Annotated in this window: 52 protein-coding genes, 2 riboswitches and 1 other annotated feature (1 of these 55 running past the window's edge); of the genes, 7 read left to right on the top strand and 45 right to left on the bottom strand. The window is 36.4% G+C overall.

Going from position 1 to position 57,671, the window contains the following annotated elements; translation table 11 throughout:
• The 32 genes from EZV73_RS22020 to EZV73_RS21865 all read right to left on the bottom strand — a co-directional run.
• On the bottom strand, positions 1–956 hold the 5' portion of the coding sequence (locus tag EZV73_RS22020) for a glucose-1-phosphate adenylyltransferase (RefSeq protein ID WP_330637186.1). Its footprint begins 175 nt before the window's first position; only the first 956 of its 1,131 coding nucleotides appear in the window; its start codon is at positions 954–956; its stop codon lies beyond the left edge, outside the window.
• Positions 943–2,832: a 1,4-alpha-glucan branching protein GlgB gene (gene glgB, locus EZV73_RS22015; protein WP_240842601.1), complete on the bottom strand. Its 1,890-nt coding sequence runs from the start codon at positions 2,830–2,832 to the stop codon at positions 943–945. The genes EZV73_RS22020 and glgB overlap by 14 nt, the downstream gene beginning before the upstream one ends.
• A gap of 239 nt (positions 2,833–3,071) precedes the next feature.
• Positions 3,072–3,614, bottom strand: coding sequence for a bifunctional pyr operon transcriptional regulator/uracil phosphoribosyltransferase PyrR (pyrR, locus tag EZV73_RS22010; protein ID WP_240842600.1), 543 nt, complete (start codon positions 3,612–3,614; stop codon positions 3,072–3,074).
• The gene (locus EZV73_RS22005; RefSeq protein ID WP_240842599.1) at positions 3,604–4,533 is read right to left on the bottom strand and encodes an RluA family pseudouridine synthase; all 930 of its coding nucleotides are present in this window, start codon (positions 4,531–4,533) and stop codon (positions 3,604–3,606) included. The genes pyrR and EZV73_RS22005 overlap by 11 nt, the downstream gene beginning before the upstream one ends.
• A 97-nt stretch (positions 4,534–4,630) precedes the next feature.
• Complete coding sequence (ileS, locus tag EZV73_RS22000) at positions 4,631–7,726, bottom strand: isoleucine--tRNA ligase (protein ID WP_240842598.1); 3,096 nt, start codon at positions 7,724–7,726, stop codon at positions 4,631–4,633.
• Between the two features lie 72 nt (positions 7,727–7,798).
• Positions 7,799–7,999, bottom strand: a binding site (T-box leader).
• Positions 8,000–8,066: 67 nt separating this feature from the next.
• Entirely contained in the window at positions 8,067–8,588 is a 522-nt protein-coding gene (locus EZV73_RS21995) for a DivIVA domain-containing protein (protein ID WP_240842597.1), read from the bottom strand.
• A 10-nt stretch (positions 8,589–8,598) separates the two neighbouring features.
• Entirely contained in the window at positions 8,599–9,384 is a 786-nt protein-coding gene (locus tag EZV73_RS21990; protein WP_240842596.1) for an RNA-binding protein, read from the bottom strand.
• Positions 9,384–9,647, bottom strand: coding sequence for a YggT family protein (locus tag EZV73_RS21985; protein WP_240842595.1), 264 nt, complete (start codon positions 9,645–9,647; stop codon positions 9,384–9,386). The genes EZV73_RS21990 and EZV73_RS21985 overlap by 1 nt, the downstream gene beginning before the upstream one ends.
• A gap of 1 nt (position 9,648) precedes the next feature.
• Positions 9,649–10,134 carry a cell division protein SepF gene (locus EZV73_RS21980; protein WP_240842594.1) on the bottom strand — a complete coding sequence of 162 codons (486 nt, stop codon included), beginning with the start codon at positions 10,132–10,134 and terminating at the stop codon, positions 9,649–9,651.
• A 9-nt stretch (positions 10,135–10,143) separates the two neighbouring features.
• The gene (locus EZV73_RS21975) at positions 10,144–10,836 is read right to left on the bottom strand and encodes a YggS family pyridoxal phosphate-dependent enzyme (protein WP_240842593.1); all 693 of its coding nucleotides are present in this window, start codon (positions 10,834–10,836) and stop codon (positions 10,144–10,146) included.
• Positions 10,837–10,844: 8 nt separating this feature from the next.
• A complete protein-coding gene (locus EZV73_RS21970) occupies positions 10,845–12,071 on the bottom strand; it encodes an HlyD family efflux transporter periplasmic adaptor subunit (RefSeq protein WP_240842592.1) in 1,227 nt (408 codons plus the stop codon).
• 3 nt (positions 12,072–12,074) lie between these two features.
• Positions 12,075–13,094: an NAD(P)H-dependent glycerol-3-phosphate dehydrogenase gene (locus EZV73_RS21965; RefSeq protein WP_240842591.1), complete on the bottom strand. Its 1,020-nt coding sequence runs from the start codon at positions 13,092–13,094 to the stop codon at positions 12,075–12,077.
• 161 nt (positions 13,095–13,255) lie between these two features.
• Positions 13,256–14,581 carry a ribosome biogenesis GTPase Der gene (gene der, locus EZV73_RS21960; protein WP_240842590.1) on the bottom strand — a complete coding sequence of 442 codons (1,326 nt, stop codon included), beginning with the start codon at positions 14,579–14,581 and terminating at the stop codon, positions 13,256–13,258.
• A gap of 2 nt (positions 14,582–14,583) precedes the next feature.
• Complete coding sequence (locus EZV73_RS21955; RefSeq protein ID WP_240842589.1) at positions 14,584–15,903, bottom strand: DUF512 domain-containing protein; 1,320 nt, start codon at positions 15,901–15,903, stop codon at positions 14,584–14,586.
• Positions 15,904–16,006: 103 nt separating this feature from the next.
• Positions 16,007–16,471 (bottom strand): transcriptional regulator NrdR, encoded by a 465-nt coding sequence (gene nrdR / locus EZV73_RS21950; RefSeq protein ID WP_240842588.1) that lies wholly within the window; start codon positions 16,469–16,471, stop codon positions 16,007–16,009.
• Between the two features lie 12 nt (positions 16,472–16,483).
• Complete coding sequence (gene ftsZ / locus EZV73_RS21945; protein ID WP_240842587.1) at positions 16,484–17,599, bottom strand: cell division protein FtsZ; 1,116 nt, start codon at positions 17,597–17,599, stop codon at positions 16,484–16,486.
• A gap of 176 nt (positions 17,600–17,775) precedes the next feature.
• Positions 17,776–18,129, bottom strand: coding sequence for a small basic family protein (locus tag EZV73_RS21940; RefSeq protein ID WP_240842586.1), 354 nt, complete (start codon positions 18,127–18,129; stop codon positions 17,776–17,778).
• On the bottom strand, positions 18,129–18,848 hold the full coding sequence (locus EZV73_RS21935) for a DUF881 domain-containing protein (protein WP_240842585.1): 720 nt from the start codon (positions 18,846–18,848) through the stop codon (positions 18,129–18,131). Before EZV73_RS21935 ends, EZV73_RS21940 begins: the two co-directional genes overlap by 1 nt.
• Before the next feature lies 1 nt (position 18,849).
• Positions 18,850–19,566 carry a DUF881 domain-containing protein gene (locus EZV73_RS21930; RefSeq protein ID WP_240842584.1) on the bottom strand — a complete coding sequence of 239 codons (717 nt, stop codon included), beginning with the start codon at positions 19,564–19,566 and terminating at the stop codon, positions 18,850–18,852.
• A 2-nt stretch (positions 19,567–19,568) separates the two neighbouring features.
• On the bottom strand, positions 19,569–20,297 hold the full coding sequence (locus EZV73_RS21925) for a cell division protein FtsQ/DivIB (protein ID WP_240842583.1): 729 nt from the start codon (positions 20,295–20,297) through the stop codon (positions 19,569–19,571).
• The gene (gene murG / locus EZV73_RS21920; protein WP_240842582.1) at positions 20,297–21,394 is read right to left on the bottom strand and encodes an undecaprenyldiphospho-muramoylpentapeptide beta-N-acetylglucosaminyltransferase; all 1,098 of its coding nucleotides are present in this window, start codon (positions 21,392–21,394) and stop codon (positions 20,297–20,299) included. Before murG ends, EZV73_RS21925 begins: the two co-directional genes overlap by 1 nt.
• Before the next feature lie 10 nt (positions 21,395–21,404).
• Positions 21,405–22,517: an FtsW/RodA/SpoVE family cell cycle protein gene (locus tag EZV73_RS21915; RefSeq protein ID WP_240842581.1), complete on the bottom strand. Its 1,113-nt coding sequence runs from the start codon at positions 22,515–22,517 to the stop codon at positions 21,405–21,407.
• Positions 22,499–23,809 carry a UDP-N-acetylmuramoyl-L-alanine--D-glutamate ligase gene (gene murD / locus EZV73_RS21910; protein WP_240842580.1) on the bottom strand — a complete coding sequence of 437 codons (1,311 nt, stop codon included), beginning with the start codon at positions 23,807–23,809 and terminating at the stop codon, positions 22,499–22,501. The genes EZV73_RS21915 and murD overlap by 19 nt, the downstream gene beginning before the upstream one ends.
• Positions 23,809–24,786 (bottom strand): phospho-N-acetylmuramoyl-pentapeptide-transferase, encoded by a 978-nt coding sequence (mraY, locus tag EZV73_RS21905; RefSeq protein ID WP_240842579.1) that lies wholly within the window; start codon positions 24,784–24,786, stop codon positions 23,809–23,811. Before mraY ends, murD begins: the two co-directional genes overlap by 1 nt.
• Complete coding sequence (gene murF, locus EZV73_RS21900; protein WP_240842578.1) at positions 24,767–26,146, bottom strand: UDP-N-acetylmuramoyl-tripeptide--D-alanyl-D-alanine ligase; 1,380 nt, start codon at positions 26,144–26,146, stop codon at positions 24,767–24,769. Before murF ends, mraY begins: the two co-directional genes overlap by 20 nt.
• 57 nt (positions 26,147–26,203) lie before the next feature.
• Positions 26,204–28,168 (bottom strand): penicillin-binding transpeptidase domain-containing protein, encoded by a 1,965-nt coding sequence (locus tag EZV73_RS21895; RefSeq protein ID WP_240842577.1) that lies wholly within the window; start codon positions 28,166–28,168, stop codon positions 26,204–26,206.
• 35 nt (positions 28,169–28,203) lie between these two features.
• Entirely contained in the window at positions 28,204–28,698 is a 495-nt protein-coding gene (locus EZV73_RS21890; protein ID WP_240842576.1) for a hypothetical protein, read from the bottom strand.
• A gap of 8 nt (positions 28,699–28,706) precedes the next feature.
• Positions 28,707–29,639 carry a 16S rRNA (cytosine(1402)-N(4))-methyltransferase RsmH gene (gene rsmH / locus EZV73_RS21885; protein WP_240842575.1) on the bottom strand — a complete coding sequence of 311 codons (933 nt, stop codon included), beginning with the start codon at positions 29,637–29,639 and terminating at the stop codon, positions 28,707–28,709.
• A gap of 8 nt (positions 29,640–29,647) precedes the next feature.
• The gene (gene mraZ, locus EZV73_RS21880) at positions 29,648–30,079 is read right to left on the bottom strand and encodes a division/cell wall cluster transcriptional repressor MraZ (RefSeq protein ID WP_240842574.1); all 432 of its coding nucleotides are present in this window, start codon (positions 30,077–30,079) and stop codon (positions 29,648–29,650) included.
• 240 nt (positions 30,080–30,319) lie between these two features.
• Positions 30,320–31,054, bottom strand: coding sequence for a prolipoprotein diacylglyceryl transferase (lgt, locus tag EZV73_RS21875; protein WP_240842573.1), 735 nt, complete (start codon positions 31,052–31,054; stop codon positions 30,320–30,322).
• A gap of 27 nt (positions 31,055–31,081) precedes the next feature.
• A complete protein-coding gene (locus EZV73_RS21870) occupies positions 31,082–32,350 on the bottom strand; it encodes a pitrilysin family protein (RefSeq protein WP_240842572.1) in 1,269 nt (422 codons plus the stop codon).
• Positions 32,347–33,609, bottom strand: a complete 1,263-nt coding sequence (locus EZV73_RS21865; RefSeq protein WP_240842571.1) for a pitrilysin family protein — start codon at positions 33,607–33,609, stop codon at positions 32,347–32,349. Before EZV73_RS21865 ends, EZV73_RS21870 begins: the two co-directional genes overlap by 4 nt.
• A 135-nt stretch (positions 33,610–33,744) precedes the next feature.
• Here EZV73_RS21865 and ychF point away from each other — a divergent pair, with 135 nt between their 5' ends.
• The gene (gene ychF / locus EZV73_RS21860; protein ID WP_240842570.1) at positions 33,745–34,839 is read left to right on the top strand and encodes a redox-regulated ATPase YchF; all 1,095 of its coding nucleotides are present in this window, start codon (positions 33,745–33,747) and stop codon (positions 34,837–34,839) included.
• Between the two features lie 232 nt (positions 34,840–35,071).
• Here ychF and EZV73_RS21855 read toward each other — a convergent pair whose 3' ends face one another.
• Entirely contained in the window at positions 35,072–36,055 is a 984-nt protein-coding gene (locus EZV73_RS21855; protein ID WP_240842569.1) for an SDR family NAD(P)-dependent oxidoreductase, read from the bottom strand.
• A gap of 10 nt (positions 36,056–36,065) precedes the next feature.
• Positions 36,066–36,965: an alpha/beta hydrolase gene (locus EZV73_RS21850; protein WP_240842568.1), complete on the bottom strand. Its 900-nt coding sequence runs from the start codon at positions 36,963–36,965 to the stop codon at positions 36,066–36,068.
• Positions 36,966–37,178: 213 nt separating this feature from the next.
• Between EZV73_RS21850 and EZV73_RS21845 the strand changes: the two genes are divergently transcribed.
• Positions 37,179–38,087: an AraC family transcriptional regulator gene (locus EZV73_RS21845; RefSeq protein ID WP_240842567.1), complete on the top strand. Its 909-nt coding sequence runs from the start codon at positions 37,179–37,181 to the stop codon at positions 38,085–38,087.
• A 333-nt stretch (positions 38,088–38,420) separates the two neighbouring features.
• Here the strand turns inward: EZV73_RS21845 and EZV73_RS21840 are convergent, their stop codons facing one another.
• The 4 genes from EZV73_RS21840 to EZV73_RS21825 all read right to left on the bottom strand — a co-directional run bounded on the left by EZV73_RS21840 (position 38,421) and on the right by EZV73_RS21825 (position 43,384).
• Positions 38,421–39,818 carry an ATP-binding protein gene (locus tag EZV73_RS21840; protein WP_240842566.1) on the bottom strand — a complete coding sequence of 466 codons (1,398 nt, stop codon included), beginning with the start codon at positions 39,816–39,818 and terminating at the stop codon, positions 38,421–38,423.
• A gap of 135 nt (positions 39,819–39,953) precedes the next feature.
• Positions 39,954–40,787, bottom strand: coding sequence for a nuclear transport factor 2 family protein (locus EZV73_RS21835; protein WP_240842565.1), 834 nt, complete (start codon positions 40,785–40,787; stop codon positions 39,954–39,956).
• 15 nt (positions 40,788–40,802) lie between these two features.
• Positions 40,803–41,492 carry an SDR family NAD(P)-dependent oxidoreductase gene (locus EZV73_RS21830; protein ID WP_240842564.1) on the bottom strand — a complete coding sequence of 230 codons (690 nt, stop codon included), beginning with the start codon at positions 41,490–41,492 and terminating at the stop codon, positions 40,803–40,805.
• Positions 41,493–41,764: 272 nt separating this feature from the next.
• Positions 41,765–43,384, bottom strand: coding sequence for a putative manganese-dependent inorganic diphosphatase (locus EZV73_RS21825; protein ID WP_240842563.1), 1,620 nt, complete (start codon positions 43,382–43,384; stop codon positions 41,765–41,767).
• 356 nt (positions 43,385–43,740) lie between these two features.
• Here EZV73_RS21825 and EZV73_RS21820 point away from each other — a divergent pair, with 356 nt between their 5' ends.
• Complete coding sequence (locus EZV73_RS21820) at positions 43,741–43,953, top strand: DUF6485 family protein (RefSeq protein ID WP_240842562.1); 213 nt, start codon at positions 43,741–43,743, stop codon at positions 43,951–43,953.
• 35 nt (positions 43,954–43,988) lie between these two features.
• Here the strand turns inward: EZV73_RS21820 and EZV73_RS21815 are convergent, their stop codons facing one another.
• From EZV73_RS21815 to EZV73_RS21795, 5 genes are all read right to left on the bottom strand, one after another.
• Positions 43,989–44,648, bottom strand: coding sequence for a radical SAM protein (locus tag EZV73_RS21815; RefSeq protein ID WP_240842561.1), 660 nt, complete (start codon positions 44,646–44,648; stop codon positions 43,989–43,991).
• Complete coding sequence (gene pflB, locus EZV73_RS21810; RefSeq protein ID WP_240842560.1) at positions 44,635–46,863, bottom strand: formate C-acetyltransferase; 2,229 nt, start codon at positions 46,861–46,863, stop codon at positions 44,635–44,637. The genes EZV73_RS21815 and pflB overlap by 14 nt, the downstream gene beginning before the upstream one ends.
• 49 nt (positions 46,864–46,912) lie before the next feature.
• Positions 46,913–46,998: riboswitch (ZMP/ZTP riboswitch) on the bottom strand.
• A gap of 93 nt (positions 46,999–47,091) precedes the next feature.
• Positions 47,092–48,225: a hypothetical protein gene (locus EZV73_RS21805; protein ID WP_240842559.1), complete on the bottom strand. Its 1,134-nt coding sequence runs from the start codon at positions 48,223–48,225 to the stop codon at positions 47,092–47,094.
• 166 nt (positions 48,226–48,391) lie between these two features.
• Positions 48,392–48,477: riboswitch (cyclic di-GMP riboswitch) on the bottom strand.
• Positions 48,478–48,635: 158 nt separating this feature from the next.
• Positions 48,636–49,742 carry a M20/M25/M40 family metallo-hydrolase gene (locus EZV73_RS21800; protein WP_240842558.1) on the bottom strand — a complete coding sequence of 369 codons (1,107 nt, stop codon included), beginning with the start codon at positions 49,740–49,742 and terminating at the stop codon, positions 48,636–48,638.
• Between the two features lie 41 nt (positions 49,743–49,783).
• The gene (locus EZV73_RS21795) at positions 49,784–51,346 is read right to left on the bottom strand and encodes an AbgT family transporter (RefSeq protein ID WP_240842557.1); all 1,563 of its coding nucleotides are present in this window, start codon (positions 51,344–51,346) and stop codon (positions 49,784–49,786) included.
• Positions 51,347–51,503: 157 nt separating this feature from the next.
• Here EZV73_RS21795 and EZV73_RS21790 point away from each other — a divergent pair, with 157 nt between their 5' ends.
• Genes EZV73_RS21790 through EZV73_RS21775 form a run of 4 tightly spaced genes read left to right on the top strand, consistent with a single transcriptional unit; the run spans position 51,504 to position 55,711 of the window.
• Positions 51,504–53,129 (top strand): ABC transporter substrate-binding protein, encoded by a 1,626-nt coding sequence (locus tag EZV73_RS21790; RefSeq protein WP_240842556.1) that lies wholly within the window; start codon positions 51,504–51,506, stop codon positions 53,127–53,129.
• On the top strand, positions 53,122–53,700 hold the full coding sequence (locus tag EZV73_RS21785) for a DUF6305 family protein (RefSeq protein WP_240842555.1): 579 nt from the start codon (positions 53,122–53,124) through the stop codon (positions 53,698–53,700). The genes EZV73_RS21790 and EZV73_RS21785 overlap by 8 nt, the downstream gene beginning before the upstream one ends.
• Positions 53,701–53,708: 8 nt before the next feature.
• Positions 53,709–55,079 (top strand): sensor histidine kinase KdpD, encoded by a 1,371-nt coding sequence (locus tag EZV73_RS21780; RefSeq protein WP_240842554.1) that lies wholly within the window; start codon positions 53,709–53,711, stop codon positions 55,077–55,079.
• A 2-nt stretch (positions 55,080–55,081) separates the two neighbouring features.
• On the top strand, positions 55,082–55,711 hold the full coding sequence (locus EZV73_RS21775) for a response regulator (protein WP_240842553.1): 630 nt from the start codon (positions 55,082–55,084) through the stop codon (positions 55,709–55,711).
• Positions 55,712–55,828: 117 nt separating this feature from the next.
• Here EZV73_RS21775 and EZV73_RS21770 read toward each other — a convergent pair whose 3' ends face one another.
• Both EZV73_RS21770 and EZV73_RS21765 read right to left on the bottom strand, forming a co-directional pair.
• Positions 55,829–56,779: a D-glycerate dehydrogenase gene (locus tag EZV73_RS21770; RefSeq protein ID WP_240842552.1), complete on the bottom strand. Its 951-nt coding sequence runs from the start codon at positions 56,777–56,779 to the stop codon at positions 55,829–55,831.
• Positions 56,780–56,924: 145 nt separating this feature from the next.
• Complete coding sequence (locus EZV73_RS21765) at positions 56,925–57,521, bottom strand: NAD(P)H-dependent oxidoreductase (protein WP_240842551.1); 597 nt, start codon at positions 57,519–57,521, stop codon at positions 56,925–56,927.
• Positions 57,522–57,671 lie beyond the last annotated feature (150 nt).

Genomic DNA, 57,671 nt, shown 5'->3' with positions numbered 1-57,671 from the left:
ACTTTGGTTGAAATAATCGACTTCTTGACATTGCCTTCAATGATACAACCATCATTAATAAGTGAATTTTCAACATTTGCAGTCGGCGCTATAAACTGAGGCGGACTGATGGTATTGGCTGAATAAACGCGCCACGCCTTGTTAAATAAGTCCAAATCAGAGTTTCTATTTAAAAGATCCATATTGGCTTCCCATAAAGATTCTACAGTACCTACATCTCTCCAGTAACCTTCAAACTCATAAGCAAATATATCTGCATTATCTGAAAGAAGCTTCGGAATGATGTTTTTACCAAAGTCATTTTTCGATTCCAAGTTGGCTTCATCGTCTGTTAAAGCTTCTTTTAACAAAGACCAATTGAATATGTAAATCCCCATAGAAGCATTTGTTGATTTAGGATGTGCAGGTTTTTCTTCAAAATCATAGATTCTTCCACTTTCATCCGCACTTAAGATACCAAATCTTGTGGCTTCTTCCATAGTCACACCCTTAACAGCTATGGTTACTTCTGCCTTCTTCTTCTTATGATATTGAAGCATCTTTGAGTAATCCATATTGTAGATATGGTCACCTGACAAGATCAAAACATACTCAGGGTCATATCTTTCAATAAAGGATAAGTTTTCATATATAGCATTGGCAGTGCCCTTATACCATCTACCACCCAATTGATTGTAATAAGGCGGTAAAACTCTTACACCACCGTGTCTTCTATCTAAATCCCAAGGTGAACCAATACCGATATGTGTTGATAAAACATAAGGTTCATACTGGGTCAATACTCCTACTGTATCAATTTCCGAATTGGCACAATTGCTCAATGCAAAATCAATGATTCTATACTTGCCGCCAAATGGTACGGCAGGCTTTGCTATCTTATGTGTCAGGTCTTTTAATCTAGATCCCTGTCCACCAGCTAGGATCATTGCAATCATTTCTTTTTTATACATTCTCATCTCGTATCTCCTCTGTCTTTTCTATCTTGAAGTACATGGTCGCAAGTGGTGCAATATCAATTTGAATACTTTGCGGTCGACCGTGGGCTTGTTTCTTAACAGCTTTCACTCTTTGTTTAGAGCAAAATCCTGAGCCCCCGTACTTGACATCGTCTGTATTCAGCACCTCTATATAGTTACCCATATATGGCGCACCTAACTCAAAAGACTTATAAACTTCTGGTGTGAAATTACATACCACCAATATATTTTCTTTTTCTCCATTTCTGACAAATGAGATGATGCTTTGCTCATTGTTTGAATAGTCAATCCACTCAAATCCCTTGTATTGATCATCGTTGAAATAAAAGGCTTCTTCTTTTGTGTAGAAGTGGTTTAAGTCTTTAACACACAGTTCCATTTCTCTATGCTTATCGTAATCTCTTAAGAACCAATCGATGGGTCTTTCATAATCCCATTCAATAAACTGGCCAAGCTCACCACCCATAAATAAGAGCTTTTTACCTGGATAAGCATACATATAGCCATAGAACATTCTTAAGTTGGCAAACTTTTGCCAATAATCGCCCGGCATTTTATTAAGTAGTGACTTCTTGCCATGAACCACTTCATCATGAGAAAGTGGCAATATAAAGTTTTCTGTAAATGCATACATAACTGAAAATGTAATGGCCTTATGATTATTGTGACGGTCATGATAATCCATTTCCATGTATTCCAGCATATCGTTCATCCAACCCATGTTCCACTTAAAGTTAAAGCCCAAACCACCATCGTGGATAGGTGCTGTTACAAGAGGCCAAGCACTGGATTCTTCAGCCATCATCAAAACATCCGGATATCTAGCAAAGACCTCTTTGTTGAGTCTTTGAAGAAAATTAACGGCATCCTCGTTTACATGACTCTGATGTGTTGTATAGCCTTGATACAACATAAAGGCAACTGCATCAACCCTTAAGCCGTCTATATGAAACTTCTCCAAGAAAAACAAGGCATTTGAGATGAGAAATGACTGTACCTGTGTTTTTGCATAATCGAAGTTGGTTGTACCCCATAGTTCATTGTCAGCAAATGTTTTGTCAGAATGTTCGAACGTTTCAGTGCCATCAAATCGTCTAAGACCATGTTCATCATTACAGAAGTGACATGGTACCCAGTCCAAAAGCACACCTATACCAGCCTTATGACAGGCATCAACAAAACTCATAAAGTCTTTTGGCGTACCATACCTAGAAGTAATTGAAAAATAACCTGTTGCCTGATAACCCCACGAACCATCAAATGGATGTTCTGTTAAAGGCATGACCTCAATGTGGGTGTAACCCATTGACTTGATGTAAGGAATCAGTTTTTCCTCCATTTGACCATAGGTCATATAGCCTTCTTCATGATGGTCCCAAGAACCAAGATGTAGTTCATATATATTAAGCGGAGATTTGTAAGGACTTTTCTTCTTACGATTTCTCATCCAATTAGCGTCATTCCATTTATAACCCTTTAAATCATAGACTCGTGATGCTGTGTTTGGCTTTACTTCTGAAAAGAAGGCAAATGGATCAGCCTTTAATGTTACCTTATCCTGATAATCCATGACAGCATATTTGTATAAAGAAAACTCTTCTACTTCAGGCACAAAAGCATGCCACATGCCTGTATCTTCTACTGGCATCATGGGACACTCATGTATGTTCCAACCATTAAAGTCGCCAACCAAACTTACTTGTTTTGCTTTTGGTGCCCATACTGTAAACTCAACGCCTGATATGCCATCTCTTTTCCTAATATGTGCACCCAATACCTTGTAAGATTTAAAATTCTCACCCTTGTTGAATAAGTAAATATCCAACGCATTTCTTTTTAATAATCTTTTTACCATTTCCGCTCCTCTTTTTTTACTTATTATAACGCTTTTTCTTAATAAAAAAATGATGATTTTGTAAATATTTTGTGAAAATTCTGGGAAAACGTTCCCTATTTTTCCAGGCTTTTTTCCTTGTAAAAATGAAAAGGTTTGCCTAATAAAAAACTCCTCAAAGCGTGAATTTATGTCGCTTTTGATAAAAAACGCTCCAAATTAAAAATACCCAGTTTTCACTGGGTATAAGCATAAATTTTCTATTTACTGTAAATAACAACTTCATCAGTACCATCTACATCTTTTAGGTGAACCTTGACACTTTCCTTACTTGAAGTCGGTACGTTTTTACCAACATAATCAGGGCGTATAGGCAGCTCTCTATGGCCTCTGTCAACTAAAACAGCCAACTGAATGGTCAAGGGTCTTCCAATATCCATAACCGCATCTAAAGCAGCTCTAACAGTTCTACCTGTATAGAGTACATCATCTACTAAAACGATGTGTTTGTTCTTCACATCGAAACCTTTTAATGTTGATTCAAAAGTCTTCTTAAGGTCCTTTTCTTCCTGACTGATATCATCTCTGTATTTGGTGATATCCAAGGTAGCAACTGATACAGATTTACCTTCTATAACATTGATGCGTTCAGCAATTTTTTCTGCTAAAGGTACACCTCTAGAATGAATACCAACGATAATAACATCGTCTATACCTTTATTATGCTCTATGATTTCATGAGATATTCTCGTCATAGATCTTACCATTGCTTTGCCATCCATAATAAGGGCTTTAAATTGCATGAGGACCTCCTTCTACACCTTTGATTTTCTTAAACATTGTTTCAAATATTTCCGGCACTTCAGAATCAAACAAGACCTCTTCACCTGTGGAAGGATGAACAAATCCAAGCGTCTTTGCATGTAGCAGTTGACCTTCATGTTTGATTTTAGGCTTTTTCACACCATAAACAGGATCACCTAAAAGAGGATGACCGATATAAGCCATATGAACCCTAATCTGATGGGTTCTGCCTGTTTCTAACTGACACTCGATGTATGTGTAATTCTTAAACCTTTTGATCACCCTAAAATGCGTGGTCGCTTCCTTACCGTTTCTTTCATTAACAGCCATTTTCAAACGGTCTTTAGGACTCCTGCCGATAGGCGCCTTAACGGTCCCTGTTTCAGAAGAGATACAACCATGAACAATGGCAACGTACTTTCTAGTAATGCTGTGTTCTTTCAATTGGTCTGCAAGAGACTGATGTGCTTGATCTGTCTTTGCGATCATCAAAAGACCCGATGTGTCCTTGTCAATTCTATGAACAATACCAGGTCTTATCACCCCGTTGATTGACGACAGCTTCTCACTGTGAAACATGAGGGCATTAACCAAGGTACCTGTATAGTTGCCAGGTGCCGGATGAACAACCATGCCGACAGGCTTGTTGATAATCATCAAATCATCGTCTTCATAAACAATATCTATAGGGATGTCTTCTGCTAAGACTTCTAATTTCTCCGGTTCTGGCATGTTGATAACAATCACATCATCCACCTTAAGCTTTAACTTCTTTGAAGTCACTTCTTTATCGTTAACATAGACGCAGCCGTCTTCAATGATCTTTTGTACATAAGATCTTGATACATCAGCAAGTTCTGAAGCAATAATCGCGTCGATACGTTTGTTTTCTTTTACTATAAGTTCAATTCTTTCCATGATTCCTCCATTTTTTTCATTATACTCAAAAACCTTATACAATGGAAGAGCCCCCTTTAAACAAGTTAAGAGTCAGAGGTAACCTCTGACTCTAATTTTATAACTTCGTTACTTGTAGAGCTGTTTCGTGGCCATTTAACTTGTATGTTTCAAAGTCATTTGATTCTACAAGCGTAAGCTCTTTTGCAAGTGTTTCTTCCATGATGTATGCTTTGTGTACTTCTACAGCTTTTACGAAATCATCTGAAGAATTGTACTCAATTTTGATGTTGTCCATCATTTCAAAGTCATGAGACTTTCTTAACTGCTGAACTCTAGAAATCATTTCTCTTGCATAACCTTCCTGAATAAGTTCTTCACTTAAGTTAGTATCTAAGATGATGAATAAGTTGTTTTCCATTCTTACAGTGAAACCTTCTTTAGCAGAGATCGAAACCATAACAAGTTCATTGTTGATTTCAAAATTCTCGCCACCAAGATCAACTATTAATGTCTCACCAGCTTCTAGCTTCATAGCAGTTTCAAATGCATCCATTTGACCCAGTGCCTTACCTAACATGCCAACCTTCTTACCTAAGATAGGACCAGCCATTTTGAAGTTAGGCTTTAAAGTAAAGTTCATGTACTCACCTAAGTTTTCAACAAACTTAACTTCTTTTACGTTTAACTCTTCCATGATTAAATCTGAAAGGTCTTCAATGATAGCAGAATACTTACCATCTAACATAACATTAGCAATAGGTTGACGTACCTTAATCTTAACAGATTCTCTTGCCGCTCTACCTAATGTTACTAAAGACTTGATTAAGTCCATTCTCTCTTCAGTTCTTTCATCAATTAATGACTCATTCACTTCAGGATACATAGCTAAGTGAACAGATCTTTCACCTGTTAAGTTTCTATAGATCTCTTCAGTTAAGTATGGTGCAAATGGTGCTGCTAATTCACATACAGTCTTTAATACTTCATAAGTTGTATTGTATACTGCTTTTTTATCTTCAGATAACTCAGCATCCCAGAATCTTCTTCTAGATCTTCTGATGTACCAGTTTGATAAGTCTTCATTTACAAACTCTTGGATCGCTCTAACTACCTTAGTTGTATCAAATACATCCATAGCAGCACGCGCTTCCTTGATAACATTGTTAAGCTTTGATAATACCCATCTGTCAAGCTCAGGTCTGTCCTTAGGCTCAACGTAGAAATCTTTTACATCAATGCCATCTGTATTTGCATAAAGTGCAAAGAAATTATATACATTCTTAAGTGTACCAAAGAACTTAGATTTAACTTCCTGTACACCCTCTTCGTCAAACTTAGTTGGTGTCCAAGCTGGTGATACATAGTATAGGTACCATCTGATAACATCAGCACCGTACTTGTCAAATAACTCAAACGGATCAACACCGTTACCTCTAGACTTAGACATCTTCTTACCGAACTTATCTAAGATCAAATCGTTAACCAGTACATTCTTATAAGGTGACTGACCTTTTACAAATGTTGCGATAGCAAGTAGTGAATAGTACCAGCCTCTTGTTTGGTCAATACCTTCACAGATAAAGTCTGCAGGGAATAATGTATCAAACTTGTCTGCATTCTCAAATGGGTAGTGATGTTGCGCAAATGGCATAGCACCCGAGTCAAACCAGCAGTCAATTACTTCTGTTACTCTTGTCATAGTGCCGCCACACTTGTCACATTCAAAGTGTACACCATCTACATGTGGTCTATGAAGATCAATCGTTTCATCGATATCTTCAATAGCCTTTTCAACCAGCTCAGCTCTAGAACCTACTGAAACCTTATGGCCACAATCACATTTCCAAATTGGAAGTGGCGTACCCCAGTATCTCGATCTTGAGATAGCCCAGTCATTTAAGTTGTCTAACCAGTTACCGAAACGCTTAACACCTACATAGTCTGGGAACCAGTTAACACCATTGTTATTTTCAATTAATTGCTCTTTAAGACGTGTCATTTCAATGTACCAGCTAGGCTTAGCATAGTAAAGAAGTGGTGTCTTACATCTCCAACAGTGTGGATAGTTATGAAGCATTTTTTCTTTTTTATAAACTTGATTTCTTTCACCAAGATAGATAACGATATCTAAATCAGCATCCATAACAAACTTACCTGCCCAAGGTGTTTCGAAGAATTTACCATCTTCACCAACTGGTTGTAATACTGGTAAGTCATACTTTCTACCAACATTGTAGTCATCCTCACCAAATGCTGGTGCGATATGGACAATACCTGTACCATCTTCAGTAGTAACAAAGTCTGCAAGTGTTACATAGAAACCTTTTCTATCAGCCTTTACAAATGGTAACAACTGCTCGTACTCCATATGCTCAAGCTCAGTACCCTTCATTTCAGCAAGTACTTCATAATCATCACCTAAAACAGCATTCGCTAAAGTCTTTTCTACATAGTAAACTTCATCATTTTGCTTAACTCTTAAGTAATCATGTGTAGGATGTACAGCTAAGGCAACGTTTGATGGTAGTGTCCATGGTGTAGTTGTCCACACTAGGAAGTACTCATCTGCATCTACTCTTTTAAACTTTGCAACAACAGTTTGAGACTTGATTTCCTCATAACCTTGAGCAACCTCATGAGATGCAAGGCCCGTACCACAACGCGTACAGTAAGGTAGGATCTTATGTCCTTCATAAATATAATCTTGCTTGTTAAATTGGTCTAAAATCCACCAAACAGATTCAATGTAGTTGTTGTCTAATGTGATGTAAGGATTATCTAAATCAATTAAATAAGCCATACGCTCAGTCATATCTCTCCAAGAAGATTCATATTCAAATACTGATTCACGACACTTGTCATTGAAGTTGGCTAAACCATAATCTTCAATTTCAGTCTTGTTGTTAAGATTTAAACGCTTTTCTACTTCAATCTCAACTGGTAGACCATGTGTATCCCAACCTGCTTTTCTCTTAACTCTGTATCCATTCATTGTCTTGTATCTACAAACCGAGTCTTTTAAAGCTCTTGAGATAACATGATGAATGCCTGGCTTACCATTTGCTGTTGGCGGGCCATCATAAAAAACAAAATTCTTTTCTTCTGGTCTTTCCTCTACACTTAGATGTAGAAGATCGATATCATTCCAATATTTCGAGATCTCTTTTTCCGTTTCAAAGATCTTCTTATCAGAAAGTTCATTATACTTCATACTTTCACTCCTTTATATCTTTCGCTTTATTATTTTATCAAGAAATGCATATAAAAAATCCCCTGACAAAAGTCAAGGGACGAATCATTCCGCGGTACCACCCAAGTTGCATAAAGCCTCTTCATTAAATGATAACGGTATTAAACCGGAAAGAACTACTGACTTCATCCTTTCTGCTCTGAAGTGATCAGATAGTAAATACACCCCCGGTTCACACCAACCACCGGTTCTCTTTAGGCAATCTTTAATACCACTCTTCATCAACGCATATAATACTAGCATTATAACTGAAATTTCTTTTAGCGTCAATACCGTGTTTTAAATCTTCTGAAAGTCAAAATTACTCATGTTCTTCTACATTCAAACGGTCTAAAACATCAATTTGCTCTCTAAGAATATACTGGTACTTTTCTTTAAAGTCCATGTAACCCTTTTTAAGGTCTTCAGTAGCATCTAGTATGTCTTTGTATTGCTGCTTGGCTTGTTCAATGTTCTTGTCAGCATCCTCTTTGGCACGTCTTCTGGTCTCAGAAGCTTCATCTTCAGCAATCTTCATCACCTTAGTCGCTTCAGCTTCAGCCGCAGAGACAATCTTTTTAGCCTCTGCGTCTGCTTTTTTCTTAACATCAGACGCTGCAATTTGAGCAACTAATAAAGCATCTTTAAGAGATTCCTCTTGTAACTGATAATCTGTTAACTTTTTTTCCGTATCTACAATCTGTGTTTTTAAATAGTCAAACTCCCTAATCACAGATTCTAAATGATCAGAAACCTTTTCCAAATAATCATCTACTTCAGCCTTGTTGTAGCCATTTAGAGCTTTGGTAAATGTTTTGCCTGCTATGTCATTTGGTGTTAACATGATTGCCCCCTTAAATATACTTTTTTATTTGAATCTTATAGCGTTCTTTTTTGCTTAGACCATTAACCTTTTCTAGTTTAATTCTACCCTTACCCTTAAGAGATATCAAGTCACCTTCTGAAAGCTCTTTAGAAGTTTGCTGGATATAGTTGTGGTTTAACTTAACACGGTCTGCCTTGATATAGTCTACAGCCTTAGACCGAGATATATTATAACCACTGGCAATAACAGCATCGAGTCTTAAGCTCTTTACAGTAGAAAAAATCATCTGAAAGTCTTGAGCTTTTTCTATCATCTGGTCTTTTTCTACAATAGACGTTTTAACATTAACACGGCCTACTTTTGATAGATGACTGGTTAAAAAAGAGGCTATGTTTTCAGAAGTCATGATCTGAACCCTGCCCTCTGTCAACAAGATATCGCCTATCACTTCCCTTTTTAAGCCAAGTCCTAAAACAGCACCCAAAACGTCTCTGTGGCCTACGGTCCCGTATTTAGGGTCATATACCAAGTCTACAATCCATATCATTTTAGGTATCTCTGTCATATAATCAGGATAAAGGGCCAGTCTTTTATATTCAGCCTCGTCATAACCACCATCTAGACTGTAAGCCACATCCATAAAATGATGGACAATATATTCTACATAGTGATGTAAATCAGGTGATAAGAAATCACTTATCACCTCTTCATAATACTTATCCACTTGACTGGCCATATCTATGATCCTTTTAAGTTTTGGAACCTGTTCAGGATCATAAATCTTCAGTTTAGATAAAATCTCTTCTTTATTCATTAGAAAATTGCACGAACCAATTCTTGTAACACAATTAGAATCAAGTAAGTTACGATGAATGAGAAATCAATCATACCACCACCAAGTCCCATCTTGTGTAGGAAATTTCTAATCGGTGAAATCATAGGTTCTGTTACTTCAAATAAAAATCTTACAATCGGGTTTGATAGATCTCGTACAAACCACGACAGTATCGCTCTTGCAAACATCAAGAACATCATTACACTTAAAAACGTGTACAACACGCTACCAATAATAGCCATATTATTTTCTCCAATCAAATGTCTTATCTGCTTCTATGCTCTCTGTTTTTTCTGCATCTAAAGTTACATTGTTAGGTGCTAAGATAAAGATTTCTTTAGAGATTTTTCTCATTTCACCATCTAATGCACAGATTGCACCAGAGCAGAAGTTAAATATTTTTCTAGCTAGTTCTACTTCTACTTCTTCTAAATTCACCACTACCGGCTTTTTAGACTTTAAATTCTTTACAATTTGCTCAGCATCTGAATACTGAGTTGGCTTATAAACGATTACTTTTAATTGATTTTGATTATTTTTAATATCCACTAGATTTGTCCTCGGCTTCACATAAGAGTCCGTAATGATGTTACGATCCTCATTCCTTACAATCGGTGTTACAGTATCATCTTTTTCTTCTACTACTTCTTCTACTTCTTGATCCTCTTCATACTCGTCTTCATCACCCATAACGAAGTATTTCATCTTTTTCCAAATGTTATCAGACATAGCCTCTCCTTATTTATATGTTCTCTTTCCATAAACACCTGTGCCTACTCTAAGGAGAGTCGCACCTTCTTCAATAGCCACTTCAAAATCATTTGTCATGCCCATTGATAAGTGTTTCAATTCTAATCTCTCATGTCTATTTGCCTTCAGTTCATCGAACAAATTCTTCATAGACTTAAAATAGTCTCGAACCTCTTCTGGATCTGAAACAAAAGGTGCTATAAACATAAGACCTTCAACTTTCACATGTTCAAGCTTTAAAATCTCATCTAAGAGTGACTTGACTTCATCCGAGTCTACACCAAACTTCTGAGCTTCATTAGCCATATCTACTTGTAAAAGTATCGACATGATTTTATCATGCTTTTCAGCACGTTTGCTGATTTCCTCAGCCAATCTATAAGAATCGACAGAATGAATCAAATCAACTTTATCGATGATGTATTTAACCTTGTTGGTCTGTAAATGACCAATCAAATGCCATTTGGCAGCTTTAACATCATCGTATTTTCTCCTGATCTCTTGGACCCTGTTTTCACCTAAATCTGTTACACCAAAATCAATCGATGCGTTCATCACATCTGCTTCCACCGTTTTAGAGACAGCAATCAATTGTACTTCCGACCTGTCCCTGCCTGCACGCTTACAAGCCGCCTGAATTCTCTCTTCAACTTCATCTAAGTTATTTTTAATGTACTCCATCTTAACCTCTAATCTATTACATCACCCGGTTGATAGTTGGCTCCGTTAACAAGAACCTTGTCAGACAAGCCCACCGTATCTATCCTGGTGTTTTTCCCATCAACAAACTCGTAAAAAGCATCTTCTTTTACAACAACCGTATCGCCTTGTCGAACGATAATCTTAACTGGTTTAAAGGAGATATTCTTATATCTATCCACTACCAAAACACCTGCCTGACCGTCAATGGTCACAATGGATGACGATTTAACAATCAAACCATTATGTGTATCTTGTGTAATTGAGACATCAAGAAATCTTTCCTTGTAAAAATCTTCTATATAAGATTCCACTTTAATAGCAATGGCTACCTTTGAAGTGGTAGGAATCATCTCTGCTATATAACCAGAGACCTTTTGATTGCCTACTTCAAGAATCAGATCTTCACTGATGTCATATAAGTTTTGCTCGCCTCTTTCTACTAAGATGATCAGATAATAATAAGAATCATCGATGATCTTACAAAGAACATCACCAGACTGGACTGCACTTTGTACAGAAGTTCTTGCTTCTATGTCCAGGTTGAGAATTTCTTCTAAATCAATCTGCATCACTTCTGCATAAGTCAGTTCCTGCTCGTAACCATCTACGTAGTATGTTAAAATACCTGCAAGTGGCGTTTCAATGGGTTGAGACTCGCCAACAGCCAGTTCACCACCGCCAACTTCGGTTTCGTTGTATGTTTCTTCTAATGCCCCATCTTCCATCATACGACGCCTCTCTATCTTGGCTTCAAGTTCCAAGGATAAAGAACCAACAGCATCATAATCTTTTTTATGGATTAAATCAGCAATCTCTTTTTTCAGTTCAGTAATTTCACCATCTATCTGTTCTAAATTGTACCTGGTAATTTCAGTTTCATTCACGACAGAAGCAACCAAACCCTCAACTTCTTCTTCTGCGCTTTTGGTTATGTCCATGATCCTCTGACCACGTTTAACTTTTTCACCATCATCTGCAATTTGAACCAATGTACCTGAACTAGAAGATTTCAAGACATGTTCTTTTCTAACAACTATTGCTTTAAAAGACTGTCTAATATCAATTTCATCATATTCCAGCACATAGGTAGGATCCTCTTTAGAAAAGTTTCCATCAATGATCAAATAAATACCAAATCCTATAGCGATCACTAAAACTAGCAGTCTAAGAACACCCTTTATCTTTATCCTTGATCTCCGTCTAGTTTTAGCCATTCATTACTCCCAAATGGTTTCTTTTGTAACTTCTTCCATCTCATGTTTTCTTGCTCTTAACATCAGATTTTTAACTGCTTGTTTGGCGTCAGCCTCTTCATATAGAACCGCATAGAGTTCATCTACAATCGGCATTTCTACACCTAGCTTTTTAGAAAGATCATAAGCTGCCTTTGTTGCATAAATACCTTCTACAACCATGCCTACTTTTTCTTCCGCTTCTTTTCTAGACAAACCCTCACCAATCATGATACCACAGCGTCTATTTCTAGAATGCATAGAAGTACAAGTAACAATTAAGTCACCTACACCAGACAAACCTGTGAAGGTATCTACTTTAGCACCTAGTTTAATACCAAGACGCGTAATCTCTCTGATACCTCTTGTCATAAGTGCAGCTTTGGCATTGTCACCAAAACCCATGCCATCTGTAATACCAGCTGCTAGGGCTATGATGTTTTTAAGGGCACCACCCAGTTCAACGCCAACCACATCTGGGTTGGTATAAACTCTTAAGTAATCTGTAGAAAACAAATCTTGTATACACTCTGCTACTTCCTTAGATGTAGAAGCAGAAACCAAAGTTGTCGGAAGTCTATGACTCACCTCTTCTGCATGAGAAGGTCCTGACAGACAAACAAAAGGATTGTTCGGCTTAAACTCAGCAATCACTTCAGAAATTCTTAACAAAGAACCATTTTCTATACCCTTAGCCACATTGACGATAATTGTCTTATCATCCATGTAAGCACCATGACTTTCCATAACAGACCTATAAGCCTGAGAAGCAACAGCAATAACTAAAACATCTGCACCAGCCAAACAATATTCTATATCACTTGTCGGCTCAATATTATCTGGAATAACCACACCACCTAGATACTTATCATTTCTTCTAGTGGTTTTCATAGCTTCTATATGTTCAGGATTGATATCCCATATTTTAACTTCATGACCGTTATCAGCAACAACTATAGAAAGAGCTGTTCCCCACGAACCGGCACCTATAAAAGATACTTTCATTTTTATCACCTTTCTTATTAGATATACAAATAAATTATAACATATGTAAACATCCTATTCCACATATGTCTAAACTCTTTAGAAAATGATTATATCTATTTTAAAAGTCATATCTTATATGAAGAAAAAATAAAAAGGGACCTATAAAGATCCCTAATTTACTAGTCAAACATAGTTGAATTCTTTTGACGCACCTTCATAACAATTGGTGTACCCTCGAATACAAAGTTCTTTCTTATTTGGTTTTCTAAATATCTCATATAAGAGAAGTGTGCCAGCTCACGGTCATTTACAAAGGTTACAAATGTCGGTGGTTTAACCGATGATTGTGTCATATAGTAAATCTTCAAACGTTTACCCTTGTCAGAAGGTGGTTGATTCAGCATAATTGCCTCATTGATGATATCATTAAGAAGACCTGTCGAAACTCTAAGCGCTCTCTGGTTGGATACATGCATCACCATCTCAAGAAGCTTATCTAATCGCTGCTTGGTTAAGGCAGATACAAACATAATCGGTGCATAAGTCATAAAGGCAAGCTCTTCTCTTACAAGCTTTTCAAATTCCTTGTAAGTATAATTGTCTTTTTCAACTAAGTCCCACTTGTTTACCGCTACTATGATACCTCTACCCGCTTCATGTGCATAACCAGCAACCTTCTTGTCCTGTTCAGTGACACCAACTGTTGCATCTATTACAACCACGCAGACATCTGATCTTTCAATAGCAGCTAAAGCACGAAGCACTGAGTATCTTTCAATGTTTTCATTGACTCTCGACTTTCTTCTAAGACCAGCTGTATCAATAAGTGTAAACTTATTACCATGTCTTTCAAATGGCGTATCAATGGCGTCACGCGTTGTACCCGCTACATCGGATACAATCACTCTATTTTCACCAACAAATGAATTTACAAGACTTGACTTACCAGCATTCGGCTTACCAATTAAAGCCACCTTAATGATGTCATCGTCTTCTTCAACCTCTTCAATGTCTTTGAAGTGGTCAACAATAACATCTAATAAGTCACCGATGTTTAAGGCATTTACTGATGAAATCGGAATAGGTTCACCTAAACCTAAATTGTAAAAATCATAAATGGTATCTGGTACATCTGAGTTGTCAATCTTGTTTACAGCTAAGATAATCGGCTTTTTAGCACGTCTTAACATCATGGCAATTTCCTCATCTGCAGATGTGTAATCTACACGACCATCTACCATGAAAACAATGACATCTGCTGTGTCAATGGCAACTTGTGCTTGGTCTCTCATCTGAGATAAAATTACATCCGTTGATGCAGGTTCTATACCACCTGTATCAATCATAACAAACTCATTATCCAACCAAGAAACATCAGCATAGATTCTGTCTCTTGTTACGCCAGGCGTATCTTCTACAATAGAAATTCTTCTGCCGGCTATTCTATTAAAAAACGTTGATTTACCAACATTCGGTCGTCCTACAACTGCTACTATCGGCTTCATGTTTACCTCCCTAATATTCGATCAAGAAAATCCTGCCCTTCAACTTTAATGACCTGGACTTTTCTATCTACTCTTTCTTCAAATTCATCTAATGTGACATTATCTAAGAAGATGGCTTCGCCAGTTCTTAACATAACATCAGGTATGATGATCTGTTCATTTAACTCATGTTTTTTTGCTTCTTTTAAAAGATCTTCTGCCGTCAAAAGACCAGCGACTGTAATTGTGTGACCATAGAAGTCATTTAAGACCTTAACAACCTCAACATTTACATCGTACTTTTCTTTAATCTTAGCAACCATATCACTGATAAATTCAAAGGCCGATGCACCCGTTAAAATAGTCGACGACGGCAAGTCTGTCAAGTCATAATCACCTTTTAAAGCTTGTTCAAGCTCATACTCAAACTTCTTCATAAGACCAACACCATTTTCTATCTGTATGAAACCTTCATAGGCTTCATAAGATGGAAATTCTTTTTCAGCCAAGATGTAAAACTCGTCTGATAAAAAGGCGAATCTTGAGCCAGTTTCTAAAAAGACTTCTTGAAGTTTTTCAACCTGTTCAATGGTTTCTTTTGCCATCTTGGAATCGAAAATGGTAAGCGGTGCTAAGCCATCTCTGTATTTAGTAATACCCACTGGTACAATGGCTACACTATGAAGAGAACCTAAAGCATATAAATCTCTTAAAGTTTCTTCTAAAACAGGGCCATCATTGTAACCTGGGCATAAAACAATCTGTCCATTAATTTCTATATCATGCTCAGTTAAGTATTTTAAACGATCTAATACATCACCTGCAAAGCGGTTGTTAAGCATCCTTCTTCTCACATCAGGATTGGTTGCATGAATGGAAACATTTAAGGGACTGATTCTATATTCTACAACACGCTCCAAATCTCTTTGTTTCATGTTGGTTAAAGTTACGAAGTTACCTTGTAAAAATGACAGTCTTGAATCATCATCTTTAAAGTAAAGCGTCTCACGCATGCCCTTAGGGTTCTGATCGATAAAGCAAAAAACACAGTTGTTAGAACAGTGGTTGGCCTTATCCATAATTGGATTTTCAAACTCAACCCCCAGCTCTTCGTAGTAGTCCTTATCAATTTCTAAAAGCCAAACTTCGCCATTTACTTTCTCTACTTCTACTTCTACATATTCGTCCGCTAATAAATAGAAGTAATCAATGATATCATCCACATCTTTACCATTGATTTTAGTGACTCTATCACCAATTTCAAGACCCAGCTCTTCAGCAATGGAGTCTTTCTCTATTAAAATAATCTTATTTTTATCTTTAATTGAATAATTTTTTTCCATAAGTCACCTCTTCAACATTTCAATGATACTAGGATATCATGTATTCGTCAAGGAAAAGAATGTCTAATAAAAAGAAAACCATCACAAAATGGTTTAGTGATGGCTACTTGATTTTCTTTTCATCTAATAACTTTGTAAGTTCATCAACAAAGGTATTTAAATCTTTAAACTGACGATAAACACTGGCAAAACGTACATATGCCACCTCATCTAGCAACTTCAATTTTTCCATGATCAATTCCCCTATTCTCTTAGAAGGAATTTCTCTTTCCAAATCGTTATGTAATGAACGTTCAACTTCGTCAATCATCCTTTCAATCATTTCGATAGAAACCGGACGTTTTTCACAAGCTCTGATCAGTCCATTGATAAGTTTCGGCCTATTGTAAGACTCACGTGTGCCATCTTTCTTAACAACGATCAATGGTATTTCTTCAATCTTCTCATAAGTGGTGAAGCGGTTTTTACACTTGGTACACTCACGGCGACGACGAATCACATGACCTTCATCTGTTGGTCTAGAATCAATTACTTTTGATTCATCAAACTCACAATAAGGACATTTCATAAATTGCCTCCTTTAACGTTTCTTCCTTAAGAAAGTCGGAATGTCAAAGTCACTCTCATCTTCTGTCTTCTCTACTTGTTCTACGACTTCTTCTTTAACTTCTTCTACTGGTTTCTTAACTTCTACTTCTGCTTCTTTTTTCTGCTCTACTTGTGGCAACTTAGAATAAAGAACATCGTCATTGTCAAAACCTGTTGCAATAACTGTTACTCTAACTTCACCAGCCATTTTTTCATCTAAGGCAGCACCGAAGATGATGTTGGCTTCTGGATCTGCAATTTCTCTAATAAGTTCAGCAGCTTCATTAACTTCTAATACACCAATATCTGCACCAGTTACATTTAATAAAACACCAGTAGCGCCACCAACAGTTGTTTCTAAAAGTGGTGATGTAATAGCTGTCTTAACAGCATCGATGATGTTGTTGTCACCAGCCGCTGTACCAATACCCATATGCGCCAAGCCTCTTTCAAACATAATTGTTTTAACATCAGCAAAGTCAAGGTTGATAAGGCCTGGGATGGCGATCAGGTCTGAAATACCCTGTACACCTTGTAATAAAACTGAATCGGCAATTTGGAATGCCTCAATCATAGTTGTTTTCTTTTCAGCGATTTGTAATAAACGGTCGTTTGGAATAGTTACCAAAGTATCCACTTTATTTCTTAATGCTTCTATACCTGAAATGGCATTTTTCATTCTTCTCTTGCCTTCAAAGCTAAATGGCTTTGTGACAACAGCAACTGTTAAAATACCCATTTCTTTTGCAATTTGAGCAACGATTGGTGCAGCACCTGTACCAGTACCACCGCCCATACCAGCAGTAACGAAAACCATATCAGCACCTTGAAGGGCTTGATATATATCGTCTCTAGACTCTTCAGCAGCCTTAGAACCCACTTCAGGGTTAGCACCAGCGCCAAGACCTCTTGTTAATTTCTCACCAATTTGAATTTTATATTCAGCCTTCGATGTAAAAAGTGATTGCTTATCCGTGTTCACAGAAATAAACTCAACACCTTGTAATTTAGATTCAATCATACGATTCACAGCGTTGTTACCGCCGCCACCTACACCAACAACTTTTATCTTTGCAAATTGTTCCGTTTCGATATCATATTCAAACAAACTAATTGCCTCCTTTTATAATCCCCAGTCTATATTTTCAATAGCTTTTTTTGCGTAAAAAGCCACTCTTTTACCTATTTTTTTCATTATACCATAAAAGATTTATAATGTTATGGCATTTTCATAATTTTATTGACATTTTTCAATATATCTAGTAGGTTAGCAAAAACTAACGGCTACATATTGTGTCTAGAAGATCTAAACTTCTCTATCATATCACGTCTGATTCTTGCCAAGTTGTTGAAAAGTCTCATACCAAAGGCAAAGATTGCAGCGTAGTATAACGGAATACCTAAAAGGTCACCTGCATATGCTAAAGACATTGCAATAAGAGAGTTTAAAATAAAGCCCGATAAGAATATTGCCGAATCGAACTGTTCTTCAATATTGGCCCTAATAGCACCTATTACAGAGTCAATGGCTGCCAGTATACCAACTGACAGATAGAGAGAATACCCTCCGGCTATGGTTAAAGGCACGTATAGGCCTATACCAAAGCCAACCAACAAACCAACAATTGCACCAATCATTATTGACCACCTTCTTCATAATATCTCATATAACCCGATCTTAGATCACCGTTATATTTATCAATCCTAACAGAAATACTTGTATTAACATCTACAAAGAGCCCATAATCTGATAAAAAGTCTGCATAAGAAGACGGGGCAGTTATGGCTGCTTCTAGATATTTTCTATTGCCTATGGCCTTAATGACATAAGGCGCAGACATTTGTTCACCATTTATCTTTACTGTAGGTCCAACACAGATAATCTCAGTCGACAGATAAACAATTCTTGTATCATTGATTGAAATTGCTTCTGCACCTGCTTGTCTGAGTTCATCTACAATGATGTTGATGTCTTGATCGTGCACAAGGACATTGTTGCCTGACTCACCTTGAATGAGTTCTCTATCCGCATCATCGATGATCACAATAACACCCGGTCCTTCTACATCTGTTATGTTGACAAACTTTTCTAAATCTTGCCGCCTTTTTTCAAGTTGCACCACAACATCCGTATCATCAACCTGACGATTGTAGAGTTCTATCTGTTCATTAAACTGGGCAATAGACTGCTTGAGCTGCTCAACTTCTGCCCGCTCTTTCTCTACAGCCTTTACCGTTTCCTGCAGGTTGACTACCCCCACATGCTTGACACCCTTAGAAAGGACACGCACCTGAACAGTTAATAGAAGACCAAACATCATAAATAAGATAAAGAGTCTTTTATCAAACAATTTCATCTTATTCACCCTTTATAGTCTCTACATACTCAAAATTAATAAGGCCATGGTATCTTGGGATAATGACTTCATCTAGGACCTTTACATCTACTAAAAGATTGGCTTCTCTTAATCTTGTTACCTGTCCATATCTAAAAGTTAAGGCACCCTCTAAGGCATCTTTTTTGCCTATGGCCTTAATCACCAGTGGTGTCGTTTGAGGGACAAAGTTGACATTAATCGAATTACCAGCTGCCCTGATTTCAGAGATGGCTATGACTCTTTGCTCATTAATAGAAATCGCTTCTGCACCAGCAGCATTTAAGTCATTGACAAGCTTTAAAACTTCATCGTAATAGTTCACCACACTGATATCGGTTGTGTTTTGATCTGCAGGTGGATTGTCTATGGTAACAACAATTCCTTGTCCAGATACATCGGTCATACCAGCTAGTATTTCATACTCTCTTATGGTATCTGTTAAATTCTTAATAATGGCATTGTCTTTAGAAGCTGACTCCTCTATTTCAAGAAGGGTTGTTCGTGCAGCGTCTAATTCTACCAAAAGCTGTTGTTTTTCTTCTTTTAAAATAAAAAGTTCATTGGTAAGATCTGTTTGCTTTTTAAATAGGGAATCACCGCCAGCAAGCGAATCTTGGAAAATCTTATACTGTAAGGCTAAAATAATACCAAGGGCCACACAGACGATGCCTATTGCAATTTGATTCTTTATCTTCATATCTACTCCTCAAATGGATCGAATGTCGGATAGCCATCATGAAAAACCTTGATAACACCGGAGTATATACCATCCTCCTGTAGTTTTTCATAAACACCAACCATCTTATTAAAACGCTCTTCCATGTTATCACCATCACCGAACTCAACTCTTAAGTTGTCATTGACAGAAAGAAAAATCTTGTTTTCTTCTATGGTGATAGCAGGTTGCTCTAAAGCATCGTAATTCATAATCATAAAGGCTAAAAACATAGCATTTTCTAATATATAACGATGATTGTCTTTGATTTCACATCCTATGTTAAAGTTTTCAAACTTATAACCATGGATTGGATAATAACCACTTGTTGAAGAAGCAACTTCCACAACAACCAGTTCCTCATCAACCAAGAGATACTGTTCTGACCATTCAAGGGCCACTACAGGCATACGCTCGTCGACAACAATCTCTAACCGGTCAGGAAAGACTTTTTTTATAACGCCAGTTTTCACTTTTGGATAGGCTAAAAGTTTTTCATCCAGTTCATATTGGTTCAACTTAAAGAAATGCAGTTCATCTGTTAAAAGGTAGTCTTTAAGCTCATCTTCTGTAATCCTCATATTCCCCATAACACTGATGTCTTTTATTATAAATACATCTGTCTTCTCATAGACATAGTAGCCCATATAAACGAGTACGCCAATTAATATTAAAACAAAGAAGTTTCTGACATAATGGGTTTTTCTTCTCATTACATATTCACCAAATTCCTTATCGAATCTACAATTTCCTTAGTTGCATAAGGCTTAGCAAGGCCCTTTGCATTGATTGACATGGTTTCTAAATGATCTTTATTAAAGAGGTGTTCCTCTACAATTTGATAGATGGTATTCTCTTTAATATCCGATTCCTTTAACATGATTGCAGCACCGTGTTTTTCATAAACTTTTGCATTATGTTCTTGATGGTTATGCGCCACATTAGGTGAAGGTATTAAAATTGATGGAATACCTACCAGGGCAATCTCAGATAAAGATAGAGCACCTGATCTTGAAATCATTAAATCTGCAGCCACCATGTACTCCGGCATGTTATAGACATACTTCATCACTTTGATATTGTCTTCTAATACAAGACCCTTAGAAGATAATTTCTCCATAAACTCATCGTAGTATCTCTTACCCGTTACATGGATGACTTGAACATCCTTACCATTGTACTTTTCTATAACTTCCATAGCTGCATCATTGATGCACATAGCACCACCTGAACCGCCAACTGAAAACAAACAAGGTTTGTCAATTTGAAGTTTTTTTCGACAGATTTCCTTATCTAAATTAGAAAAAGCATTTCTAACAGGATTACCTGCCACTTCTAAATGGTCTTTCTTTTTAAAGTATGTTTCACTTTCTTCATAAGAAAGGACTACCTTATTTACAAATCTACTTAAAATTTTTACCGTAACACCAGGAATAGCATTTTGTTCATGAACAAGGGTCTTAATACCTCGCATAACCCCCTGCATCATAACAGGACCGGCCACATAGCCACCCGTTCCAACAATGATATCAGGCTTAAACTGCTTGATGATCTTACCAGCCTGGTGGTAACCTTTAAACATAACACCGAAGGTTTTAAGTGTATCTAAGCTCAGTTTTCTTCTAAAACCTTTCACTTCAACGGTCTTAAAATCATAACCCGCCTTAGGTACAACGTCCGCTTCTAAGCCCCTGTTTGTACCTACAAATAAGATATCTATTTTATTGTACTTCTTTTTTAATTCATCAGCGATTGATAGAGCTGGATAAACATGTCCACCTGTACCACCACCTGTTATTAATACTCTCATTTTCACCTTTCTAAACACCATCTGGATGGGCGCTTAAGTTTAAGACAATCCCCAAAGATGACAATAATATAAGTATAGACGTACCACCTGAAGAAACGAGGGGTAAAGTCACACCTGTTACTGGAAATAACTTAACATTTACCAGCATATGAATCAAGGCTTGGACACCAATCATAGTCCCCACCCCAGTCATTACAAGGGATGCATACCTGGATTCCGTTAAGAGCGACGCCCTGAAAATACGCCATAACATAAACATATAGCCTGTTATCAAAAGGACGCAGCCGAAAAATCCTGTTGTCTCTGCAACTGTTGCAAAGATAAAATCACTTTCCGCCTGGCTCATGGCATTCTTAGTTTGAAATGCCCTACCAGCACCAACACCAAAAACCTCACCTTCTGCTATAGACATAAGGGCCTGATTGGCCTGTGCTTCATCACCAGTCAAATCGGTATGTTCTGACCCTAGACCTGTGATTCTTTCCAAACGATATGGCGTTGAAATAATGGCCACACCTATCAGCATGGCACCTATTAAAACAAGGACTACCAAATGTCTGAACTTAGCACCGGCTGTGAACATCATTACACCCAATATCAAGCAATATATAATGGCTGAAGACAAGTCAGGCTGAATAACAATTAAGAAAGCACTGACACCCCCAAATAGGAGTATATTGATCCATGCATTTTGATACTTTCTATCACTAGAAGTGAAATTCTCAAGTATCTTAGCAAAATACAGGATTGATGCCAGTTTTGCAAACTCAGCGGTTGCAAATGAAAAGGAACCTATCATCAACCATCGGTTGGCACCATTAAGATTAGGACCAATTATTTTAGTCAAAAGGAGTAAAAGAATGGAACCCATCATAATTGCAGGTGACAGCTTCTTGATGATTTTTACCTTAAAGAAGATAAAGAAAACAAGTGCCCCCAACGCTATGAATAATTTTCTGAAGTCTGACAAAAAACTGGTCAGAGGACTGTTAGATTCATCGAACATACTGTTGTAGTATGTCGCACTTAAAACCATATAGATGCCAAAGAATGTAATGGCTATGGTAATCAAAAGCAGTGCATAGTCAATTGTATCTTTTTTCTTTAATACTTCTCTAGACATGACTTGAAATGTTCACCTCTCACTTCAAAACTAGGATACATATCCCAGCTCGCGCATGCTGGTGATAATAATAAAATATCACCCCTGTCGCCTATCTCAAAAGCTTTTTCTACAGCTTGGTCCATAGTCTCTACAAAAATAATTTTATCAAAACCAGTCTTCTTCGCTGCTTCAGCTATTTTTTCCTTGGTTTCACCTAATAAAATCAATGATTTCACATGTTTAAAATAAGACACAAACTCATCAAACTCACTGCCCTTGTCCATACCACCAGCTATTAGAAGCGTTGGTGATGTCATGGCCTTTACAGCAACTATAGAAGAATCAGGGTTTGTTCCTTTTGAATCGTTGTAACATTTAATGCCTTGATGAGTACCTACATATTCTATACGGTGGGCAACACCTCTAAAAGCATCAATGGCCTTATGCATGGCTTCAGTTGAAACCCCCGCCAGATAGGCAATCCCTATAGCTGCTAAAATGTTTTCTAAGTTATGGTCACCTGGCACATGTATAAGGGATAAAGGCAAGAGTTTAATCTTACCATTAAAATCAGCTACAATATGGTCATCTTCAATGTAGAAACCTTCCTTTAAAGGTGACTTAGAAAAATAAATGACTTTAGACTTAAAGCGACTCGTATCTAAGTCTCTTGTGCCTTCGTTGTCGTAGTTGAGAAGCAGATAATCATCGGATGTTTGATTTTCAGCTATACGACACTTGCTGTCTATATAGTTTTCCATGGTCTTATGTCTGTTCAAGTGATCAGGTGCAAAATTTAAGATGGCTGCAATGTGTACTTTAAACTGATCGATTGATTCTAACTGAAAAGACGAAACCTCTGTTATCAGATGACTCTTTTCAGTCGTTTCTAAAGCAACTGATGCAACTGAATTACCAATGTTACCTACAGCATAAGCATCGCATTCTCCTGCTTTGAAAATCTCATAAGTCAAAGTAGTAGTCGTCGTTTTACCGTTGGTTCCTGTGATACCGTAGAAGCGACCTTTTGATAAAAGGTAACCCACTTCTAAAGCACCGATAACTTTCATCTTAGATTTTGCCTCTAAAACAAATGGCAAATCAGTGGGTACACCAGGACTTAAAACCATGATGTCATAGTCTAAAGACGATGGTGGTCCACCAAGGTCTTTTTTAACTTCAAAATCAATTTCTATATCAGCTTTTGAATCGTTAACCGTTACATCAGCACCTGCTTCAATCAAAGCCTTTGCAGCCGAAATACCAGAACGCGCCATGCCTACAACAATTATTTTTTTATCCTTAAACATTACATTCTCCCTATCAAGCTAAGCATACCTAAAACAACACCTACAAGTGTTACGAGTGAAAAGTTTCTTACTATCTTTGTTTCATGCCAACCACTTAACTCATAGTGATGATGAAGGGGCGACATCTTAAAGACACGCTTACCTGTCTTCTTAAAATACAAGACTTGTATGGTAACAGACAAGGTTTCAGCAAAATAGATCACACCTACAATAGGAATCAAAAGTAAGGTATTTGTAAAGATGGCCAGCGATACCACTGCTCCACCTAATGCAAGTGAACCGATATCACCCATAAAGATTTTGGCTGGATATCTGTTAAAGAAGATAAAACCTACCAAACCACCTATTAATGATGCTGCAAATATTGCAGCAAACTGCATATCAAACTTAATACCTACAAAAACAAAGAAAGCCATAACAAGTACAGTTACTGAACTTGATAAACCATCTACTCCATCTGTTAGGTTGACAGCATTGGTTGTAGCAATAACAACAAATAAAACAACAAATGCTTTTAACCAACCAAGATCCCAATAGATGTTTGTAAAGGGAATCCATAGTTCTGGATTTAAGTATGTTGCAAACAATGCCAGTGGTAAAGCAATCATCAACTGACCTATTAATTTTTCTCTAGATTTTAAACCTTCATTGTGTTTTCTTATAACTTTTCTGTAATCATCGATAAAACCAACTGCGCCAAATAGGATGGTTGCCAGTATGGCTGCAATCAACTCTGGTGTGACTGCCTCTAAAAAGAAGGCACTGACAAGTGTCATTAATATAGCCGGCACCAAGAAGATAAATCCACCCATGGTAGGTGTACCAGTCTTTTTATGGTGAGACTCAAGGCCTTCTTCTCTTACGACCTGTCTAACAGACAGTCTTTTAAAATACTCTATGATCATAGGTCCAAGTAGGACACTAAGGATATACGTAATCAGGGCAATAAGGCCCATACTAGCTAAGATTATTCTCATGCTTTCCTCCTAAAAAATCTACAATACGTGACATACCCATACCAAACGAACCCTTTACCAGTATGGTTGAACTATCTAGATGCTTGTCTATAAATTCATAAAGCGCATCTATATCACTAAAATGATAGGCATGATCATAACCCAATGATTCTGCTTTTAATTTTATATATTCACTATCTTTACCAAATGTCATCAGCATATCCATTGGATGTGCTGCAAGATACTCTCCCACGGCCTCATGAGAAATCTTAGAAAAGTCACCGAGTTCCAAGACATCACCTAAGATAGCAATGGTCTTACCCTCATAGTTGTTAAGGACATCAATTGCAGAAATCATAGATTCCTGACTTGCATTGTAACAGTCCGAAATGATGCTCGACCCTTTTTTACCTTGTAAAATCTCAAGACGTTTATTGGTCTCCACAAAATCAGATACCAACTTGCAAGCATCAGACACTTCAACGCCCATTTCAATTCCAACAGCTATGGCAAGCGCTGAGTTGATGATATTGTGTTTGCCAAGTACATTCAGTTCAACTGGATGACAGCCCTTATAATTAAAATCGTAAGTAAAGCAGCCGTCTTCTTTCATTAAAACTCGACTGATTGTCATATCAGATCCAATTCTAAGAGTCTTAAAAGAAGTAGAACCAATGCGCTTTAAGAAGTTATCCTCTTCATGAATGATCAGTGTATCCTCATCTCTTAAGTAAGAGGTTATCTCCATTTTCGCTTGGAAAATATTTTCTCTAGATCCTAAAATACCGATATGAGATGTACCGATGTTTGTGACCACAGCTACATGAGGTCTTGCAATTTCAGCTAAGACCTCTATTTCCTTAAAGTGGTTCATCCCCATCTCTAGTACAGCAAGTTCATGCTCCATAGTCAAATCAAAAATGGTCAAAGGCATACCGATATGGTTGTTAAAGTTACCCTTGTTTTTATGTACAGAGTACTTATTTTTAAGTACATGGTAAACAAATTCTTTTGTAGACGTCTTGCCAACACTTCCTGTGATGCCAATGGTCTGAACCCCTGTTTTTTCAAGGATATACTTAGAGATCCTATGGAGTGTTTTGGTTGTGTTGTCTACAAGTATTAAAGTCAGATCCTTTAAAGCCTCCTGGTTGGCATAATAATAAGCTCTTTCACAGAAAGCAATCTGAACACCAGCTTCAAAGGCATTTAAGATAAACTTATGGCCATCATGGACTTCACCTAGAATAGGCATGAAATAAGCCTTTGGATCAACTTTTCTTGAGTCTATTTCTATTCTATTAAAAAGAATATTAACAGAAGGGTTAATGAGTACGCCTTCTGTTATCTTTAGCATTTCATTTAAATTAATTTCTATCATAATCATCCTCTCAAATCCATCACTTATTATAACATATATTGATGGTCTATGACAGAACTAGTCTTTTATTTCAAGCAGAATCAAAGAACCTGATTCTCTTAGAGAACCACCCTTTGGATATTGGTTGATAACTATGTTTTCTTCTGTGTATGTTTCATCTGTTACTACCTTGTATGTCATGCCTGCAGCTTCAATCAAATCCTGAGCATCTTCAAGCTTTAAGCCAAGCACATCTGGTACTTGGTAATAAGAAACGCCTGTTGTCATATCTTTTTCAATTTCTAGATAATCAAGTGTGTCAACTAGGATATTTTTTGTAATCGGACCCGCTACCTGGCTACCATAGATATTGTCTTGCGGTTCATCAACAACCACATAAACAAGAATTTCAGGGTTGTTGATTGGAGCAACTGCAACGAATGAGGCAATGGCTTTTTCACCAGAATACTCACCATCTACAACCTTTTCACTTGTACCTGTTTTACCACCAATTCGGTAACCTGGAATCTGTACAGCTTTACCAGATGCATCTGTTACAACATACTCCATGATTTCACGCATTTGCTGAGATGTAATTTCAGAAATTACCTGACGTCTAACTTCTCTTACAGCCTCATAAGTAATCAAGCCTTCTTCATCTACAACACGTTTAACCATATGAGGTTCTAATAGATAGCCGCCATTAACAGTAGCAGCAACTGCTGTTGCAACTTGTATAGGTGTTTGGGCAATACCATGACCGAATGTCATAGTTGCAAGCTCCGTTTCACCCACTCTATCAAACGGGAATGTTAAAGGGTAACCCTCAAAAGGTAAATCTATACCCGTCAACTCTTTTAGTCCGAAATCTTCATAATACTTATAAAAAGTTTCCTTGCCAATCATTTGACCCAATCTTACAAAAACAGGGTTACATGAGTTACCAACAGCTTCAGTTAAGGTTTCCTTACCATGAGACTGAGGATAAAACCAGCACTTGATATTTCTATCAGCAACTTGAATGTTGTTACCTTCATTAAAAACTGTATCCGGTGTAGCAACAGACTCCTCTAAGGCAATGGCTGCAGTAATCAGCTTGAGAGTTGATCCAAGTTCATACCTAGACTGAATCATGTCATTTGACCATGTATTAAAGGTCAGCATGTTTTTATCATAGGAGTTAAGGTCTGCGGTTCTTTCTTCTGGCATACCTACCAAGTCCATAGATGTCGGATCAAAAGTTGGATAAGAACCCATACCTAAAATCTCACCATTGTTAACATCCATTACTAAGGCATGGACTGCCAGTGGTTGATGTTCTAAAAATGCAGCTTCCAGTGCTTGTTCTACATAGTGCTGAATAACTGCATCAATGGTTAGATAGACATCCGACCCGTCCACTGCTGGAACTTCAACTCTTTCATTATATACAAGTTCTCTATTTTGCTTATCAGCCTGGGTTATAACCTTGCCATCTGTCCCAGTAAGAGCATCTTCCATCTGATACTCAACACCATATTTGCCTGAGAATCGTTTGGTTTCATCATCTACAGCCACCCTACCAAGCACATCAGCTGCCAATGATTCATTAGGATATACCCTGGCGCCTACTTCATCTAACCACAAGTAGTTATGATAAATTGTATCAATACGTTTGTACTGAGCCCTAGTGGCTTCTTTAGTCACCACCATGTGTTTGCTTCCATCTTTTCTTGTAGCCAAGATTTCTTCATTAGTCATATCTAAAACTTCAGCAAGATGACTTACTAGATCATTAAAATCTTCTGGATGAATGTTAGCAACATTGGCAATGGTCACCTTGTAATTGGTTACTGAAAAGGCAAGCTTGTTGCCCTTTCTATCAAGGACATCGCCACGTTTATATTCGATTACTTTCTCAAAATACTTATCATCTGCAACCATGTCTCTTAACATTTGACCCTGATAGACATTTATATAAGCCAGCCTTGCTATTACGCCTGCAAAAATGATCATCAAAACGATAAATATAAAAATTGTTTTCCCTCTAATACTCTTATCCATAGGTCCTCCATCATATCACCCCATAAAAATAAGGGCTAGTGCCCTTTATCTTCTGATGCTGAAAAATCATAACCGGTATTATAATAAGCATCTCGGGCATCGTCCAAAGAATAATATCTACTTGTTTTAACGGTTTCAACCTTACCGTCTTTCTTTCTGACCAACCCAAGCTTTTCCTTCGCTTCTTGTTCTATATTCACCATATCTCTTTTTTGTTCAAACTCATATTTAACTTCTTCTATGGCTTGTTCTAATCTTGCTATTTCTCTTTTATAAGAGTCTTCCTCAATCTTAAGTTGAGCAAGTTGTGTTTCACGAATCAAAGGCATTAAAAGCAGGCCTAAGATCACCAAACAGTAAACAATACTTGTCACAATACCAAAGGCATTACAAATAATACTGCCTTTTTTCTTGCTTGTGACTGCCTGTGGTTTCTCTTTAGGCGCATCATTAAGATAAGCTTTTGCTAAAGACGCAGTTTCTTGTCTCTCACTATATGAATTGTCATACATGCGTTTAGCTGCTTCCATGCGGCCTCCTAGATTCGCTTCGCTACCCTCAACTTAGCTGACTTAGATCTAGCATTCATCTCTAGCTCCTTCTGAGATGGTAAAATAGGTTTCCTTGTGATCACCTTTAACTTAGGTTTGTTGTTACACATACAAACCGGTAACTCCGGTGGACAAATACATCCTGTTGCTAATTCCTTATATGTCTGCTTTACTAATCTGTCCTCTAAAGAATGGAAAGTTATAATTGATATTCTACCACCCTTGTTTAACACTGAAGTAATATCTTCAATGGTTTGTTTGATAATTTCCAGTTCACCATTTACTTCGATTCTAATGGCCTGGAAGGTTCTTTTAGCAGGATGGCCACCTTCTTTTCTAGCCCCCGCTGGAATGGCACGGTAGATTAAATCCACCAATTCTAGTGTTGTTTCAATTGGTTTTTCTTCACGCTGTTCACAAATGAACTTGGCAATTCTTCTAGCCCAATTTTCTTCTCCGTACAATTTGAAGATTCTGTTTAAGTCATCTTCTGAATATGTATTAACGACCTTATAAGCATCTAAGTCGCTTCTTTGATCCATCCTCATATCTAAAGGCGCATCAAATCTGTATGAAAAACCTCTGTCCGCTTCATCTAATTGATGCGACGATACACCCAAGTCCATCATCATACCGTCAATCTTATGAATCTCCAGTTTTTTTAATACTTCTAATATATTTGAGAAATTATCTCTGACAGGCACAAACTTATCACCATATTCTGATAATCTTTCAGATGCAGCCTTTAAGGCATTCTCATCTTGATCGATACCTATAAGCTTGCCTGTTGTTAATCTTTTTAAAATTTCTTCAGAGTGACCACCGCCACCTAAAGTGCCATCTACATAAATACCATCAGGCTTAATATCAAGTCCATCAACCGTTTCTTTTAACAGTACACTGATATGTTCGAAATTCATTTGTCCTCCTAGATTCCTAACTCTTCCATTTGTTCAGCAATTTCATCGTAATTCATATTTTCAGGAGAATTGTAATCTTCCCAAGCATCTTTCGACCAGATCTCTAATCTGGTACCAACACCAATGATTACAACTTCTTTTTCAATTTCAGCATGTTTTCTTAATGTAGATGTTATGTTAATACGACCTTGTTTATCTAATCCATAGTCCATTGTACCTGCAGAGAAAAAACGGCTAAACTTACGTGCAGCAGATTTTGTGAGTGGTAAAGACATTAACTTTTCTTGAAATTTTTCCCATTCGTCAGATGGAAATACAAACAGACATTGATCCAGACCTCTGGTCACGTAGAATTTTTCTCCTAAACCTTCTCTAAACTTGGCTGGGATAGACATTCTACCTTTATCATCGATGTTATGGTTGTATTCTCCAAAAAACATATGACTTCCCCACTTTGATGTGTATTTACCCACATCTCCCCACTTTGTACCACTATTTAGATTTATTTTACCTTTTTTTTTATTCCTATTCAAGGGGTTTACATAAATTAGGTGTGTCTAAAGCAAAGTATTTTCAACACTTGCAAGAATTTTGTGCAATTTGTGGGGCAAATGTGGTATAAAGTGGGGCAAAAAATAAAAAAGACCCCCTACATGTAGTAGGTGTCTTCTCTAAAAAATTTATGCAACTTTTTTTGCATTTTTTCCTTTAATATAAAGGATTGCCACGCCTAGAAGAGCTAAAACGATTGAAATCAACTGAGCTACCCTGATAGGACCTAGGTATAAAGAGTCTGTTCTTAGTCCTTCTATGAAGAATCTGATGATTGAATACAAGATCATGTACCATGCTATCTGCTGACCATCAAACTTCTTAGTCTTTCTCATTTTAAATAAAATGAAGAAGATTATGAAGTTACCAAGTGACTCATATAAGAATGTCGGATGTACCTTAACACCATCTACCATGATACCCCAAGGTAAATCGGTCGGACCACCATGAGCTTCCTGGTTGATAAAGTTACCCCAGCGGCCAATGGCTTGACCTAAAATTAGTGAAGGTGCAACAATATCTAACCATTTCCAGAAGTCTAGTTTCTTGACTCTAGAATAGATCCAGAAAGATCCAACTGCTGCTAAGACACCACCGTGTATGGCAAGACCACCTGATCGAATGTTGATGGCTTCCCAAATGGTATCATACAAATCTAAATTAAATAATACATAATAAAGTCTTGCACCAATGATTGCACAAGGCAGTGCAATGATTAAAATGTCTAAAAGTGTTTCTTCTTCAAAACCTTGTCTTTTTGCTTCTTTCATAGCGATATAAGCACCGATTAACATACCGCATCCTATAAGGATGCCATACCATCTGATACTGATACCGAATATTTCAAATGCTACTGGATTCATTTCTACTCCTTTTTATCTAAGTTCCATCTATTTGACAATAGACACTGTACTATATTGTAAATCAAAATGCTCTAAAAATCTATCCTCCACTTCGTCAAAAGTAATATTTTCTAGTATTTCTAAATAATCAAAGAGCTCGATGCCCTTCATATAATAATTGACAAAGGTATTGGCGATGTACTTGGTCGAGTTAAACGAAGATAAGTGTCTACCTATCATCTTCTTTCTAATACGTTCAAAGTCATCTCTAGAAAGACCATGTGCTTTCATATAATCAATTTCATCAGAAATCTTTTCTTTCAAAAGCTTAGGTTGTCTTGTTTCAGCACTGACTGCTGTATAACCAAATGTTCTACCATATGAAAAGTCACATGAAAAAGACTGGTTAATAAGACCACTTTCATAATGCTTTTCAAAAAAAGCAGATGATTTACCAAAAATCATATCCGATAAAACTTTTGAGATCAGGCCTTTTTTAAGTCTAGCTTTGGTATCTGAATAAAACACCCTGTCTTTGATACCCATATAGAATATAGGCATTGGCATCTCAAAGTCTTCTTCATGAAAATCTCTAACCACATGATTAGGTTCATCTGGCAAGACAATTTTCGGTGCACTCGGTCGACTTAAGAAATTCCTGCACAAGTTCTTCTTTATAATAGAAACAATTTGGTCGACATCTACATCACCTATCAAGAAAAAGAACATTCTGTCTGGTGTATAAAACTTGTTGTAGCAAGTTTCAAGTTGATCTTTAGTCACCGATCTTACAGAACTTTCAGTGCCTCCGATATCAAACTGAATCGGATGTTCATGGTAGAGACCTTTAAGCATATTCATAAAGGCACGCCACTGTGGCTGGTCATCATACATCTTCAGTTCCTGTACAATAACATCCTTTTCTTTCTCGACACTTTCATCAGAAAGCTTTAACTCACATACAAAAGAAAGGAGTTCAGAAATACACTCTTCTACATTATCAACAGTAGAAAAAGTATAACAAGTTGCAAAGTGATTGGTAAAGGCATTAACTGAAGCACCTAAATCAGCGAACTTGTCAAAAGTATTTTCTCCTTCATCTTCAAATATCTTGTGTTCTAAAAAATGAGCGATGCCTAAGGGCATTTCATAAGACTTACCGTCTTTTTCAAACTTGTTGTAAAGAGAACCATACTCAGTTGAGAAAAAAGCATGGGTTTTCATATAACCCTTTTTAGGTAAAACATATATCTTAAAACCATTGTCTAAGGTCTCTTTATAAAGGGATTCGTTTAATAAGGGATGGTAAAAAATCATTGGCTACCTCCATTAATAAAGTAAATCGTATCTAAGGTCATCTGTTTATATATAGACATAACATCCTCTAAATCCACATCTTCAAACCTGTCAACCATATCATCTAGAGAAAATTTCTTGCTCAAATCACGATCAAGCATCTCCGTATAGAAGAAGTTGATAAAAGAGTTTGGAAAATCCAGTATAGACCTAACCGAAGCAATCATAGCATCTTTGGCATGAATCAAATCATCAGCTGTGATTGTTAGATTTTCTAAACAAGAGCCAATTAAAGCCACCACATGATCGTAGTTTTCAGATTCTATACCTGCACCAACAAAAACATTGCCTTTAAACTTATCAGACTTGGTATAAACGTAATAACATAAGCCGTGTTCTTCACGTAAAAGTTTAAAAAGCTTGGAGTTTGGTCCCCCACCTAAAATATGAAAAGCAAGGATTGATGCTTCATATAAAGGATGAGAAAATGAATACGGTGTATTGTAACCCAGTACCAATTTCCCCTGTTTTACATTTAGCTCTTCATGTATAACCTTTAAGTCATCTGTTTTATGACGGTCATTTAAACTGACCACAACCGGACCGGCTTCTATTGGAAGACTTCTAAGCTTTGACTCAACCACATCATAGTCTATGTCACCCATTATGCTTATATCTACCTTAGACGAATCGATGATTTTCTTATAGTGTAAGTAAAGATCTTCATTTGTAATTTTTTCAATGCCTTCTACATCACCATAGACATAATTGGCATAATTCTCACCTTCATACATATACTCAATACATCTTTCAAGGGAATAAGACATCTTATCATTGATGCGGCCTTCTATTTCATCTATCAAATGGGCCTTTTCTTGTTCGAAGTATGACTGCTTAAAGCCACCATTTTCTATAAGAGGATTAAAAAGAATTTCCTTGACCAAATCTATGGCATTATCAAATATATCCTTATCTAATATATGTTTTGGATCTGGAAACTGTAACTTAACTTGTAAGATATGGTGATCACCATATTTAACCACATCAGAAACCAAGATCATACCATAACAACTTTCTAAGTAGGTATTGAGTGATTTGGTTGTTTGGTAAGTCTTTGTCGCTCGTATCAAAATTCTTGATAACAGAGCATTCAAAGAGGCTTCTTCCTTATTTAATTGTCGTTTTATATAGACACCGATTAAATCGGTTTTGAACTTATCAGACTTTATCATATAACCACTTAAACGGTTATTGATAGATACTGTTTTCATTGATTGCATATAAATCTCCTAACTCAATGCTATTATAACACGATAAGTCATAATAGTTTAGCGTTTTGAATGGTTGAATTCAGTATATATATCATGTATAATTATTTCTGTATGAAAAATTCACTACGAGAGGAAGAAAAATAAATGAAATTAGGAATCGTTGGCTTACCAAATGTCGGTAAGAGTACATTATTTAACGCTATTACAAAAGCAGGTGCTGAATCTGCTAACTACCCTTTCTGTACAATAGAACCAAACATGGGTGTTGTAACTGTACCCGATCATAGATTAAGTGTATTGAGAGATTTATATGACTCTAAAAAAGTTATCCCAACAGCAATCGAGTTTTACGATATTGCTGGTCTTGTAAAAGGTGCTTCTAATGGTGAAGGTCTTGGTAACAAGTTCTTATCTCACATCAGAGAAGTTGCAGCAATCGTTCATGTTGTTAGATGTTTCGAAGACGAAAACGTTATTCACGTAGACGGCAAAATTGGTCCTGCAAGTGATATTGAAACAATCAACTTGGAATTAATTTTCTCAGATGCTGAAATGATTGATAGAAGATTACAAAAGACTGTTAAAGCTCTAAAAGGCGACAAAACTTTAAAAGGTGAAGTTGAAATTTTAGAAAGAGTTAAAGAAACTTTAGACAATGGTCTTTCTGCAAGAACAATGGATTTAACTCCAGAAGAAACTGAGTTTGTTAAATCATTAAACCTATTATCGTTTAAGCCTATCATCTACTGTGCAAACATCTCTGAAGATGATATCGCTGAAGGCAACTTCGATAATGATTTTGTAAAAGAAGTTAGAGAACATGCTGCTACAGAAGATGCAGAAGTTGTTGTTGTATGTGCTAGAATCGAGCAAGAAATTTCTGAGTTAGATGAAGATGATAAGAAGGAATTCTTAGCTGAGCTAGGCCTTGATGAATCAGGTTTAGATAAGTTAATCAAGTCTTCTTACCACCTATTAGACTTAATCTCTTTCTTAACAGCTGGTCCTCAAGAAGTTAGAGCTTGGACAATCAAGCGAGGTACAAAAGCACCAGGTGCTGCTGGTAAAATCCATACAGACTTCGAAAGAGGTTTCATCAGAGCTGAAACTATCGCATTCAACGATTTACAAGAACACGGTACAATGGCTGCTGCCAAAGAAAAAGGTTTAGTAAGACTAGAAGGTAAAGAATACATCGTTAATGATGGTGATGTAATCCTATTTAGATTCAACGTATAAAACACACAAATCAACAAACCCGCTAACACTGTAATAGCAACAGTTTTAGCGGGTTATTTTAAGTCAAATATCAAATTGGTGTAGTAGGAATTGAACTGATAAAAGTCAACTATTTAAACTCCTTGACTAACGGTGTCTAACTTCTATTGGCTTAGCGAAATTCTAATGATTCAATCTAATGCTTCACTGATAAACTTGAAATGATATCCGATAGCTATTTACTAATAGCGCACTAAATCTTAAACTTTACACCTGTCGCTTTTTCACTTGTACGCCATAACATTTTGATATTTTTATGGTCATTCTCAAATGGTTCAGGTGGATTTGGTACTGCTTCTCCTTTGTTGCCCGAGTTTTTAGGACCATATAGAACACCTGATTTGGCATCTGTAGCCATCATGCCAGTAATAAGCCCCATAGCTCCATCTTCAGCTGATTGAGACTGGAATGTTGACATAACTCTCATAACTACTTTCAGACCAAAACCTAACTGCATATGGCTCCAGAGGTTAGTCCCAGACCAACCAGGGTGAGATCCTACAGCTCTGACATTAGATTTTCTTGCCTTCAGTTTATCAGCTAAACCGTATGTGAAAACAGCATTTGCAAGCTTAGTTTGCATATAGCGTTCCATGCAACCACCAGAGCTAATCTTTAGTTCATTACCTCCAAGGTTTCCACCATTCTTACCAAAATATCTTTCTTCCAATTTATTATTTGGAGTATGGAGGCGCCCAAAACTGCTTTGATTAACGATACGAGCATCACCATTTGCCTGCGATTCTGCTTCAAGTAGGGGGAATAATTCTGCCGTGAGTAAAAAGTGACTCAAATGATTCGTTTGCATTTGTTTGTCATAACCATCTACGGTTGCTTCATCTGGAGTTCCCATAATGCCCGCATTATTAGCAAGACAGTAAATTCTGTCATATTTCTTTTTTATCTCATAAATTGCCTTTCTAACACTGTCAAATGATTGTAAGTCACATTCGACGTTGACAAATTTGCCTTTGGGAACTGCTTCTTTAAGTGATCTCATCATAGTTTCTGTACGCTTAGATTTACGGTTTAGTAACACTACTTCACCACCATGTTCGGCAGCAGTGCGAGCTGCAACATACCCAGTACCACTAGTCGTACCTGTAATAATAAAGACTTTTCCATTTACATTCGGAAGTCCTTGATTGAACTCCTGATACAATTTAGTTCTAGCCATAATACCCTCCTTAAGATTTTGAGTTATACCATTCAATCATTTGCTGTGGATTTTCAGAGTAATATGTGTAACCTCGGAAACGCTGCTTCATTCCTTCAATCCAAAAAAGCTTCTTGTCATTAACAGGTATAGCATCATAAATCGCTTGTACATCATCAGGTGTTGTCATTGTATCTTCTCTTACCTGTGTCACAAATGTTGGCATAGATACAAATTCTGCATCTGTACGAGGGGTTACATCATCTCCTCTGAAACCCCATATTTGACGATAGTACTTTTCATATAACTCAGGACCTTTTTTAGGCATTCTTAGCATATTAGAAATAGTTTGTGCCGTTACATCACTAGAAAGTGGCTGAATCAACATCATAGATTTTACATCTTCAAATGCTTCTGGATGTCTACGCATAGCCACTAGAGTAGCATTACCACCAAGACACACACTATGAAGATGAATATCCATCTCTTTTGTATCTTCTCTATTACGAATATAGTTGAGAGAACCAATTACATCTCGGTAGCCAAAAAGACCAACATTATATCCACCATTGTGTGATTGTCCACTTAGTCCATGATTTCTCAAATCATAAGCAAAAACATTATAACCGGCTTCAGTCAGTGCTTTGTATTTTGGAATAAAGTTAACTTCAAATCCACCGAAATTACGGTAACCTCTAAGATGTCCAGCATAGCCATAACGGTTTCCTGGGGAAAAGTGGTTACAGATGACCACTTTACTAGATTTTGTTGTAGCAGGCATATACCACCCTTCTAGGGTAACACCGTCAGGGGCCTGAAAGTAAACTTCTTCATAATCCATTCCATAATCATCAGGTCTCCTAAGCACTGGAGTTCTCATTGCTTGTCCTGCAAATTTAACTACACGTTTCATTATAAAATCACTAATCATATTAATTCTCCTTTTCCGTTTCCTTTTCGAGTGTTGATTCTTGTCTCAATGGTAACGGAAATGGAAATGATTATACATATTCAGATTAAGGATATAATTATCATTTTTCCTTAATATTCATAGGAATCCTTAAAAATGATAATTTCATCAGCAATCCAGATAAGCTTGTTATTATTCTGTATGATATAATTGATATAGAACAGGAGGCGAATTATGGAAACAATCATTTCAATAGATAGTATTACCCAACTTCACGAAATATGTGGATATGAAAAACCTACACATCCTTTAGTTACTGTGATGGATATCAGTAAAATCAATCCAGTTCAGGAGAAAACGAATGTCAGAGTTCGTCAAGGCTTCTATGCCATATCAATGAAATCTAACGTTGAAGCAGGCATGGAGTATGGACGACAATACTATGATTTTCAAGAAGGTAGTCTTGTTTTTGTAGAACCAAACCAGATCGCCACCTATAACATTACAACTAAAGGTAAAGAAGCTGAAGGTTGGTTACTTTGTATTCACCCTGAATTTCTTAGAGGTAGCGAACTTGCAAAGAAGATGGATTATTACACGTTTTTCTCATATGATGCACATGAAGCACTTCATGTTTCAGAAGTAGAAAGGAATACACTTAACAACTTGGTAAAGTCCATTCAAAATGAAATAACACAAAATATCGATCACTTCAGCAGAGACCTGATTATCAATAATTTAGAACTCATTCTAAATTACAGTAATCGTTACTACAGCCGACAATTTCTAACTAGAACAACTAAAAATAAGGATGTCATCACAGAATTTCACAACTTACTAAAAGATAGATTTCAATTAGCACAATTAGAAGAGCAAGGGATTCCATCAGTAAAAGAATTAGCAACTTCTCTTGGTTATTCTCCATATTATCTAAGTGATCTTCTAAAAAAAGAAACAGGAAAAGGGACCAAAGAATATATACAGGAGCATTTATTAGCTAAGTCTAAAGATCTACTAATCAGTTCTGAAGAATCTGTCGCTAATATCGGTTATCTACTTGGCTTTGAATATCCTGCAAACTTCTCTAAATTCTTTAAGAATATGACAGGCATTACACCAAGTAAATATCGTCATGTTAATTGATGGAAATAACAAAACTGATAGATTACACCCTGTAATTCATTTAATAACATCACCCAATACTGATTGACCAATATATTCTAAGCACACTCCCACACATCTAGGAATTAATAAGTACTAACAGGTAACCACCTACTACACCCACACAAAGATTTTTGTATGGGTGTAACTAATGGTGTAGTAGCCCAATTAACTCCATCAAAACTATTGACTCAGTTAGACTCAAATGACAAGCATCATCAACTCAAAAGCACTCAGAAGACACTATTTAACTCGATAATTAGATTCAACGTATAAAATTAATCCGCTAACCTGTATAAACAGATTAGCGGATTTTTATGTTATTTGATGCAAGCCCTCAACTAAGACAATATATTTGCTTTTAGATGCATAAGCTATCAAATCTTCTGAGAATCCATTTAACGAGTACAAAACATAATACTCCATTCGATTTTCTATATTCCAGTCAACAGATTTACTTCTTTTTTGCAAATCCAAAAGCACCGACATCCCAACTTTACCTTTCCAGTACTTGCATTCTCCAAATAAAATAATTTTATTATTTTCATCTAGAGCAACAATATCGATTTCATTATCCTTACTCCACCATCTACCAAGCGCATCTATAAAGATGGCATTATCTTTTATGAAATTCAGTTTATACAAGCTTTCTCTAGCAACATCTTCATAAACAAATGCTACATGACCATCAACAAAGTTTAACATAATTTTATTCAACACTTCAGCATAGCGACCTTTTTCTATCTGACTTTTATTGGGATAGATAAATTTAAACCAGAACTTTAGATAGTTATCCTTAAACCTATACAGACCTTTTTTGCTCTTTTCTGGGTGTTTTTCAGTAACTGGGACATCTCTATATAAAATATCTAGATCCATCAGTACTTTTAAATATCTTGTTAAACTCACTTGCTTTACTTCCAAGAAAGATGAAATTCTAGCCATTTTATGATTGCCGGCAGCTATAGCCCGCAAAATTGAAAAATAAGATCCTATTTCAGATACTTCCTTCGATAACAGAAAATAAGGTTCTTCATATAGAAAGTTAGATTTTGAAAAAAAGATGTCTTCAATCAAGTTACGTATATCCCTCTTACAGTCTAGTAACTCAATATACTTCGGAACGCCACCACTAATACTATACAACTCAATCAATTTCTTAAAAGATTTTTCTTCGAAGAATTCACTAAAATGTACAAAATCGACCTGGCCTAACTTAATTTGGCCAGTCCTTCTTCCATACAAAGGACTTGAATAGGATAATGTTTGATCTACCATCATCGAAATAAGCGAACCACAAAGAATCAACATAATATTTTCTTTTTCAAGTATGTTATCCCATATTTTTTGTATCACTGACGGAAAAGAAGCATCACTTTTACCTATATACTGAAATTCATCTATTACAACAAGCTTTCTTCCCTTATCACTTATTAGTGTTTCAAATATCGGCTCCCATCGGTCCAGTTTAGCTGACTTCAGCAAATCACTACCTAAGTATTCGGCTACCTCTTCTCTAAACAAGTTTCTGTTTACTTTTTCAGATTCTTCGGTTGCTAAAAAATAAATTGAGGCTTTATCCTTAATAAACTCACGAATCAGAGACGTTTTACCTACGCGTCTTCTCCCATAAATAATTACTAAAGAGGAGCAGTCTTTATCATACTCTTCATTTAAAAACTGAAGTTCCTCATTTCTATTAACAAATCTCATCCATATCACCTCTAATTAAATTATACACCATTTTATTATAATTTGAAATATAATAATCGTATGTATAATACTTTCCGTGCTAGGATACTAGATTAGTCAGATATAATTCATAATCAACACATCAGTCTCTGTATCTTAATATTCCATTTCTTCATCTGATGAATACAGTAAATCTGCATAATTAATAAGATTATCTTCTATTTCTAAATCATATGTAGCATAGAATCCATTTGATCCAGAACCAAAATTTACATGATTATAAAGTCTTGCACCTTTATCGGTGTAAATAATTTTTAAGACATCATATTCCAAAGATAGAACTTCACGACTTGCCCAAGCTTCAATGGCTTCTTTACCTTCAATCAATCTTCCCACATCTTTAACAGAGCCGTCGTTTGTAAACCCAGAAACAAGGAGCTTCTCATCATCATCTGCGACACCATCTAAATAAAGAGAAAAACTATATGGTATCAGATCAGTTGCGTTAAGAGTTAAATCCTTAAAGTATGCTTTATCTTCATCATTTGCATATTGAAGATTTGCATGAGTGATCTTATTGTCTTGAATTTCAAAATCATAGACTGCCATAGGCTCGGGATTATCCCATCCTCTAGGTGTAAACTGTAACAATATTCTTATACCACGATCTGTCATTTCAGCCCTGTAGACTTCATATAATCCACCAAATACTTCTCTTGTTGCAAAAGATGAGATTCTATCTTTTGTGTCTAAATCTCTACTTACTACTGAAACAACAGCATCTTCACTGAAAGCATTTAAAAAAGCATCTAAATCTTCATCTACAACAGCTTTAAAATACTGCTGAACGACAGGCAACATAACCTCTTCTTTGGATTCTATGATAACATTTTCTTCAGCACTGCTTACTACGACCTCTTCATTTGTATCAACGCTTACTTCTTCGGAACAACCTACACATAATAAAAGACTTAATAATACTGCAATCATTTTTATACCTACCTCCTAGTAGTCAATCACATTTCTATATCTAATAAACTGTCCTTGTAACTCATCATTACTTGCCAACCAATATATTTCTTCTGCTGCCTCTTCAGGACTTAAAGTCGCGCCCATACCACCCATATCTGTTCTGACCCATCCAGGACATAAGGCATTTACTTTTATATTCGTTCCGCCAAATACATTGCCCATCTTAACAGTTAATGCATTTAGTGCAGCCTTTGAAATGGAATAAGCTGGTGTACCTGAACCCATTCCTTTAAATGCGCCTAAACCCGATGACATGTTCACAATTCTACCGAAACTCTTCTTTTTCATCATAGGTGTAAAAGCTTGAATAAGACGCCAAGCACCTAAAACATTTACATTAATGGTGTCTAGAACTAGATTCATATCAGCACTTACCGTTTTTTGCCAAGTATCATAGTTAATTGCTGCATTATTAACTAGGACATCTAATCTACCAAAACTATCTTCAACATATGATAAAATCTTATTTACACTGTCATCACTTGAGATATCTAGCCTGTGAAAATGAAGCCTTGCACTCTCTCCTAATGATTTCATAGCTTTTTTACCTTTAATCTCATCTCTCGCTGTAAAAATAACATCATATCCCTTGTTTAAAAACAATTCTGAAGCAGCTAAACCAATACCTCTGTTTGCACCTGTAATTAGAACTACTTTATTCATCTCAAGACTCCCTTCAAAAGCAGATACCATCTGCATCATATAATCTTTATTTGTAAGCCCTTAGTTTTCTGTTGTAGAATACTTGGGTCGTCTTAAGCTTATCAAAATGAAACATTCAATACATGTAGATTAATGCGACATAAGAGAAGATAATTGGTCTATCGGTAAACACAACTAAAAAACGGTAGAAGGATTGAATAATCACATCTACCATTTTTGTTTATTTAATAACTTGATTCACTTTTTAATAACGATAGAATAAATAGTATTTCCTATTTAATCAACTCTAATGAGCGAATCAACTTAGGAAGCACCTGCTTCTTTCTAGATAAGAGTTCTGGTATAAAAGTCCCTTGATTACAATCACATTCAAAGGCATTTGATAATAGCAAGTTGTAAGTAGAGGCATAGTAAATATATGATCCGTTTCTTACAATGTCAGTCACAAGCATGATGGTTACATCATGTTTGTTCAATTGGTTGATGCCTTCAATATGTTTAACAATAGCTTCTTCATTCTGTGATATTTCTTCAAAATCTAAAGTGAATACTTGTGAAATACCTACTTTGGTAGATTCTATGTTAAACTCCTTGTAATCCTTACTAAAGATTTCCTCAAGTGATAAGTTTTGAATACTGGTCCCTACCTTGAACATTTCCATTGAATATTCTTTGTAGTCAATACCTAGATAATCAGATAACTCCTCTATATATTCTTTATCAAGATTTGTAGAAGTTGGCGATTTAAGCATCAATGTATCTGATAAAATACCAGATAAGATAGCGCCTGCTATAGACCTTGATATCTCTACTTTATTTTCCTTTAATAGTGCATACACAATGGTACACGTTGAACCAACAGGTTTGTTGATAAACTCAATAGGCACAGGCGTTTGAATACAACCGATTTTATGATGGTCCACAATTTCAGTAATCTCTGCTTCTTCAATACCAAGCGCACTTTGTGAAAACTCATTGTGATCAACTAAGATGACTTTCTTTCTTCTAGGAAGCATAACATGTCTTCTACTGATAAAGCCAATATAGCTGTTATCATCTGAAACGATGGGGAACTGTACATGAGGCTTTTCATGAATGATTTCTATAACATCTTCAATATACTCATTTAATGAGAACTTAGAAATACCTTTTGTTAACATGATATGAGACAAGAAATTACTCTGAGTCAACAGCCTTGATGTAGCGTAAATATCTTTTGATGACCCTATAATTGTTGTTTTTTCCTCATCAACCATGTCTAACATGGATTGAGGCAGTGAATCCAGACCACAAACAATAAGAAGTCTTGGGTTCATCTCTAAGACAGATGAAATCATTTCATGGTCATCTGGTAGTATGAGGATATCTGTTTCATTGACTTTAACATCTTTCTTGGCAAGATTATAATATGAGTGTATCTTTGGTATCTTACCTGATATCTCACCTTCTACACCTGCAATCAAAGTGCCACCTAGTACATTTAAAAGGTTTCTTGTTCTTGTGTTGATCTTAGAAAAATCTTCTTCTATAAATGACATTGCAATGTCTTTAATAGAAACGATACCTAAAAACTTACCATCGTCGTCAACAATAGCAACCTGTCTTAGAGATTCTCTTTTCATCAAATCATAAGCTTTTTTAATAGAGTTTGTTGGCTTTAATGCCATGGGACAAATATAGTCAAGATCTGAAACCTGTACCTTTACATCATCAATAAGTCTTGGGGCTTCAAGGCCAAAGTAATCTAAAATGAATTTCGTCTCCTCATTCATTTCCCCCAGTCTACATGCTTCTGTTTTTTGACCCAGTTGATTCTTCATATACGATAATGCTATAGAAGATAGTATAGAATCCGAATCGGGATTTTTATGTCCAAAAATTAGTGTGTTCATTAATATCATCCTTACTTATATAAACAAAACAAAATCATTATAATATTCAAATTATAACAAATCATTTATACCTGTATCAGTATTATTTACTCTTTTGATACTTTTTATCAAAAATAAGCATCAACTTAGTATCATCTATTATAGGGCACTTTTACCATAAGTTCTATACCAAAGCAAATATTCTTTTTTTCTCAGTTACTGAATCCTTATATGAATCTTAAATCGCTACTCATTCCATAGTTCCAAGCCTTTAAACTACTCATAAAACAAAATTTGAAATACCTTATTAAGTCTATATGATATAATGTGGGTAATAACTAAATTTTCCCCATGACTATAAAAATAAGGAGAATATTATGTCTAAGCACTTTTGTACCTGTAAAGATAAGGCATGTCCCTTACATCCTACTAATCAGCCAAATGGATGTGATTTGTGTATTCAGAAATGCCTAAAATTAGGTGAAATCCCTTCATGTTTCTATAATGAAATTTCAGATCAGACTAACGAATCTGGAGATTATACCTACAAAGGTTTTGTAGATTTCTATCATAAACATGTAAATGATTAATATATAAAGGAGCAGGACGATCCTACTCCTTTATATTAACCTACTCTATAGTTCTTTTTAAAAACATTTTGCCATGGCTGCCACTTGTCTTGTCCCATACTGTGGTATTTAAGGACTTCATACTTTTCACACATAGGATGATTCGCCAAGGACTCTAAAAATTCCAGTTTAAAGGGTCTATTTGGTAGTTTCACATGCCTGATCCAATGTTTAATTTTGTTTTCTCTTAAAAACTCAAGGGTCTTTAAAGGTTTAAACAAGCTCATCTTACTGATTTCCTTGTAGCTTTCATCATCAAAAGCCTTGATGTCAAGTATAACCAAGTCACAACTTCTTAAGACTTTCATGGTTATCTCGTCAAGCTTGTAACCAGATGTATCTATAGTTACATGAATGTTCTCTTTTTTTAGCATCTTTATGAAGGCTAGTAAGTTTTCTGATTGCATCAGAGGTTCTCCACCTGAAAAGGTTACACCCCCAGTCCTAGCAAAATAAGGTTGGTTCTTTTTTACCATTTCAAATAAATCATCAAAGGTCCACCACTGACCTTTCCCCTGCAACCATGAATCAGGGTTATGGCAATAGTCACATCTCAGCGGACAACCTTGGAGAAAAAATACAGTTCGTACACCTGGTCCATCTAAGGTTCCCATAGATTCTATATGATATATTTCAAGTTGATTATATTTTTTCATGATAGGTCCTTCCTATAACTTCTAGTTTCTGGGCATGTGTTAGACGATGAAAATTAACAGCATAACCTGAAACTCTTATTGTAAGGTTTGGATACTTCTCAGGCTTTTCTATAGCCTCTATTAGTTTTTCTTTACTTATGACATTAACGTTTACATGGTGGGCTTTTTTAGAAAAATAACCATCTAAAACTGATACAAGATTATCAACTCTATCAAGTTCTTCTCTACCCAAAGTCTTAGGCTCTATAGAGAAGGTGCAAGATATCCCATCTTCACAAGATTCATAAGGTAGTTTGGCAACAGAGTTAAGAGATGCTATAGCCCCCATTTCTTCTCTATTATGCATAGGGTTTGCCCCTGGCGCAAAAGCTTGTCCAGATTTTCTGCCATCAGGTGTATTGCCAGTTTTCTTACCATACACAACATTAGATGTGATGGTTAAAATAGATAGTGTCTGTTTGGCCTTTCTATAGGTTTCATGTTTTCTCAGTTCACTAATAAACTGGTCTGTCAATTCACTTGCAATAGAATCTACTCTATCATCATCATTGCCGAACTTAGGAAAATCGCCTTCAATGATATAGTCAACAATCATACCATCTTCACTATAGATAGGTTTTACTTTGGCGTATTTGATAGCAGACAAGGCGTCTGATACAACACTGAGCCCTGCTATTCCAAAAGCCATATTCCTTTTTACATGAGTATCATGAAGTGCCATTTGTGTTTTTTCATAAGCATACTTATCATGCATGTAGTGAATGATGTTCATGGCGTTTACATACTCTTTACAAATCCAAGAAAGCATCTTATCAAAAGCCTGCTTGACAGCATCATAATCTAAGTAACCATAAGAAAAATCATGAGAAAAACCTGGTGCAACTTGCTTGCCTGATACTTCATCTTTACCATTGTTTAAAGCCAGAAGAAGGGTCTTTGCCAAGTTACAGCGCGCACCAAAAAACTGCATTTCCTTACCGATAGCCATTGCAGATACACAACATGCAATACCATAATCATCCCCATAAGACGATCTCATTAAATCATCATTTTCATACTGAATAGCATCTGTTTCAATAGACAATTTAGAACAATAAGCTTTGAAACTTTCTGGTAGTGATTTGGACCATAATACCGTCATGTTGGGCTCTGGGGCAGGGCCTAAATTTGTAAGGGTGTGTAAAAAACGATAGGTCGTTTTTGATACCAAAGGTCTTCCATCAAGACCTATACCTCCAAGACTCTCAGTAATCCAAAGAGGGTCTCCTGCAAATAGTTCATTATATTCTGGTGTTCTAAGTTGTCTGGCCATCCTTAACTTAATAACAAAATCATCCATGTATTCCTGAGCTTGTGATTCTGTTATCAAACCTTCTTCAATATCCCTTTGGATATAAATATCAAAGAAAGTACTCACTCTACCAAGAGACATAGCTGCACCGTTTTGTTCTTTGATAGCAGCCAAGTAACCATAGTAAGTCCATTGTATAGCCTCATGGGCATTCTTTGCAGGTATAGAGATATCGTGACCATAAGCTTCAGCCATTTGAATAAGCTTCTTTAAGAAGTCTATTTGCTTGTAAACCTCTTCTATCAAGCGGATTGTTTCTTCTGTCATAGGAGACTTTGATAAATTCCTTTTGTCATTTCTTTTTTCTTCTATCAATTTATCAATCCCATAAAGGGCAACTCTTCTGTAATCGCCAATGATTCTACCACGTCCATAGGCATCAGGTAGACCTGTTAATATACCAGCCGAACGAAGTTTTTTAGTCTCATCAGAATAAACTCTAAAAACACCATCATTATGTGTCGTTTTGTACTCAAAATGCTCTTCAACCTTTTCAGACAACTTATAACCATAAGATTCACAAGCCTGTCTAGCCATTCGAATGCCGCCAAAAGGATTAACACCTCTCTTAAGTGGCTTATCAGTCTGAAGGCCAAGAATCAGCTCCTTGTCTGCATCAATATAACCGGGTTCATAAGTCAGAAGAGAAGATACCCTTTCTAGATCAATATCTAGTACGCCCCCTTTTTCAAGCTCTTTTTTCATCAAAGACGTCACTTGATCAAACAAGTTCTTTGTTCTTTCAGTTGGGCTTTCAAGAAATGACTCGTCTCCATAGTAAGGTGTGTAGTTTTCTTGTATAAAGTTTCTTACATCAATTGCCTCTTGCCATTTTGTGCCTTTAAAGCTTCTGTAACTGTTCATATTATCCTCCTTCGTCATAGCAGGATACAAAAAAGCCGACGCATCCTGAGCTATGTGCCCAGGCGGTCGGCTAAATGGTCATTTAATCTCAATCCCTTGTGGTACTCCACTGATCCGCCAGTCTTGAGATGACAGTTATTTTTTACTAGTATATAGCATAAATATACGAACGTAAATAGAAACTTTATAAAAAATGTTTGCTTTTTGCATCAGTCATGACATTTTATACTAATCCAATCCCTTAATCACTCGACCATCTGGAAGGACAAGCTCACCTCTTATTTTAGAGTCTTTAATATATACCGTTTCAAGCTTGGTTAATCCACTTAAATCACCTATATCACCATAAACCGCTGCATGACCTAATGAAAGCGTGGTCAAGTTGCTAAGCGTGCTAAGTGAGGCTATATTACCTTGAATAGATTCACCACCTAGTCTGATTTCTCTTAAGTCACTTAAGCCAGATAAAGATTCTATGTCCCCTTTGACAAAGGTGTTGCTGATAGATAAGACTTTAAGTTTAGACAACTTTTTCAGTTCTGAAATATTCCCTCTTAAACCCAAACTCAAAAATCTGATAGTCTCTAGATTTGTTAATTCACTTAAGGAAGACATTTCTCCTGATATGGTCAAGCAGTAGATATCTACATAACTAAGCTGGTTCATCTCAACAAGAGCAGACAAGTTTCCTTCGACTGCAGTATCATTTAGATACAGATGTCTCATCTCTACCAACTTGTTAAGTGACATCAAATCACCTGTTATGGTTCGTTTTGACAAGGCGAGGTGATTTAAGTTAATGAGATTCGATAAAGATGATAAGTCTCCTTCAACCATTGTTGAAGACAAGTCGATGTAAACTAAGTTCCTTAGGTCACTTAGTGAAGACAGGTTACCTTTAACTTCTACCTGTTCGTCTTCACCAATGGTTACACTGATTTTTTCTAAGAATACAAACCACTTTAAATCTTCTAAAGTCTCGGTCATACTCAACTCATCAAACACCAGGTCTTTGATATCAGCCAAATCTCCCCATTTGATCTCAGCTCCAAGGTCTGGATATTGAATTCTCACCAAGTCTTCAAATCCCTTATCAACAAACTCAATCACTTGATCAGGCTCAGTAATTTCTAGTGGTTCTAAAACCACTTCTTCTTTCATCTCCTCTTCTTCTACCAATACAACTTTCTCCTCATTTTCAGCCACATCCATATTTTCGTTTTCAACGGCTTTATTTTCAGTTTCATTTACAACAGCTACCTCATCCATTTCATTTGAGTTTGATTCACTGCCACATCCTATGAATGATAATGTTATGACTAATATGAGGATTACTAATCTGAAAAAAATTCGTTTTCTCACAACCTACCTCCTTTCAATAACATGTACGCTTATCCTTGAAGGATAATCAACTGCCCTACTTCCTGAAATCATTCAACCTAATATTTCAAAATAAATCCACGGATTCTAAAACATAAAACTACGAATATCACTATAATAGTCTAGTATCATAAAAAAACTGCCCATTTACGGCAGTTTGTCGATCATGATACTCATGTATTTTAGAATCAAACTTTGCGTCTCTACCTTTCGATAGATTTGCTATTTCACATATATTTTTACCCTGAATCTTAATTTCTTAAACAAATTCAAGCATAAAATGTAACATTTCGCAACACGTCACTATCTAAGTAAAAAGACACCCATCTTAAATAGGCGCCTTCTTACATAATGCTGATTTTTGTCTTTAGGATATTATTTATGAAAGTCCTTTAAGCTTTTATAATAGCAAGGACTAATCTAGCTGAGTTTACAAGGTCTACGATATGAAGGTGTTCTTCTAAAGTATGAGGTTTTCTTTCACCAATTCCTAAGTTAACAGCCTTAATACCGTTAGCATTTAGTACATTGGTATCCGAACCGCCACCAGTTGAATCCGTAAATGGTTTCACACCGATTTCTTCACATGCCTTTTTTACAAGTGCAACAATTTCATCATCTGCTGATATTTCAAATGCACCATACATTCTTTCAACATCTGCTTTTATGTTTGCACCGAACTTCTTTCCTGCAGCTTCAAAACATTCAACCATGTGTTTGCTTTGAGCGTCTAACTTATGGTTAGAAAGCGATCTAGCTTCAGCTTTAACAACCACTTCAGGTGTAACGATATTGGTCGCACCACCGCCTTCGATGGCTCCGATATTAGCAGTTGTCTCTTCATCGATTCTTAAAAGTTTCATATTTGAAATCGCATCAGAAGCAACCATAATCGCACTGATGCCTTCCTCTGGCGCAACACCTGCATGGGCAGGCTTTCCTGTTATGGTCACATTGATCTTGTCCTGAGCAGGTCCTTGAATGATGATTTGACCCGGATCACCACCAGAGTCCAATACAAAAGCCTTTTTAGACTCTAGTTTTGCATAATCTAGATTCTTGGCACCATGTAAGCCACCCTCTTCATAGATACTGAATACAATTTCAATTGGTCCATGTTCAAGTTTATTTTCTTTGATGACCTTCATCGCTTCTACAACAGCAGCAATACCTGCCTTGTTATCGCCACCTAAAATAGTTGTACCATCTGAGTAGATTGTGCCATCTTTAATAATTGGCTTGATACCGATACTCGGTGATACCGTATCCATATGACAAGAGAATAAGATAGACTCCTTATCTAAATCCCCCTTTATTCTTGCAATCACATTGCCTGTATTGGAACCACACTTTTCACCTGCTTGATCAATTGTTACATCGAAGCCAAGTGCTTCAAGTTCCTTTTTAATAAATATTGAAAACTCTAATTCTGATTTTGTTGGGCTGTCGATTTGCACATATTCCATAAATGCATCGACGATCCTTTTTTCATTAACCATTATTACCTCCTAAAAAAAGGCATCATAGATGCCTTTAAAAATTACATTGCAATAAATGCATCTGGACCAATTGGGAAACCTGCTACATACCAGATACCTAATAATATTGTCCAACCAATTAAGAATACAAGTGAGTATGGTAACATTGTAGAAATCAATGTACCGATACCTGAATCTTCATCGTACTTTTGAGCAAATACAACGATGATTGCAAAGTATGACATAAGTGGCGAAATAATATTTGTAGTAGAATCACCAATTCTGTATGCTAATTGTGTAAAGGCTGGTGAGAAACCTAACTTAGCCATCATTGGTACGAATACTGGTGCCATGATACCCCACTTAGCTGAAGCTGAACCAATAAATAAGTTGATGAAACCTGCTACTAAGATAAAGGCAACTACTAATGGGAATCCTACGAAACCAATGCTCTCTAAGAAGCTAGCACCTGAAACAGCAAGGATTGTACCTAAGTTTGTATAACCAAAGTATTTGATAAACTGTGCAGCAAAGAATGATAATACTAAATAACCACCCATTGTTGACATTGACTTAGACATAAACTTAACAACATCTTTATCATTTCTAACTGTACCTGAAGCCATACCGTAAGCAAGACCAGGAATTAAGAAGAACAACATGATTGTTGGTACTAAACCATAGTGTGTAAAGTCATTTAACTCACCATCAACTCTTAATAAAGCGTTTTCTGGAACTGTTAAAAATAACATAACTGCCGCAAATACCAGTAATGATAACCCAGCAGCTACAAGACCTTTTTTCTCTTCTTTAGTAACTGTCATAGACTCATCGTCATGAGCACCACCCTTGTATTCTCCAAGTCTCGGCTCAACAATCTTTTCAGTTACCCATGTACCAAGCACTGTGATTAAAATTGTAGATACAAACATAAAGAAATAGTTTGCAGTTGGTAAAATAGTTTCAGTCATACCTGAAGCTGCTAAAGCTTCATTTGTGATACCCGATAATAATGGATCTAGTGTACCTACTAATAAGTTAGCAGAGAAACCACCTGATACACCGGCAAATGCTGCTGCAAGACCAGCAAGTGGATGACGCTTAAAGCTGATAAATACAATAGCACCAAGTGGTACAAGTACAACATAACCAGCATCTGATGCTACGTTTGACATAACACCTGCGAAAACTACCATTGCTGTGATCAATCTAGACGGTGTAGATAATACAGCTTTTTTAAGTGCCGCGCCTATAAGACCTGTACCTTCAGCAACACCAACACCAAGCATAGCTACTAATACTGTACCTAATGGTGCAAAGCTTGTAAAGTTCTTTGTCGCTGTATGTAACATAAAACGAAGACCTTCTGGTGTCATTAATGATACAGCTTGAATTGTTTTGTCTGTTTTAAATTTAGCATCATAGAATGTAACAGTTAAACCTGCTCTTGATGCGATTTCTGAAATAACAATAACTGCTAATGCAAAGATGATGAATAATGTAACAGGGTGTGGCAAACGATTTCCCGCAGCCTCTACTGTATTTAGAAACCTGTTGAATAATCCATTCTTTTTTTCTGGTCCTTTGTTTGGAGCAGATTTCTTTAATTGTGCATTTGCGCTCATAAATCCTCCTCAAAATAATATAATTGCAACTTCCGAAACCTAGTATACTGTGTTCAAATTTCATTTAATATTTTTCGGACATATTTCTCTGAGAAATTTCTCACTATTGACAATAATGAAACATTCATATACTTTATTATCAGAATGAGGTATATATATGAAGTCTTATGTTAAATCTTTTTTATTAGGATGTATAGTTACAATTTTCCTATGGGCTATCATTGGTCCAACAAGAAATTACAATGCTGAATTCCTACAGGATATTTTTAATTCAAACAGTGAAGATCAAAAGATCTTACACATTGGTCGCGCCCACGATTCACTGGGTTTAGACCCTGCAACAGAAACAGACCAAGAATCTTTTAGAGTTACTGTTAATATCTATGATACTCTGGTCAAACACTCTAGTGACGGCAGGACCATACTACCTTCACTGGCTACAAAATGGGATGCAGATGAAAGTGGTCAGGTGTGGACCTTTGACATTAGAGATGACGTTGAATTTCATGATGGCTCTGCTTTAGATGCCCATGATATAAAATTTAATTTTGAACGTTGGATGGATAAAGACAATCCCTATCATGCTGGTAATTTTAACTACTGGGCTATTAACTTTGATGGTTTTCCTGGTATTGTAGATCAAGTTAATGTGCTGTCTGATTATAAACTTGAAATTGTTTTAAACAGACCTTTTGCACCTTTTTTAAGCGCGCTTACTCAACCAGCTTTTGGTATAGCCAGTCCTGATGCCATTAAGACATTTAACGACAGTCTTGATACACATCCAATTGGAACCGGTCCGTTTATTTTCAGTAAATGGGAAGATCACACCATTACTTTAAGAAGAAATGAAAATTACTGGGGACAAGTTGCCAATGTCCATGGTGTTGTCTTTGAAACCATAGAAGATTCAAGTGTTCGATTGGAAAAGTTAAAATCTGGTCAGCTCCATATAGCAGACCTCAATTATCTAGAAACCATAGATAGAGAGTTTTTAACAAGCGGCTTGAGAATAGCCACAAGACCCTCTTTCAACATCGGTTATCTCGCTTTAAATATGAACAATGATTACTTAGAAAATAAAGATGTCAGAAGAGCCATCGCCCATGCATTTGATCGCCGTCTTATGATGGATAGGGCTTTTAATGAAACTTCTAAAAATGCCAACACTTTTGTGCCACCTGTTTTGTGGGGCCATAACGAATCATTGTTGGCACCAAAGTATGACATAGAAGAAGCACTTATGCTTTTAGAGCCTTATGCAGGTCAAGAGATTAAGCTGGACTTATTAGTCATGGATACGCCTAGAAATTACTTCCCCGCACCTATAAAACTGGGGAACTTTATAAAAGAAAGCCTTGAGCCACTGGGGATTACAGCGGATGTTCGTATAGAGACTTGGAAAGAAGTAATCCGTTTAAAAACAGAAGGCGACTATGATATGGTTTTAACAGGATGGAATGGTGACATTATTGATCCTGACAATTTCCTGTTCACATTATTTTCGTCTAACAACATCGGATCAGAATTGTCAACAAACTACTCTAACTATTCAAATCCAAATGTTGATAAGCTATTGGTACAGGCAAGACAAGTCCTAGATCAAGACTTCAGGACTGCCCTTTATCGAGAGCTGCAGGAAATCATCCAAGAAGATATGCCGGCCATACCACTGGCCCATACAACCCCAATTACTGTTACTCAAGGCCTAATAGGCTTTGAACCCTATTTAAGTGGTGGAGATGCATTAAATTACTTAGACTTGGAGGTAGACCTTGAATAATTATATAAAAAACATTGTCGGGTTTATCTTAGGCATCCTAATAACGACAAGTATTATTATGATCATAAACGATGAGGAAAAGACTACACCTAATCAAGCCACATACCTGTCACAGCCTATAGCGTCTGAAAAAATCTTGATTACATCAGCAGGTCAATCTACTGATACTTACATCATCAAGGATGTTGCCAATGATTTACTTTTAGAAAACGTCTTTAAACCGAGTGCTGAGTCAGATGATTTAGATGGGGTTAATTCCCTTGTTATTGTGGTCGCTCATAGTGATATTGGAGAAGTACTTCATAATATCGACCATGAAAAGGAATATGAACGTGTTAAAGATTTGATAGATGAAGCCCAAATCAACGACCTTCCGATAATAGGTGTTTATATTGGTGGCAAGATGAGAAGTAATAAAAAAACAGACCAGCTTATAGAACTTGTTTTCTCATCATCAAGCTACAATCTAGTAGCAGGTCAGTCAAATGACATCATCACAGAAGATGTACCTTTGATTTACGTTGACGATATACAAGAAATCAAGGGTCCATTTTCGTCACTCTTTAGATGAGGTATTTTATGATTAATTATTATAAATCAAACATAAAAAAATTTCCTTTGGAAGTCTTAATCCTGGTCTTTATCACCTTCTTTTATCTGGCACTGCCTTCTCTTATAAGAGGCAACTGGTTTTCAGTAGTTGTTTGGATCAGAGAAGCCATTCATACAGGAGACGGTGCAAAGCTATTTGTTGCCAGTGCATCACTTAATTTTTCCTATGCACTGATTGCATCTACAGCCTATTTCATAGCACTACTATCTGTAAAGTTTACATTTTCTCATCAGACTATTATGACACAGCGTCTGATGATCTTAGGACTTTACATGCTTATCAGACTATTGTCATGGGCTCTAGGTGTGCCTTTTGAACCTATGCTTGACCTGGTCACTATGGTTTTCATTATCTTACTGACAAAGTATGCAAGGATGACTTTAAAAAATATGAGTGCAGAGCTCGTTATCGCCCTTCAACTTTTTATTGCTCTTCAGTGGTTAAACACAATGCCTTTGATGACATCCTTTCATATAGGGCAAACGGAACTGCCTGTCAGTATAAAAATTGCAGGCGCATATTTAGACAATGGCTTTATACAAAATATGATCAGTATTTCCTTTACACTGCCTCTTCTTCTAAGTGCTGTAATGACATCTATGCGCTTTAGGGCCAACAACACAGTAATGACTGTTTTAGAAGAAAATATCCAAAAGGCAAAGGAGCTTAAAGATGCTCAAACCAAAATCATGGAAAACCGTGTTTACAAGGAAGTCAATGCCATGGCACATGACCTTAAAACACCACTTGTGACCATAAGAGGCCTCAACTCCATGCTTATGTTGTCTAAGGATATGACCAAGTTAGAACCTTATACAGAGCGTATAGAAAATGCCGTCGAAAAAATGAACGAGCTCATCTCTGGTTTCTTATACGGAAGCCATAGACAGAGAATCAGCATTGGTGAGCTTATCAACTATGTTAGAGCTCAGGTACCCATTGACAATGATGCCATTGATTTTTCATTCGAAACTGAAAATGACAACATTCTAGTTTGCGGCAACCAGATTCGTCTATCTAGGGCAATTATAAACATTATTGAAAATGCTATAATTGCAACCGCCAATCAAACAGATAGACTTGTTTCGCTTAAATGTCGTTCAGATAATGAAACGCTTCAAATATGCTTAGAGGATAATGGTAAAGGCATTGAAGATAAAGATATTGACCACTTGTTCGATATCGGTTATTCTGGGGTTGGCTCTACAGGACTCGGCCTTCCCTTTGCCAAACAAATCATCGAAGAACATGATGGCCGTATACAGATAGAAAGTAACTTAAATCAAGGGACGCGTGTAACCATAAGCCTACAAATATGCAATGATGAAAAGGAGTAAACATGTCAGATAAAATTAAAGTCGTCGTGATTGATGATAACCATGATATACTTTTTACTGTTAAAGAAATTTGTGAGTTTTGCGGTTATACAGTCTTTACTGCTGATCAAGGTGAAACGGGTTACAAACTCGCTTTAAAAGAAAAGCCACAATTGATCATCATTGATTATCATATGCCTGGATGGGATGGTTTATTAACAGTCAAGAAAATCACCAAAGATCTACCTCAAGCAGCTATACTGGTCCTGACTGTAGATGAAAATCAAGAAACAGCTGAAAACTTTTTAAATGCTGGTGCTACAGACTTTGCCATAAAACCAATTAAAGCCCCTGACCTGATTGCCAGGATGAAAATCAACTTGCAGTTACAGAACATGCAATCGCAAAATACAGTCAAGCAGGAACAGGAATACATTGAAAAAGGTATCAGTGCAATCACGCTAGAAAAAATTGAAACATTTATGAGAAATGAAAATTCGCCTGTTACCATACACGATGTTTCCATAGCCGTTGAACTGTCCTATAAAACAGTACACAGATACATTCAATACCTAGTTGAAAACAACAAGGCCGAAACCATCCACCAATACGGTACGGTAGGTCGACCTAAAAACAGGTATCAGATCCTATAAACATTTAAAGACCGATTGACAATCGGTCTTCGTTCATTTCATTATCCAATTAATGAGTTCAGTTAAAGAAAAACAATACTTTCCAAACTCCTCCACACTAAGAAGTCAAATTTTATTCTAAACTTGCGTTAGAGGGGCCTTCCCACTTAAGACTGCAATAATATTATTAGCTGCTAAATCGCCCATTGCGCTTCTGGTTTCAATGGAAGAAGATCCTATATGCGGTAAAAGAACGACATTTTTCATTTTTATAAGAGCCTCAGGAACCATAGGCTCATGTTCAAAAACATCAAGTCCCGCTCCAAAAATTCGTTTTTCTTCAAGAACTTTTATCAGAGCTTTCTCATCAATAACCGGACCTCTAGCTGTATTGATTAGAGTTGCATGCTCTTTCATTAAACAGAGTTTCTCATAGTCTAAAAGATGATGCGTTTCATTTGTCAAAGGCATGTGAAGGGATACAATATCAGATTCTTTTAGCAAGGTCTCTAAATCCACATATTTAGCATTGAACTTCTCTTCAAACTCAAAATTTCTATTACGATTATGATAAAGAATGGGCATATGAAAACCCACAGTCTTTTCTGCCATTTTTTGACCGATTCTCCCCGCTCCAATTATTCCTATAGTTTTTTTATAAATATCTTGTCCCGATAAAAAGTCATAAGAAAATCTCCCCCAACCACCATTTCTCAATAGATGATCTGCTTCTACAACTCTTCTTGAGACAGCAAACAATAATGCCCAAGCAGTTTCAGCCGTCGTATCAGACAAAACTCCCGGTGTATTGGTTACGATTATCCCTTTTGATCTTGCACACTCTGTATCAATGTTATTATAACCAACTGCATAGTTGGCAATGATTTCTGTATGGTCTAAAGTTTCTATAATATCTTGGTCAACAGTATCTGTAAACATAGTCAGTATCCCATCATACTTTTTAAACTCTACCATCATTTCATCTTTTGTTAAGTTTCTACCTTTTTTATTTACAGTTACATCAAAATGTTCTTGTAATAAGTTAATAGAACTTTCTGGAATTAAATCGGTTACCAATACTTTTTTCATATGCTCTCCTAAAAATAAAATCCTCTACATACCATTTATATTATTTTACCACAATACCACTCTTTAAGAATATATCATCAGTATGATTGTACTGCATTAAAGCACCTTTTCACACAGTAATGAGAAACTCATCTTTCTAGGAGCATTATTCTCTTCCTTGATCAGCAACTTCCTTATTTAAAGCTTCCAGTTTTTTCTCAGGATCAAGTAATGGGTCCGTTATATGGTCGTAGTAGGCTTTTGCAATACTTGATAATTCATCAGAATCATTTGTTAAGCCAACTCTGACTGAATCGTGTACCCTAAATGGTTTTCTATACTTCATTTGAGATAAGATTGCTGTTTGCTGAATTGGCTTTAAAAACTCTGATACTGCAAAAGTGTTGTACTCCCCCGCCTGATAAGACCAATCTGGTCCACCAATAGTAATAGCAGCTAGAAATTCCTTATTTTTTAAACGATCACCTTCTGGTCCAAAGGCCCAATTGTATTCAAATACTTCATCAAACCATTTTTTCATCAGTGCAGGCATGTTGTACCAGTAAAAAGGAAACTGAATAACAATTCTATCTGCAGCTTCACAAGCTGCTTGCTCTTGATCTTTATCAATCTGCCAGTCAGGATATAAATCATACAATCTTCTAACTGTCACATCGTCCTTGCCTTCTAAATAAGATAACATTTCCTTATTAACAACTGATTTTTCCATTGTTGGATGCGCTTGAACAACTAATACTTTCATAACTTCTCCTTGTATAATGAAGTTAAGTAGTTTAGCTACTGTTTCATTATTTTATATTTACTGTATATATAACATAGGTGCTGTGAATTAGTTTCTTCTCCTGTAGCTAGACTACTTGTTTGAGACAATAATCACATATCTATGTTTTTC

The organism is Acidaminobacter sp. JC074, from assembly GCF_022496765.1.
Lineage (GTDB): Bacteria > Bacillota > Clostridia > Peptostreptococcales > Acidaminobacteraceae > JABXKX01.
Note: the sequence above shows the minus strand (reverse complement) of the source record. Positions and strands in the feature narration are given on the sequence as shown.

Bases quoted from the DNA above. Each gene is read 5' to 3' on its own strand.
- glgB (WP_240842601.1), bottom strand. From the start codon at position 2,832: ATGGTAAAAAGATTATTAAAAAGAAATGCGTTGGATATTTACTTATTC.
- pyrR (WP_240842600.1), bottom strand. From the start codon at position 3,614: ATGCAATTTAAAGCCCTTATTATGGATGGCAAAGCAATGGTAAGATCT.
- EZV73_RS22005 (WP_240842599.1), bottom strand. From the start codon at position 4,533: ATGGAAAGAATTGAACTTATAGTAAAAGAAAACAAACGTATCGACGCG.
- ileS (WP_240842598.1), bottom strand. From the start codon at position 7,726: ATGAAGTATAATGAACTTTCTGATAAGAAGATCTTTGAAACGGAAAAA.
- EZV73_RS21995 (WP_240842597.1), bottom strand. From the start codon at position 8,588: ATGTTAACACCAAATGACATAGCAGGCAAAACATTTACCAAAGCTCTA.
- EZV73_RS21990 (WP_240842596.1), bottom strand. From the start codon at position 9,384: ATGAATAAAGAAGAGATTTTATCTAAACTGAAGATTTATGATCCTGAA.
- EZV73_RS21985 (WP_240842595.1), bottom strand. From the start codon at position 9,647: ATGGCTATTATTGGTAGCGTGTTGTACACGTTTTTAAGTGTAATGATG.
- EZV73_RS21980 (WP_240842594.1), bottom strand. From the start codon at position 10,134: ATGTCTGATAACATTTGGAAAAAGATGAAATACTTCGTTATGGGTGAT.
- EZV73_RS21975 (WP_240842593.1), bottom strand. From the start codon at position 10,836: ATGGAGTACATTAAAAATAACTTAGATGAAGTTGAAGAGAGAATTCAG.
- EZV73_RS21970 (WP_240842592.1), bottom strand. From the start codon at position 12,071: ATGGCTAAAACTAGACGGAGATCAAGGATAAAGATAAAGGGTGTTCTT.
- EZV73_RS21965 (WP_240842591.1), bottom strand. From the start codon at position 13,094: ATGAAAGTATCTTTTATAGGTGCCGGTTCGTGGGGAACAGCTCTTTCT.
- der (WP_240842590.1), bottom strand. From the start codon at position 14,581: ATGAAGCCGATAGTAGCAGTTGTAGGACGACCGAATGTTGGTAAATCA.
- EZV73_RS21955 (WP_240842589.1), bottom strand. From the start codon at position 15,903: ATGGAAAAAAATTATTCAATTAAAGATAAAAATAAGATTATTTTAATA.
- nrdR (WP_240842588.1), bottom strand. From the start codon at position 16,471: ATGAAATGTCCTTATTGTGAGTTTGATGAATCAAAAGTAATTGATTCT.
- EZV73_RS21940 (WP_240842586.1), bottom strand. From the start codon at position 18,129: ATGATTGGTGCAATTGTTGGTTTGTTGGTTGGCTTTGGTATAGGCCTA.
- EZV73_RS21935 (WP_240842585.1), bottom strand. From the start codon at position 18,848: ATGAAATTGTTTGATAAAAGACTCTTTATCTTATTTATGATGTTTGGT.
- EZV73_RS21930 (WP_240842584.1), bottom strand. From the start codon at position 19,566: ATGAAGATAAAGAATCAAATTGCAATAGGCATCGTCTGTGTGGCCCTT.
- EZV73_RS21925 (WP_240842583.1), bottom strand. From the start codon at position 20,297: ATGAGAAGAAAAACCCATTATGTCAGAAACTTCTTTGTTTTAATATTA.
- murG (WP_240842582.1), bottom strand. From the start codon at position 21,394: ATGAGAGTATTAATAACAGGTGGTGGTACAGGTGGACATGTTTATCCA.
- EZV73_RS21915 (WP_240842581.1), bottom strand. From the start codon at position 22,517: ATGTCTAGAGAAGTATTAAAGAAAAAAGATACAATTGACTATGCACTG.
- murD (WP_240842580.1), bottom strand. From the start codon at position 23,809: ATGTTTAAGGATAAAAAAATAATTGTTGTAGGCATGGCGCGTTCTGGT.
- mraY (WP_240842579.1), bottom strand. From the start codon at position 24,786: ATGAGAATAATCTTAGCTAGTATGGGCCTTATTGCCCTGATTACGTAT.
- murF (WP_240842578.1), bottom strand. From the start codon at position 26,146: ATGATAGAAATTAATTTAAATGAAATGCTAAAGATAACAGAAGGCGTA.
- EZV73_RS21895 (WP_240842577.1), bottom strand. From the start codon at position 28,168: ATGGATAAGAGTATTAGAGGGAAAACAATTTTTATATTTATCGTTTTG.
- EZV73_RS21890 (WP_240842576.1), bottom strand. From the start codon at position 28,698: ATGGAAGCAGCTAAACGCATGTATGACAATTCATATAGTGAGAGACAA.
- rsmH (WP_240842575.1), bottom strand. From the start codon at position 29,639: ATGAATTTCGAACATATCAGTGTACTGTTAAAAGAAACGGTTGATGGA.
- mraZ (WP_240842574.1), bottom strand. From the start codon at position 30,079: ATGTTTTTTGGAGAATACAACCATAACATCGATGATAAAGGTAGAATG.
- lgt (WP_240842573.1), bottom strand. From the start codon at position 31,054: ATGAATCCAGTAGCATTTGAAATATTCGGTATCAGTATCAGATGGTAT.
- EZV73_RS21870 (WP_240842572.1), bottom strand. From the start codon at position 32,350: ATGATTTTTTACCATCCCTTATTAAACGAATCCCTTTATAAAGAGACC.
- EZV73_RS21865 (WP_240842571.1), bottom strand. From the start codon at position 33,609: ATGCAATCAATGAAAACAGTATCTATCAATAACCGTTTAAGTGGTTAT.
- ychF (WP_240842570.1), top strand. From the start codon at position 33,745: ATGAAATTAGGAATCGTTGGCTTACCAAATGTCGGTAAGAGTACATTA.
- EZV73_RS21855 (WP_240842569.1), bottom strand. From the start codon at position 36,055: ATGGCTAGAACTAAATTGTATCAGGAGTTCAATCAAGGACTTCCGAAT.
- EZV73_RS21850 (WP_240842568.1), bottom strand. From the start codon at position 36,965: ATGATTAGTGATTTTATAATGAAACGTGTAGTTAAATTTGCAGGACAA.
- EZV73_RS21845 (WP_240842567.1), top strand. From the start codon at position 37,179: ATGGAAACAATCATTTCAATAGATAGTATTACCCAACTTCACGAAATA.
- EZV73_RS21840 (WP_240842566.1), bottom strand. From the start codon at position 39,818: ATGAGATTTGTTAATAGAAATGAGGAACTTCAGTTTTTAAATGAAGAG.
- EZV73_RS21835 (WP_240842565.1), bottom strand. From the start codon at position 40,787: ATGATTGCAGTATTATTAAGTCTTTTATTATGTGTAGGTTGTTCCGAA.
- EZV73_RS21830 (WP_240842564.1), bottom strand. From the start codon at position 41,492: ATGAATAAAGTAGTTCTAATTACAGGTGCAAACAGAGGTATTGGTTTA.
- EZV73_RS21825 (WP_240842563.1), bottom strand. From the start codon at position 43,384: ATGAACACACTAATTTTTGGACATAAAAATCCCGATTCGGATTCTATA.
- EZV73_RS21820 (WP_240842562.1), top strand. From the start codon at position 43,741: ATGTCTAAGCACTTTTGTACCTGTAAAGATAAGGCATGTCCCTTACAT.
- EZV73_RS21815 (WP_240842561.1), bottom strand. From the start codon at position 44,648: ATGAAAAAATATAATCAACTTGAAATATATCATATAGAATCTATGGGA.
- pflB (WP_240842560.1), bottom strand. From the start codon at position 46,863: ATGAACAGTTACAGAAGCTTTAAAGGCACAAAATGGCAAGAGGCAATT.
- EZV73_RS21800 (WP_240842558.1), bottom strand. From the start codon at position 49,742: ATGGTTAATGAAAAAAGGATCGTCGATGCATTTATGGAATATGTGCAA.
- EZV73_RS21795 (WP_240842557.1), bottom strand. From the start codon at position 51,346: ATGAGCGCAAATGCACAATTAAAGAAATCTGCTCCAAACAAAGGACCA.
- EZV73_RS21790 (WP_240842556.1), top strand. From the start codon at position 51,504: ATGAAGTCTTATGTTAAATCTTTTTTATTAGGATGTATAGTTACAATT.
- EZV73_RS21780 (WP_240842554.1), top strand. From the start codon at position 53,709: ATGATTAATTATTATAAATCAAACATAAAAAAATTTCCTTTGGAAGTC.
- EZV73_RS21775 (WP_240842553.1), top strand. From the start codon at position 55,082: ATGTCAGATAAAATTAAAGTCGTCGTGATTGATGATAACCATGATATA.
- EZV73_RS21770 (WP_240842552.1), bottom strand. From the start codon at position 56,779: ATGAAAAAAGTATTGGTAACCGATTTAATTCCAGAAAGTTCTATTAAC.
- EZV73_RS21765 (WP_240842551.1), bottom strand. From the start codon at position 57,521: ATGAAAGTATTAGTTGTTCAAGCGCATCCAACAATGGAAAAATCAGTT.